The following is a 46,896-nucleotide window of genomic DNA, read 5'->3' as shown; positions in this document are numbered from 1 at the left end:
AGGCACGTAAAACGTGGGCACAGCAACTACAACAAAATCATTCAGTTACTATTGCTATGAGTTGTGCCATTGTTGGCTTAAGCCGTTGTGCTTACTATTATCAACCTAAGTTACAGGATGATTCGGTGATTGTTTCGGTATTGAATGCTATCACAGACCGGCATTTACGCTGGGGCTTTCCTAAATGTTTTAATCGTATCAAAAAGCTCGGCTATAAATGGAATCATAAACGGGTGTATCGGGTGTATTGCCAATTAAAGCTTAATCTCAGGATAAAGCGTAAACAGCGCATTCCTCCACGAAGCCCAGAAAGACTATCAGCACCCAATAAACAAGGTGAATGTTGGTCAATGGATTTTATGAGTGACAGTAGTCGTAATCAGCGTCGCTTTAGGACATTCAATGTTATCGATGACTTTAATCGTGAGGCGTTAGGGATTGATATTGCAGTAAGCTTACCAGCAGGAAGGATTACCCGTTACTTAGATAAACTGGCCGAATATCATGGGTATCCATTAAAAATACGGGTCGATAATGGGCCAGAATTTACAGGAAAAACCTTTATAAACTGGGCTAAATCACATAATATAACCATTGATTATATCCAGCCCGGTAGTCCTTATCAAAATGGCTATATTGAACGATTTAATCGTACCTATCGTACTGAAGTACTCGATTTATATCTTTTTAACAATTTAGCACAAGCAAGGAGAATAACTGAAGAATGGTTAATGATTTATAATACCGAAAGACCACATGAGGCATTAAATAACATGACACCGATTGAGTATAAAACACTAAAACAAGCAGCATGATTTTCTACGTGAGTTGTGTACTAAGTTTGGGGTATTTACAATTATGTCATATCTCAATTCAAAGTTTTTATCACTCTTTCCGCTTTGCCATTCGTTTGTAGTCACAGGTAAATAAATAAAATTAGTTTATGATTAAAGATTATTTCAATTTCAGTAATTATTGATCCGTAATAATTTGCATACCATGTTGTCGCCCTGTCTGCATAAGGGAAATAATTTGTTTAATTTTGCCTTCATTAATTAAATTACTGACAGCAGGAGTATTGATAAGCACTTCAAACAACGCTTTACGCCCATTTTTTGTTAATATTAGCTTTTGACTGATAATTGCTCTTAAATTATTTGATAATTGTGTGCGAATAAAGTTACGCGAATTTTCATCAAATACATCAATAATACGATTAATGCTTTGAATAGCAGAACATGTATGTAACGTAGCAAAAACTAAATGCCCTGTTTCAGCTACTGTTAATGCAGTTTGGATAGATTTTTTATTACGTAATTCCCCAAGTAATATTATGTCAGGATCTTGCCTTAAAAGGCTATCAAGTGCGTAGTCAAAATTTGTAAGCTCTCTTTGTTGAATTAATGAATGTTGATTATGATAAATAAACTCAATGGGGTCTTCTAAAGTAATAATGTGTTTGGATTGAGTTGAGTTAATATATTCAATTAATGATGCAAGCGTCGTTGATTTACCACTTCCTGTAGCACCTGTCACTAAAATAATACCACTTTCGTGCGTTATTAGCTTTTTGAAAACCTCGGGGGCACCGATTTCAGCTAGATCAGGAATATGGTTTTTAATGATTCGAAACACCGCCGAAATACCACGCTGTTGATAAAAAATATTGACTCTAAAACGACCTATTTCAGGAGATTGATAGGCTAAATCAATTTGTTTATCTTGCTGTAATTGTAATTTTTGTGATTCATTAAGTAGCGCTAATAGTTCAGATTCTAAATCTAACGGCGATAACTTTTTGTTTGATACACATTGTAATTGTCCATTAATGCGAATGCGTGCAACTTCACCACTTGAAAGGTGCAAATCGGATGCTTTTTGCGTTACACTAAGCGACAACATCGATTTTAACATTATATTTGACCTATTAGTTTATTGATTGGGAATTAACATGAATACAGTACGTGACAATTTACTTACTATAAAAAACACAATTCAAGAAATAGCAAAAAAATGCGAACGAGATCCCATTACAATCGAACTTATTGCGGTCAGTAAAACAAAACCAGTAACCTTAATCAAACAAGCGATAGATGCAGGTCAACTATCTTTTGGTGAAAACTATGTTCAAGAAGGCGTTGAAAAAATCCAGTATTTTAAACAAATACTTCCCAATACTTTATTAACTTGGCATTTTATTGGTCCATTACAATCGAACAAAAGCAAATTAGTCGCCGAACACTTTGATTGGATGCATACCATTGATCGATTTAAAATTGCTCAACGTTTAAATGATCAGCGCCCAGCTAATATGGAAAACTTAAATGTACTTATTCAAGTTAATATTAGTAAAGAAGCCAGCAAGTCGGGGGTTTATCCTGAACAAGTTGCTGATTTAGCAGAACAAATTATAACACTACCCAATTTAAATTTACGTGGATTAATGGCGATCCCTGAAATTGAAAATGATTTTGACAAACAACTAAACGTCTTTAACAAAATGCACGAACTTTTGCGTTCTTTACAAACTGATTATCCATTTATGGATACATTATCCATGGGCATGAGTGGCGACATGCAAGCTGCTATTGTTGCTGGTAGCACTATGGTTCGAATAGGTACAGCGATCTTTGGAGCAAGACAGTATTTGTGATATATTGCCCGAATAGTTTATTTTAAGGAGTCTTAAATGACATCGCTTTATTTTCTAGGTAATACCATCTTAACGGTATGTCTCTATGTTTTAATTTTGCGTTTATGGATGCAGCGTGTGCGTGTAAATTTCTATAACCCATTTACCCAATTTATCGTACGAATAACTCAACCTGTTATCGGTCCACTACGCAAAGTCATTCCTTCTATTAAACAAATAGATACCGCTACATGGGTTCTTTTATATTTTGTTGCCGTCATTAAAATTATTTTTATTTCCTACTATGGAATGATTAATGAATCAATTTGGACTAGTAAATACCTACTTTATGCTATTGCTGTCATAGCTCATGCATTTGGGCATTTATTATTCTGGTTATTACTATTTCGAGCAATTCTAAGTTGGGTTAGCCGTGGACAATCAAACGCGGATGAATTACTTGCTCAGTTAACTGAACCACTTATAGCACCAATTCGCCGTATTGTGCCACCGCTTGGAATGATTGATATCTCATTTATGATTTTTGTATTTATTTTAATGTTTTTAAATATGCTCGCTGTTGACGTATTTGGTTATTTATGGATTGTGCTTTAGATTAAAATCAAAAGGGAGCTGTAGCTCCCTATTTTAAATAATATGGTCTTCCCAACAAATCACATCTTTTTCATAAACAATCCGATTTTTAACCGATATCTTCAGCTTATGCATAAGCTTTTTATTACCCGTAATAAGTGGATGCCAATGAGGCAATTGTCCTGTTTCAGAAAAATAACGATAGGTACAGGTTAAAGGTAACCATTCAATGGTAAGGAGGTTATCACGAGTCAACTTGATACAATCGGGTTCATAATCAAAACGTCTATTATAATGTTTACATTGACAAGTATTGGAGTCAAGCAAATTACAAGCAACATTAGTATATAAGATCTCGTCTGTATCTTCGTCCATCAATTTATTTAAGCAACATTGACCACAACCATCACAGAGCTGTTCCCATTCTTCATCACTCATCTGAGCTAATGTCTTATATTCCCAAAATGGCTCAATCATACTTTGAAATCATCTTCTTTTAGCATTTGTAAGAAAAATCCATCAGTTTTAATCTTTTCTTCTATTTCAGTGGCGGTACCAACTACAAATTTTCGTTTACCGTCAAGTAATACTTTCATGACAAAAACAGGTGAACCAAAAATAGACATTACTTTTTCAGGAATCGTTGAAAAATCATTTTCATGTTCCATATATAGATAGCAGTTCTCTTTTTTGGTACTTCGGTAAATATAACACCACATCATAAAATAAAACCTTTACTCATTAATACTATTTATTAAGACAATTTTGTAAATAAACACCTGCACCAAACAAGCCTGGATCTTCATGTGTTATTACATAAACAGGAATTTTTTTGACTAAATAGGACATACGACCTTTATGTTCAAAAGCATCTCTAAATGGAGATGTTTTAAAAAATTCGATAAAGCGTGGCACAATACCCCCAGCAATATAAACGCCACCTTGTGTATTAAGTGTTAATGCCAAATTACCACCAAAACGCCCCATAAAAGTACAAAAATAGGTTAAAGTTTGCAAGCAAAGTGGACAACTTTTAGATAGCGCTTTCTCAACAATAATGTCGGGTGTAATCTCTATTACTGGTTGATTATTAATTTGTAACAACGCTTGATAAATATTAACAATACCATTGCCTGATAAAAACCGCTCGGTAGAAACACGCCCAAATTTTTTGCGAAGTTGCACTAAAATACGGTCTTCATCATCACTTATCATTGGAAGCTCTGTATGCCCCCCTTCTCCTGACAAACTAATCCAACGTCCATTTACTTTAATTAAATGTGACACTCCAAGTCCTGTACCTGCACCATAAATTGCAATTGGATAATCTAAATCAGGTTCATCACCACCAATCTGAACAAGATCTTGTTTAGATAATTTAGGAATTGAAGTTGATACTGCTGTAAAATCATTAATTACTTCTAGTTTTTCAAGATTAAGTTCCTTAACTAATTCAGATCGTGAAAACGACAAATCATTGTTTGTCATACTAATTATATCTTCGTCATTAATCGGACAGGCAATTGCAATACACGCCATTTTAACGGTAACCGATTGGGCTTGTAAGTAATTCTTAATTAATTTTAGCAATACATCATCCTTTGCAATAAGAACTTTAGTTATTGCTGATAGCTCATTTGTAGCCAAATTATAAAGCGCAAATCGAGCATTAGTTCCACCGATATCGGTGACCAGTGCATATTGATTCATGTTACTTCCTTTATGATAAATTAATTCTTTCAGTTAAAATATTAAGTTTTACCCATCACTCGATGAAAGTATATTGCTGATATTAATAATTATTTATATTAAATTATCCTAAGCAGTTAGTACGATAAGAATTTCATCTAATATATTAAAAAACTATCGAATAAAAACTCAATTTAAATCAATAAATCTACAACCACTTTTTAAGTTTAAAATAAATATAAGGAGCAACACCTGCTAGCAACATTAATAGTAATGAAAAAGGATAACCATATTCCCATTTTAATTCTGGCATAAATTCAAAATTCATACCATAAGCTGAAGCAACTACCGTTGGGGGTAAAAACACAACAGATACAACCGAGAAAATTTTGATAATTCGGCTCTGTTCAATATTGATAAAACTAGTTGCAGCTTGCATTAAAAAGTTTACTTTTTGAAATAATGACTCATTATGTGGAACAAGCGATTCAATATCGCGAATAACTTCACGAGCTTGTTCTAGTTGATCTACTGGCATCTTTGCTCGGCGAACTAAATAATTAACTGCACGTTGGCTATCCATCAAACAAAGACGAACTTTCCACGCGGTATCTTCAAGTTCAGCCAACGAGGTAATAGCTTCATCGTAATGCTCTTGAGCTGAACGATCCATAATAATTAAACTTAATTCTTCGAGTTCACTGTAGATATTTTCAATTTGATCTGCTAACTGTTCAACTTTAACTTCAAATAAATCAAGTAATACTTCATAAGGATTTCCATCGTTCATTCCTTGATAGCGCGATCGCATGCGATACAAACGAAATGCTGGTAAATCTCGCTCACGTAGTGTAAACAAACGACCATTATGCACTGTAAAAGCTACTGTTGAGTTGCCAGCACGATCTTCTGCATCTTCATAAAAAAAGAAAGAGTGGACGTGTAAACCTTCGTTATCTTCAAAAAAACGAGCTGACGCTTCAATATCGTCAAGTTCAATACTTGTTGCTAAGTTTTGTCCTAAATGTGTTAAAACAAAATCTCGATCGGCTTCTTCTGGCTCAATTAAATCAATCCAAGTTGCATTATTTATATCGCCTTCATTAATTTTTACTAATTGTTTGTTTTTCAATCCAAACGCATTAATCATAAGGCCTCCTATAGGAAAAATCTTTTAGAACATCACATTAACAAATGTCTAGCATTATACTCGCTATGACAGCAAATTCCTATGTTTAAACCAATCTTTCTAATCTTTATAAAATGGGAGAAAAATTCCATTATTAAATTAAATTCGCTGATATTACTACAGTCTCATGTTACAATATGTAGCTTAAAATACTTATGTCATGTTTAGGAGTTAATAATGGCTAATAGAGGAATAAATAAAGTCATTTTAGTTGGTAATTTAGGTCAAGATCCCGAAGTTCGTTATATGTCTAATGGTAATGCAGTTGCTAATATTAGCATTGCAACATCAGAATCATGGAAAGATAAACAAACAAATGAATACCGTGAACGTACTGAATGGCATCGCGTTGTTATATTCGGTAAATTAGCTGAAATTGCTGGCGAATACTTAAAAAAAGGTTCCCAAATTTATATTGAAGGGCAATTACAAACTCGAAAATGGCAAGATCAGTCAGGACAAGATCGTTACACAACTGAAGTTGTAGTCAACCCAATTGGTGGTACTTTACAAATTTTAGCAACACGCAATGGTGGTGAAAACATGGGCGATGGTTCACAAAATTGGGGACAAAGTGCAAATAATTCTTCATCTGCACCAGTGGCTCCTTCTCGTCCTCTAACGCAAAATACACCAGCGCAACCAGCAGCAACACCAGAGCCACCAATGGATTTTGATGACGATATTCCATTTTAAGTATTAAAAGTTCAATTTGATTTAATGAAAGGAGTCGAATATTACTCCTTTCAAACCTTAATCTGATATTACATTTTATCTACTAATGCATAAAAATCATTCACGCTTGACATTATTTCTACTAATATTAGACCTATAATTATCAGTGTAGTGCCTACAATTTTTTCAAACATGGTAATAAAATCCGATACCGAATTACAACTACCTCCATATATCATTTTCTGTTTATTTCAATTATACTTAGCTGCAAATTTTGTTGGATTTATAATAAATCTATGTTGGAACTTATACAAACTGTCGGCTTTGGTTTAATTTTATTTATTCCTTTAACGAATCCTTTAACCACTGTGGTACTGTTATTAGGTCTATCGGGCGATATGACCAATGAAGAGCGGAATTACCAATCAAAATTGACCTGTATTTATGTGTTTATAATTATGGTTGTATCGTTTTATTGTGGGCAACTAGTGATGAGCACATTTGGCATATCGATTCCCGGATTACGTATTGCTGGTGGCATGATTGTTGGCGTTATTGGTTTTAGAATGTTATTTCCACAACAACCATCACACAAAACTCTTGAAGCAGATGCAAAAAAGAAAGAGATCTCAAATAATATCGCTTTTGTTCCTCTCGCCATGCCAAGTACAGCAGGACCCGGAACTATAGCAATGATAATAAGCATGTCATCAACAGTAAAAAGTGGAGGTTATGACGTTTCAACTTGGGTTGTTTATACTGCTTCGATTTTAGTGCCTTTATTGTTATGTATTATCCTTTGGTTTTGCATGCGCAGTGCAGGTAGCATAATGCGTTTTATGGGGAAAAGTGGCATTGAAGCCACTTCAAGAATTATGGGCTTTTTATTAGTTTGTGTTGGAACTCAATTCATAATTAATGGTATTAAAGAAATTATATTGAATTTTCCTAATATTTAATATTAAACACCGACTCAACAAAGCTAAAGAGTCGGTATATTTTTAATCATTTCTACCCGCATTAAATAATCATAAAGTGGAACTAACTGTTTAAAACCTTTAATTAGTTTATCGGGTAAATCGCTATTTAACACATCCTCAATATGATTACTTGTCACCATAACCGCAATATTTTTTCGGTTATACCAGGTTGCAATTTTTTCGTCCTGCTCTTTAATTAATGGGCGTTTATAACTTTCGCCAACAAGCTCAAATGGTTTTTTGACGCAACGTATCATTGCTAGAAATTTCTTAGTATCGTTAAGAATTTCGTCTCGAAAGATATCCATTGTTTGTTTTGATGAACAATAATAGCCTAGCCCATATTGATAACTGCTTGGGCTAACTTCAAAAAAGTAAGCGGGCGCTTCTTTCCAATCTTTATTTGGTCGTTTAAATGTCAACCATAATCGGCTACGATAAAGTGATTTATCATTTGAAAAACGAGTATCTCGATGTATACGTGAAATCGTTTTACCAATAGCAGGGCGAGTTTCAAACCATTCATCAATTTTGAGCATTTCTGGTGCTAATTGTTCAACCAAAAGCCTAAATGGTTTAATTAAATCGTTATCATAAATAGCACGATGTTCTTCAAACCACGGTTTGCTGTTATTAATCCAAGCGTCTTGTAAAAAATTAAGTCCAGCTTGGCTAAAGCCTGTAAAGTTTGCCATTGCTTACTCCTTAAATAACGCTCTTACTTTTTCTAAATCTTCGAAAGTGTCGACACCAATTGCAGGAGGTTGTTTTGCCACAGCGACATGAATTTTTTCACCGTACCAAAGTACTCTTAATTGCTCTAACATTTCAATTTGTTCAAGCGTTGATGGTGCCCATTTAATATATTGACGAATAAAGCCAGCACGGTAAGCATAAATACCAATATGACGGAGATAAAAATCACCGATACTCGATGGTTTTAACTGTTCAGCTGATTTCGCAAAACGATCGCGTTCCCAAGGAATGGTTGCACGAGAAAAATAAAGCGCATAACCATCTTTATCTGTCACAACTTTAACTGCACCCGTATTAAATGCTTCTTCAACAGAATCAATTGGCACTGCTAACGTTGCCATTCCTGTTTTATATTGCACTAAATTTTCAGCCACTTGATTAATAATGACTGGCGGTATTAAAGGTTCATCCCCTTGTACATTAACAATAACTTCATCATCAGTAAACTGATAAGTATTTATCACCTCTGCCAGTCTTTCTGTACCAGAATTATGCTTATCACTTGTCAGAATGACTTCACCACCATACTCCTTGACTACCTCATAAACTTGTTGATGATCTGTGGCAATAATCACTCGATTGGCTGATGATTTTTTTGCTTGCTCCATCACACGAACAATCATTGGTTTACCATGAATATCCGCTAGTGGCTTACCAGGTAAACGGCTCGAAGCATACCTAGCGGGAATAATAACCGAAAAGTTCATAATTAAGACCTTATTATTTATTCTTGAATACATTCAGATTGGTTAAGTGGTTTAGCTTCACATTCTAACAACACCGGAATATTATCTTTAACTGTATAAACTAAATTATCTGTATGACAAATTAACTGCTGATTAGTAGCATTATATTGCAATTGACCATGGCATTTAGGACAAGCAAGTGCGTTTAATAGGATATCTTTCATTTTTTCTTCTCTTGGGATTTTGTCTTAGCTAGTAATAAACAGATTTGATCAATAACTTGCACAGGTATTACCGCATCGATGGGCAGATACCACCAATTTTGTTGAGCAAATTGTCTACATTTAACTGCATCTTTTTCAGTCATTAAAAGTGTTTGTTTATTACGTGCAACATTGTTTAACAACGGTAAAGTAAATTTTTGATGATCGGCAAAAGAAACGGTTTCAACCACATCCGCTTGCAATTTACTTAACATATCAAAAAAACGTTTTGGATTACTAATACCAGCAATAGCACATATATTTGACAACGAAGATAACGCTCTTTTTTCTTGAGTAAGTAAATTCACTGCATACAGGGGCATTAATTGCATAGTAAAGGTTTTATTAGGATACTGCTGCGCTAAATTATTTACACTATCACCATTGATGACAATAAGATCAACCGATTTTAACCGACTTTCACGCTCTCGCATTGGCCCTGCCGGCATCCACCATCCATTACCAAATAGGCGCTTTCCATCAATCACCACCACTTCAATATCACGCGCTAAAGCATAATGTTGTAAACCATCATCAGTCAAAATAACATCTAACTGGTACTGCTTTAATAACGCTTGAACAGCCTCAGAGCGATAAGGTGAGACAGCAATAGGTACACTAGTACGTTGATAAATAAGCACAGGTTCATCACCTGCTTGTTCGGTTGTGGTTGTATTATCTAAAATAAGCGGATAGTTATCAGCCTTGCCTCCATATCCTCGTGAAACGACTCCAACCTGTAATCCTTTTTGTTTTAACGATTCAATTAAACTAATAACTAGTGGCGTTTTACCGTTACCACCAACAGATAAGTTGCCAATAACAATAACAGGTACAGGAGATCGCCAAGATTTTAAAATACCAACTTGATATAAAAAGCGACGGAAAATAGCAATTAAACCATATAATAAGGAAAATGGTATGAATAACCAAAATAAACGATTTTTACCATACCACAGTTTTTCAATCATAACTTTAACATCACTCTATTACATTTAGTAAAATTGTTTTATATCTCAATATAACAATTATTATAGTTGCCTATAGCAAACGATAGCCTATTTTACTCATAATTTGGTAAACTACCAAACCAATCATGATACCATCTAGGTTTAATTTCACCTCGCATAGTTTTTAGCTTCCATGTTTGTTTATCAAAAAAAAGACTTATTTGACCTGTTCTAGCAGTAACATAATAGTCTAATTGTAAATCTTTATACTTTGCCATTACCTTATTGGAGGGGAGTTTCCAAGGATTATAACGAGATGTAGACGCCAAAGACTTTACTGGTTTAACATGATTTAAAAATGTATAACTTGACGATGTACTACTACCATGATGGGGGATTTGTAAAATAGTAGACGTTAGCTGATTTCGATATTTAGTAACTAATTGATATTCCTGATTACGTTCTAGATCTCCGGTTAACAATACAGAAAAATGTCCATCGGTAACTTGCACCACACAGGAATCCTTATTTTGAGCATCGCTAACCAGCTGATTAGGCCACAGCACATTAAACGTCAGATCATTCCAAATAACACTATTACCCGCTAAGCATTGATAATCATTATTAAAGTCAGAAGACGAACTCATTAACCATGCCTCAGGATAAATAAGTTGAATTAATTTCAAACCGCCAACATGATCATTATGTTGATGACTAATAATAATACCTTGTACATTCAAATTATGCCATTGTAGAAAAGGAATAATAACCCTTTCCATAGCGGAACTTTTTTCCCACTTAGCTCCTGTATCATACAAAATTGCAGACTTACCATCATGGATAACGATAGCTAATCCATGACCTACATCTAACATGTCTAACCGCCAACGATAGTGTTGCTGTTTAAAAAAAGGGGTAACCAGTATCATCAAAATTACGAGCAAAGTAATGCTAAAGCGTTGCCAAACACCTGTACGGATTATCACTAAAGTTAACCAACCTAAAAGACCTAATAAATAAAAATCTGAAGGGATGTTAATCCATAATTGATTAAGCCAATTTAAACTCAAAAATAGCCATTCTAGAGATTTATCAGCAATTAGCCAAAACCATAAGGCAATACAAAAACAATCAAAAATACTAAATATTAACGCCAATAAAATGGTAGGAAATGTAACTAATGAAATAACAGGAATTGCAATTAGATTTGTTAAAATCGAAACTCCACTAACACCTTGAAAAACAAAAAACTGAATTGGAAGCAGCAATAAGGTTAACCCACACTGCAAATACAATATCCTAATTATATACCAACGTTTTTTATGCCTTACTGCTTTGGAAAGCGGCGCCCAATCATGCAAAAAAATTAAAGTTATTACTGCATAGCAAGATAACCAAAAACTTTCAGATAAAATCATCAATGGATCAAATAATAATAACAACGCAATGATCCGATTGATTTTTTGCCATGAACTTATTTTATATTTTTTATAACGAAAATAGATCCAAATTGACAAAGCAACCATAGCTCGCAAAGTAGGCGGATTAAAACCTGTTAACCATGCATAAAGAAATGCACATAACCACCCTATTATAATTGGTACAAAAAAATAGATAAAACGCTTTGGAATAAAAAACAGTATAGCTTTAGCCAAAAAGCAACTAAGTCCATAAACAACTAAAATATGCATACCAGATATAGCCATTAAATGAGCAATACCTGTTTGCATCATTACCATACGATGCTCGTCATCTAATTGAGAACGATCACCAAAAGCAAGGGCTAGCAAAATACCTTTATAACTAAATAAATCGATATAAGGTATAGCCAAATCAGTAATATATTGTCTTAAGTCAGATTTATCATTTAATAACTTGGCATCAACCAATTTAGCCGATAATAAGCTACGATTTGCTATCGAAAAGCGTTGGCTATCAAATCCTCCATCATTTAAGTATCCATGTACAACTTTTGTTTTTAGTGTCAATTGCCAAATTTCCCCAGATTTAGGAGGATCTAACCTATCCCAGTAAACAGAAATCGGAATATCATTTGCAAGCGTAACATCTGAAATGGAAAAAATAGAAAATGGCATGTAATAAGGTCCGTTGACCGTTGCTGCCTGATGAGTATTGATATTAACTACTTTGGCGTTAACAACTAGCGTTTTATAAATATAGGGAGAAATGTTGGATAAATATTGCTTAGAATAAGCAGTTGACCACAAAAAACCTAAACTAAATGCAACAAAAACAGATAAATACCAACGAAAATTAACAAAAACGGTTAAGACAATTAAAAACAAGATAAAAGCAAGTAAACACCAATATAGATCAGACAATAAATGGGGCAAAAAGAGTAATGGCAAACAACCTAATGAAAACATGATAGCCATTAAATCCAAAGAACAAATTTTTTGCACTAGCACCTTACCATCTTTAAATTGAACAATATAAGTTTATCACTTGATATTATAAAAAAATAATTGATGTTGAATTTTTCGATCTTTGTTCCATTTTAATCATTAATCTTAATGAAATTTACTGAAATTATTCGCAATATTGCATATTTTAAAAGAGGGATTTAACGACTTAAATCAACATAACGTTGACTGGTTTTTCCTTAATGATAAATGGTAAAGGTTATTTAAATAAGTAAGTACGACTAGATGATAGAAATTAAACTAGCTAAAACAAAAAAGCCTTTGATTTAACTCAAAGGCTTCCATCTAGGTGTGAAATTTAAAGATTATGTGTTTGCAGCATTATTTACTCTTTCACGTAATTCTTTACCTGGTTTGAAGTGAGGTATATATTTATGTTTCACTTCAACATTACCACCAGTTCTTGGATTCCTTGCTTTACGTGGAGCTCGATAGTTCAAACTAAAACTACCGAAACCTCGAATTTCCACACGATCGTTACTTTCCATAGCTAAAGCGATCTGTTCAATGATATCTCTAACTGAATCATCAACTAGTTGAACAGGGAGGTGTGTTCGCCAGTTAACAATTCGTTCTACTAAATCTGATCTGTTCATGATCACTCCTAATTTATTTATGTGGCATGTAACTATTTCATTTTATCCCATAAAAGAAAAAGAGGGCAAGCCCTCTTTACTCTTTACATAAATATTTTTTACTCAGTTTTTGATGCAGCTTTGAATGCTTCTGCCATTGCATTAGTAAATGATGCATCTTCTTGAGTTGTTGTGTTGTTTACTGCTGCGAGAGCTTCTTTTTCATCAGCTTCATCTTTCGCTCGTACTGATAACGAAATTGCACGAGTTTTACGATCGATGTTAACAATTTTAGCTTCAACTTCATCACCAACTTTTAATGCAGTTGTTGCATCTTCAATACGCTCACGAGCGATATCTTGTGCTTTTAAGTAGCCTTCAATACCTTCAGCGATTTCGATGGTTGCACCTTTAGCGTCAACTGCACTTACTGTACCTTTAACTATTGTGCCTTTTTTATAGTTAGAAGCAAAGCTACTGAATGGATCATCTTCTAATTGTTTAATACCTAGAGAGATACGTTCACGTTCTGCATCAACTTGTAAAACAACAGCTTCGATATCATCACCTTTCTTATAAGCTTTAACAGCTTCTTCGCCAGGCATATTCCAAGAAATGTCTGAAAGATGAACTAAACCGTCGATACCGCCCTCTAAACCGATAAAGATACCAAAATCAGTGATTGATTTGATCTTACCGCTAACTTTATCACCTTTATTATGTGTTTCAGCAAATTGTAACCATGGGTTTGGTTTACATTGTTTAAGGCCAAGAGAAATACGACGACGTTCTTCGTCAATTTCAAGCACAACAACTTCAACAACATCACCTAAGCTAACAACTTTAGATGGATGAATATTTTTGTTTGTCCAGTCCATTTCAGAAACATGAACTAAACCTTCAACACCTGTTTCAATTTCAACAAAACAACCGTAGTCAGTTAAGTTAGTTACTTTACCTGTTACTTTAGTACCTTCTGGATAACGTTTAGCGATTGAAACCCATGGATCTTCACCTAATTGTTTTAAGCCAAGTGATACACGTGAACGATCTTTGTCAAATTTAAGTACTTTAACAAGTAATTCTTGACCAACTTCAACCACTTCACTTGGGTGTTTAACACGTTTCCAAGCCATGTCTGTAATGTGAAGTAACCCATCAACCCCACCAAGATCAACAAATGCACCGTAATCGGTAAGATTTTTGATGATACCTTTAACTTCAGAACCTTCTTGTAGATTTTCAAGAAGTTGTTCTCTTTCTGCACTATTTTCAGATTCAATAACTGCACGACGTGAAACAACAACGTTGTTGCGTTTTTGATCTAATTTAATAACTTTTAATTCGATTTCTCTATTTTCAATATGAGAAGTATCGCGTAATGGACGAACGTCAACTAGTGAACCTGGAAGGAACGCACGAACGCCATTAAGATCAACCGTAAAGCCACCTTTAACTTTACCATTGATAACACCTAAAACTGTTGCAGCATCTTCAACTGCTTTTTCTAGTGTAAGCCATGCTTCATGGCGCTTAGCTTTTTCACGAGATAAGATAGTTTCACCAAAACCATCTTCGATTGAGTCAAGCACAACGTCAACAACGTCGCCGACTTGAACTTCTAATTCGCCTTGGGCATTTTTAAACTGCTCTACTGGAATCGCTGATTCAGATTTTAAACCAGCGTCAACTAAAACAACATCTTTGTCGATTGCAACGACAGTACCACGGATCATATTACCAGAACGAGTGTCTAGTTGATTGATAGACTCTTCAAAGAGTTGAGCAAAAGATTCAGTCATATTTATATACTTAAGTTAATTTTAACGTCCACATTACATCCTGTCTTGTGGGGTTGTTTATAATACTCCATACATCCTTATAATGGAGCTAGTTTCACGCTATAATTTAAGTTACAACGCAAGTTTTTCGTTTATATACTTAATAGATTGATTAAAAACATCTTCAATAGACAGTGATGTAGTATCAATTATTAGAGCATCAATTGCAGGTTTAAGTGGCGCAACGGCGCGATGACGATCTCTTTCATCACGCGCAGTTATTTCCTGCAAAATTTCGGCGAATTTAACATTATTTTGCTTATCTTGCAACTGTTTCATTCGCCTTTCTGCACGAGATTGGGCACTAGCATCAAGAAATATCTTAACAGGGGCATCACTAAATACTACACTGCCCATATCACGACCATCTGCAACCAATCCAGGTGCTTGCTTAAAGTCACGTTGACGTTGTAATAAAGCTACTCTAACCGAATTAATTGCCGCCACTTTTGATGCGGCTCCCCCCGTCTGTTCTGTACGGATTTCTTTAGTCACATCAATCTGATCTAATAACACTTTAACATTATAACCTTGCGTATCAAACGTTAGTGGCAAATTCAGAGCTAGTTGTTCAAGTTTATTGGCATCATCTAGCGCAATATCTTGCTTAAGCGCGCTAAGAGCTAGCACACGATAGATAGCACCAGAATCTAAAAGATGCCATTTAAAATGATTGGCTAATGCTTGACATAACGTGCCTTTACCGACACCGCTTGGCCCATCAACAGCAATAACGGGAACAGATTTATTCATTTTATTCTTCGCTTAATCGTTTAAATTGTTCGAAATAATCAGGAAAAGTCTTCATTGTGCATTTAGGATCTAATATTGTCACAGGTGTATCTGAAAGCGCCACTAATGAAAAACACATAGCAATACGATGATCATTATAGGTTTCGATTTCGGCATGGTTTAATTTAACTGGAGGAATAATAGTAATATAATCGTGACCTTCATCAACAGTTGCGCCAACCTTTCTTAATTCAGTTGCCATCGCATATAAGCGATCAGTTTCTTTAACTCGCCAATTGTAAATATTACGAATTGTTGTTGGACCTTTAGCAAACAGCGCTGTTGTGGCGATAGTCATTGCTGCATCTGGGATATGATTCATATCCATATCAACACCGTGTAATTCACCACGAGAGCATTGAATATAATCATCAGCCCAAATAACTTTAGCCCCCATTTTTTCAAGTACATGAGCAAATTGGGTATCGCCTTGTAAGCTATTTTTTCCAATGCCAGTTACTTTAACAGTACCGCCTTTAATTGCAGCCGCTGCTAAAAAATAAGAAGCAGAAGAAGCATCGCCTTCAACTAAATAATCGCCTGGCGATTGATAACATTGATTAGCTTTAACAGTAAATTTTTGATAATTGTGATTGGTAACCAAAACACCAAACATAGCCATCATCTTAATAGTGATATCAATATAAGGCTTAGACACCAAATCACCAATTATAGTAATTTGAGTATCATTTTGTGCTAATGGCGAAGCCATTAACAACGCAGTTAAAAATTGGCTAGAAACCGAACCATCAACTTGGATTTCACCACCAATAAAACCACCATGAAGGTGTAATGGTGGGTATCCTTCATTTTCGAGATAATCAATTTTAGCACCACCTTGACGCAGCGCATCGACTAAATGGCCAATTGGGCGCTCTTTCATGCGTGGTTCGCCGGTTAGCACAATATTATTATGACCAAGGCATAAAGCTGCAGTCAGTGGACGCATTGCTGTGCCAGCATTACCTAAAAAAAGCTCTAATGCATGGTTGGATTGCAAAATACCGCCTACACCTTGCACATCACAAATCGTGCGATCGTGTGATAGCTGATACTTCACACCTAACGCTGCAAGCGCATCAAGCATATAACGAACATCATCACTATCAAGTAAATTCGTTAACCGTGTATTACCTTTACTCAATGCTGATAATAATAAAGCACGATTAGAAACACTCTTTGAACCAGGCAAATTGATAGTACCATTAAATCTTTTTATCGGTTGTAATGTTAAGGATAACATAAGGACTCTCTTTAATATTCTTTAAAATTTCTCTAACGTCGCTTTCAATAAATCAATTGCTTGCTTATCTTTAGCACTATTTTCCCATAACTTATCAAATAAATGGCGATACCGTTTAATTGCATGATAAGATGACGTAATCGACGCAATACCAGTAGTAACATTAGGTAACTCACCTAATCGAAATGGGCTCATTGCTAATGAAATAGGATCCCCATCTTGATAAAAAATCTGAAAAGCAATTGACGGAATAGCTTCTTGTGTAATAGCAATTGTTGGCGCAAGAGATTGTTGTTCAATTAACTGAATTAAGTGATAAACTTCTTTGCGTGCTAGTAGCATTCTTTCCGATTTTTTACCCGGCGAAATAGTTAAATTACCAACCAAACCAATATGTAAAAAACGTTCTACATTACGTAAACTGATTAAATTAATAACTTTTGGAATTGATTGACAGAACTGAGTTTTACGATCTTTTAAAATGGATAAGGTAGTGGCATATTTTTGAGGATCAGCGGGTTTACTCGATTCATTTAACATCATCGCTAAATGAGACAAATAATCAGAAGAAGTTAATAAAAAGGAAAAAGGATCGAAATGAGAATAGATATGAGTTGATTGTTCTTCTAATTGGCGCATACGTTCAAAAAAACCTTCACCACTCGAATAGTATTCAGTATCAATGCCGAGTAAACTAGCAAAAGACGTATCAAGCAAGGAAGCCAATCGCTCTAGAGTTTCAATTTTAACGATCTCACCCTTCTCTAACCGATATACTGCTGCTCTTGAAATTTTAAGGCTTTCTGCAACATCTTCAGCCTTCAAAGAGGCAGCAATCCGATACGCACGCAGACGCTGACCTATAGCACAATAATCAATCGATCCAGTAATCATAATACACTCAAACTATTAGGATTTTGGCAGTGTATCACAAGGTGATAGCAATGCCAATTTTTGGCAAAATGTTTTAGGTGTAGCCTATATTTTTAACAACTATTTTAATAACACATCTTGCAATGCCGATACATTTTCAAATTCAGTAAACTCAGAAATTGCCTCTGGTTGTTTAGCATTATCTTCACGCTTACCAAGAACTTGCGATGCAAATACAAAACCTTTTTTATCCATCACTGAACGGTTATAAAAATCAACTAAATCTTGTTGAGTGATTTTTTTCAATTGTTCAATTTTTTTGTGCCGTGAATCAAACGTAAAACGCGAATTTCGATAGTCAGCCATATAACGACTAAACTCTTCATCCAATGTTTGCGGAGGCATTTTCAATTCATCAAGTACCGCTTTTTTATATTGCTCAATATCTTCTTTAGATAATGCTTTAAGCTTACTTAATATAACAGGATAAAATTCTTGGTAACGCTTAAATAAATAAACTGGATCGTATTGGTTGCTTTGAATGATAAAACTCATTCCAACTGAATCTCCAACTGTAACAGGGCCAGCAAATACAGCGTAGCCGAGTTGTTCATTGGTGCGTAACTGATCATAAAACCAAGGTGAAATAATTTTCGACAACGTATAACTTAGCATACTACTAGCAATTCGATCATAACCTGTTGGAATATAGCTCATCATCAAAGCATTATCAGTGCTTTTCGCATATTGAGTCATTTTGGCCTCCAATGATTTTTTAATCTGAATATTATCAACAGGAGTAAATTCAACATCACGCACTAGTGTTTTTTGGATGGAATGATAAAGATCCAAAGAATCCTCGTTAGACAAATTACCCAAGCTAAGCATATAAGGTACTGAGTGGGTTAATAAATTATCGCGATAAGTTAACACGTCATTAATAGTCATGGTTGCTGTAATTTGACGTCTTTCATCCCGTTCAAAATACGGTAAATCTGACAATTCATTAACAGGATTAACCGCCAACCAATAACTTTTAGCATGCTCAGATTTATCCAATTCCTGCAAATACCAAGATTTAGCTAACACTAAGCTTTGCTCATCAATCGTCACATTGCGATAACTATTAAGAATTGCTGTCACCATTTTTGGTAAATGCTGACTAAAACCACTGGCTGAAATCATTAAGCCATTATCATCATCCGTTGACAACGAAATACCCGCAACGCCTGCCTGAAATAGTAATTGTTCTAAATTACGACTTGCAATGTAATCAAGTAAATTAAAAGCGACCTCTGCTTTAGCATCACTAAAAGCCTCGTTATTCCGTAACGAAACCACAATCGCCGCTTTAGGTTCAGTTTTGAAATATTGACTAACAAAATGAAGATGATTACCACGTTTACTAAACCCAGCTGGTTGAGCTTGAGCACGGTTTTGCTTCACAATTGAAAAATCGTCGGGAATATAAGGATTTAATTCAGGTAAACTAAATGTGAAATTTTTGCCTAAAGCCAACCAATTCGCTTTTTGCTCACTAGTAATATTATCGATTTTATAAGGTGCGTCTACAAAATAAGCCGTCTTATTAGTTGTTTCATTTGGTGAAATAATCCAAACTCTAACGTTATCGGGCGTTAGGCTTTTTAAACGAGCGGTGATCGCTGTTTTATCAAAATTATTAGCAATAAAATCAGAATTTAATATATTTTTAACGGGGTACAACAACATCTGATCAGATAGCCATTCCACATAAGACATATCACGCTCAACATCCTGATACTTAAATTCTAGAGCTAAAACTTTCTTAAGTTCTTCATAATAAGCATCAGAAATTCCTTGCTTTTGAATTAACTGTAAATAATTAAAAATAGCCCCAATAACTTTATCTTTTTGAGCGAGACCATCGTCGGTTAAGCTCACATTAATACTCAACATACCGCTATTACCATAACGGATAGGGTTGATAGACGAACTAATACCTTCAATAAGCCCCTGCTTTTGTAACTGATCAGACAACGTATTGGTGCTACTGTTATCAATTAAATAAGTGATATATTCATCACTTTTATCAGCAAATTTATCTAAATTGTTTTCCATTGGAAATTGTAAAAATAGCAATTTTTTAGGTTGCGCTGGCACCATTGCAATCTGTTTGCTTAGCACATTTGGTGTGATCGCTGGCTTATCAACTATTGGAGCATTAATATTTTTATTAGGGATTTTACCAAAGGTGTTTTCAGCTAATTTTGCCAATTTATTGATCGACTGATTACTATAAATTACCCCCACCATGATATTAGACGAATAATAATCTTTATGGAAAGTCACTAAAGCATCTTGTAATTTACTACTTGGTTTATCACTTAATGTTTCTAAATTACCACCCGAAAACTGTGCCGATGGATGATTAGGGTTAATAGTTTCGGAATTAACTTGCCCGATCCTAAAACCATCATTTGATCTGGCCATTGTCAATTCAGCGTTAACTGCATTACGTTCTTTATCGGCAAATTTAGGATCTAAATTGGGCTCAGCAATAGCATCAGCTAAATAATCCAGTGCTTTATCAAATGCGCTATTTTCAACTTCAAAATAAAAAGCTGTTCTATGTGCCGCAGTGCTAGCATTATAACTTCCCGAATGACGACTTAAAAATTGAGAAAAGCTTGCTGGTTCTGGATAATTTTTCGATCCCATTAATACCATATGTTCAGCATAATGAGCCAACCCTTGTTGCTCTTTGGGATCTTGCAACGAGCCGACAGGCAGTGCTAATGATGCCAGTGATTTTACAGCATTAGGATCAGACACAAGTAACACGCGCATTTTATTTGCTAGCTCAACCACCTCATATTGGCGCTTATCGCGCTCGCTTTGCTGAACTTTTTCTAACAAAACTGGGCTCACTAGCTTATTTTCAATAGCAAACAATACCGGTGAAGTAGTCATAGTTAATAATCCAATAAAACTACCAATTATTAAATTGACTATTTTTTTATTTTTCAAATCCATAATATTCCCTCGCTTGACTTTATCATCAAAAAAATGCGGTTAAAAAGAAAGAAGCAGATGTATCAAAATGATTAAACATAATGATAGATTCCGCTATTTTGTGATGAATACAATCAATGTTCTCGAGTTTTTCTAAACTCAATATCAGGATATCTTTCTTGAGTTAAATTTAAATTAACCATACTTGGTGCCACATAAGATAGATTATCCCCGCCATCTAAGGCCAAATTTTGTTCACATTTTCGTTTAAACTCTTCCAGTTTTTTCACATCTGAGCACTCAACCCAACGCGCTGTTGTCACATTAACTGGCTCATAAATGGCTTCAACGTTATACTCTGATTTTAAACGAGCAACCACCACATCAAATTGTAGCACCCCTACAGCTCCCACAATTAAGTCATTATTGGTTAATGGACGAAACACTTGTACAGCACCCTCTTCGGACAATTGAACTAACCCCTTTAATAACTGCTTTTGTTTAAGTGGATCTTTAAGACGAATTCGACGAAACAGTTCTGGTGCAAAGTTAGGAATGCCTGTAAATTTCAGATCTTCACCTTGTGTAAAAGTATCACCTATTTGAATCGTGCCATGATTATGTAAACCAATGATATCACCAGCATAGGCTTCTTCAACATGTTCACGATCACCTGCCATAAATGTTAAGGCGTCAGAAATATTGATATCTTTAGCAATACGTACATGTCGTAACTTCATGCCCTTTTCATATTTACCCGATACAATGCGCATAAATGCAACGCGGTCACGGTGTTTAGGATCCATATTGGCTTGAATTTTAAAAACAAAACCACTGAACTTTTCTTCTGATGATTCGACTTCACGCTTATCGGTTTGACGAGGTTGAGGAGTTGGTGCCCAAGCTGTTAAACCATCAAGCATATGATCCACGCCAAAATTACCCAATGCCGTACCAAAAAAGACTGGCGTTAAATCGCCTGACAAGAAAGCATCTAAATCAAATTCGTTTGATGCGCCTTGCACTAATTCAAGCTCTTCACGCAGTTGCTGCGCTAAATCATCACCCACCGCTAAATCCAAATCAGGGTTAGTTAACCCTTTAATAATTCGGACCTCTTGTATTGTATGACCTTTCCCTGATTGGTAAAGGTAAGTTTCGTCTTTAGCTAAATGGTAAACACCTTTAAATAACTTGCCACAACCAATCGGCCAAGTAATAGGGGCGCACATAATATTTAACTCGTTTTCAACCTCATCAAGCAGTTCCATTGGATCGCGAATATCACGGTCTAACTTATTCATAAAGGTTAAAATTGGTGTATTGCGTAATCGTGTCACTTCCATTAATTTGCGAGTACGATCTTCAACCCCTTTTGCTGCATCAATTACCATCAAACAACTATCAACCGCTGTTAGCGTACGATAAGTATCTTCAGAAAAATCCTCGTGCCCTGGAGTGTCTAATAAATTAACTAAGCAGTCATTATAAGGAAACTGCATCACAGATGTAGTAATTGAAATACCACGTTGCTTTTCCATTTCCATCCAGTCTGACTTAGCATGCTGGGCATTAGCGCCACGGCCTTTAACTGTACCAGCTGTTTGAATTGCATGACCAAATAACAATACTTTTTCGGTAATGGTTGTTTTACCAGCATCGGGGTGAGAAATAATTGCAAAAGTGCGACGTGCATTAACTTCGTCTAAATAAGCTTGTTCTGTCATAAAACTGTTTTAACTCACACAAAAATAATCACATATTTTAGCAGGTATCTGTCTGTTTTGCTATTGATGTTATATGCAACGTTATTTGCCTTATTTATTTATCTATGCATAATATTTGACTTAATAAGTAATGCACTATTTACTGCTTTTTGTTAAAAAGTTTCAGGTAACTATATGTTTAAGTATAAAAACTGGGATTTGCTATGAACATTCGTGATTTAAAATTGTATTTACATTTATGCGAAACCTGTCACTTTGGTATAACGGCAAATGCTATGCATGTTAGTCCATCAACCTTATCAAGGCAGATCCAACGACTTGAAGAACATTTTGGTCACGCGCTATTTATTCGAGACAATAGGCAAGTACAAATCACTTCGGAGGGCGAAAAAGTTAAACGTTTTGCTCAACAAGTAATAAACATGCACCAACAACTAAAATATGATTTAGATCAATCTAACCAACAAATTGTCGGCGAACTCACTCTATTTTGTTCAGTCACCGCTGCATATAGCCATCTACCTGAAATACTTGATCGCTTTAGGATCCACTATCCTCTAGTTGAAATCAAACTATCAACGGGTGATGCTGCTGACGCTGTAAAGAAAATTCAAGCAAATGAAGCCGATTTAGCTATAGCAGGTAAACCAAAACAGCTCCCTACTGGTATTGAGTTTTTAAAATTTGGCGAAATTGAAATGGTATTGCTAATACCTAAACTTAATAGCACGTTTAGTGACAAACTACATCAAAAACAGCCTGACTGGCATAATATTCCCTTTATATTGCCTGAACATGGCCCTAGTCGCCACCGTATTGATTTATGGTTTAAGCAAAGAAAAATTTCCAATCCCAAAATTTATGCTACGGTTGCAGGACACGAAGCCATTGTATCGATGGTTGCTTTAGGTTGTGGGGTAGCCTTATTACCTAAAGTCGTAATGGACAATAGCCCTGAACGAATAAGAGAGCGCATAACCGAATGGTCAACAAACTTAATGGAACCGTTTGATGTTGGTATTTGTGTACAAAAAAGAAGATTATCAGAGAAAATCATTGCTGCCTTTTGGGCAATTTGCAATCTCAATTTATCTAATAACGCATAACAAAAATATAGTGTATAATCACACCTCAAAAAATTAAAACTATATAACGTGTTAACTAGCATATACCTAATTTTTTATTAAGATTTTATGTAGCAGAATAACATTGCATGGTATTGAAAATGAAAAAGATAAAATTAAGAACGTTAGCCTCATTAATATTTTTTGCCGCTGTTACTATGCCATTAATGGCACAGTCCAATACCACAAAATCAACCACCTCTAACATAAACGCTGGTACTGGCAAAAACAATACAAAAGCCGATAGCAAAACGGCAACGTCAACCACAACTATAACAACCAATACTGAAACTAACAGCAGCACGCCATCCCCAATTGATAACACAATTAAAAAGCCAAAGTGGCTAGTTCGCAATACATTGGCTTATTATGATGGTGATAGTGATGACCTTGTTACAGCTGGACTTGGGTTTACCCCATTATCAACCACTATTATCGTGCCAGAAGTTGAAATTCCAGCTAAACCAAACTTTCAAGAACGCCGACAAGCCAAACTAAATCGCTATATTGACACCAAAATTGGTGAAGGAACACTATTTGGTTTTAGAAAGCAAGAACTAACCCCTTTGTTTGACGGTAAAATTGCAGGTACCGAAATATCAGCTGTACAAAGACAAGACGGTGTTGGCATGTTGCTACAAATTCCACTTGATTTTAACAAAAATAAACCTTGCATTGTTGCGGTTCCTGCTAGTGATTCGGATGGAATATTTAATACCAAAGATATACAGATTCGTGGATTATGGGGACTCCGTCACAACTGTGCAGTAGTATATAACGACAAAGGGCTAGGTAACGGCATTTATGATATTGAACGCAAACTTGGATTCACCGTTTGGGGAGAAGTACAAAGCGGTAACATCTTATTCTCTCCTTCGATTAATAATAAAGAAAAATATATTAAAAAATATCCCCACCGCTATGCTATAAAACAACTACACTCGCAACTCAATGCCGAAGCCCGCTGGGGGGAACACGTATTAAAATCCCTAGAATTTGCTTTTTATGAACTTAATATTAAGTTTTCACCGAATGATCAAGCTATATTCAACAAAGACAACACTCTGGTTTTAGTCTATGGCGCAAGTGATGGTGGTGGAGCAGCATTAAAAGCTGGAGAATTAGACGACCAAAATATAATTAACGGCATTGTTGCAGTTAATCCACAAATTCAACCAAATCTTGACAAAGCCTCAATTAAACTCAAAATCGGCAACAACAACTCGCAAAAGTTAGAAGCCAAATCTATTGCTAATTACAGTGCTTATGGTGCGTTATATATACCATGTGCCATACCAGCCATAACAGCTTATAAAGAAGATGCTTATGTACCTTATGCGGATTATTTTCTTTATTCACAAGAGCGCTGTAACGCCCTTAAAAAAGCAAAGTTACTTACTACAGGAACACCAAAAGAAGCGCTAGAAAAACTACATAAAAATGGTTGGACACCAGAAATGGACATCCAACTACCCTATTTTTACTACACTGAATCCATTGGTCTACCTTATCAATATATTAGTGCTTATGGCAAATATAGTGTCACCGAAAATATGTGCAATTTTTCGGTAGCAAGCACCCAGCAAAACCCAATTAACAACACAGGAAAAGTTGCACCATTAAAAGAAATTTCGTTTGAACAAATATGGGGAATGGCTAAAGGCCATTTACCGCTTTGGAATGGCCGTAATGCAACGGTTTTGGATCTAGTTGAAAACGAAGATCTCAACACTCCAAGACGTGAATTTTATTCTAGCTCGCAAACAAAAAATACTATTGATTATGGCACCAAAGGGTCGATCTGTGTTTATGAAAAATCACAAGAACCACGAGTTAACGAAGGCATAAAACAAGTTATGGCATCGGGTAACTTACATGGTATAAAAACCTTTATTGTCCATGGTCGGAATAATGTTAAACAATTACCAAACTATACATCGCGCGCTTATGTTGCATTAAACAGTTTGGTAGAAGGTAAACAATCACAACTGCGATATATTGAAGTAGAAAACGCCAGCTACTTAGATGGCAGAGCCCCATTTGACAACACATTACTACCAATTGATTATTATGGCGAAGATGCCATCGAATGGTTATGGGCTAACTTAACCAACAACGCTACGCTACCAATAAGCCAAGTTGTACATACTAAAACTCGTGGAGGTAAAAGTGGTTATGCGCCACAAATAACCAACAACAACCTAAAACCGATAGCCCAAACGCCAAATAGCAACAGCATTATCCAAAAAGAGGATGGCAAACTGATATTGCCTAATTAACAGCAAATATTCAAAATGCTACTGGTTTAAGCACAGCGGCTTGAACTGGTAGCACCAAAACTCAGCTTAGCTAGAGCTAAGCTTTTACTATTAAACAGATTTTGGGATATAACAAAAAAAATAACGACTCTAATTGAGCATAATGCTGCTTAACATCAATAATTGTTTCTTTTAACAAATATAATTTTGGTCGTCTATTTGCCATACCACTAAGGACATTACCAACAAAGTCAATAGAAGCATAATTTTCGAGCCACTCCCCTTGCCACATTGAATTCATAAAATGCTGATAATCTACCGGATAAACGTCAATATAAGGTTGGATATGAGCTTTTGTTACTTGATTAAATTGAGACACACTCGACAACAAACCATAATTAGCCCAATGCTTTGACAAAAAATGATCCCACACAATATCTAATGTAATGGGTGCAACTCGCTGATGCGATTTTCTAAACAGCAGCTTGGCTTTCTTAACTTCAAGCAGGCTATCGGTCAATCTATCAATTTTACGGTGTAGCATAATGCCATCGGCAATATTAGAGTTATAAATTAAATAAGGATCACCTTTAACAAAATCAGCAACTGTATTACCAATCAACGAACTACGTGCTAACGTAGCCAAATGCAAATGAGCAAGAATATTCATAAAAGTAACCGTTAATTATTCACGATGTTTAAATTCGCCTTCGGCGAAACCTTCTCGCCAGTAACTAGTAATATGAAAAGCATCAGGCGACAAATGTATATATTTATCTTTAATAGCATGACGAACAGATTGTGCCAACGAACTCTCCATCCCTCCCCAAAACAACAGCTTATTTTGCTCTGATAAATCAGCATTAATTACCGCATCAACTAATTGAAAGGGATTATCCCTATTTTGTATAAACCAATTCACCTTAATATTTTTATTATCTGGCAACGGCACTATATCACTTTTATGATTAACCTGTATAAAGGCAAAAGCCTTCTGATTTTGAGGAAGATGTTCAAGCGTATAACATATGGCGGGCACAGCCGAAATATCCCCCATTAACACCAAACAATTATCAGTAAATCGCAACTTGCTGGCTGCCGCAATCAAACCAATTTGGTCACCAATCTTAGTTTTTTGCGACCACACTGAAGCCAATCCTGTATCATGAATAGCAAAATCAACAAAAAATTGATTAGAGGCACGCTCAAATTCGCGCACACTATAACTACGGACTAGCTGACGTTGCTTATCATCAACAGCGATTTTATTATTATCATCAAGTTTAGGGAAAGTAATTACATTGGTTGAAGGATCAGGAAAAAGCAATTTTAAATACGGACAAATCCATAATGGATCGATATTTACTGGTTTATCGCTACTAAACTGTATGCGAATAAAACTGGGAGATATTCTTTCAATATTCAATACTGTTAATAACGCATTGACGATGACTTTCTTATTGAATTTGATTTTTCCTATTTTTTCATCCATCAGCTGATCCTTATATTTATTGCTAAATGGCTCATCATACAACAAAATATATTAGAATAATGCTATTTTTATAATTGAAAAAATAGATAAACTTGTTTAACCCAAAAGCGATGAAACAAGTTTAGAAAAAATCAAATTAAAAAATAAATTTAAAACGATAACGCACCAAAAGCATTACACCAGTCTTGATCAAACTTAGTAATCGCCGCATCAACAGCTGGATCAGAAATAAATAGCTCAGCCACATCTACTGGCAACGTAATAGACTTACAACCAGCAAGCATACAATCTAACGCTTGCCTTGGCGTTCTAAAGCTTGCGGCTAACACCATCGATTGTGGACAGTGCAAATCTAACAATTTTTGTAATTCCAGTACTGTATCTTTACTATTTCCGCCTTGAGCATCAATGCGATTAACATAAGGTGCAATATATTTAGCCCCTGCTAATGCAGCTAAAAATCCCTGCCCTGCACCATAAACAGCCGTTCCCAAAGTTGGAATTCCTTGCTGGGTTAATTCTTTAATTGCAATCAATCCTTGAGCATTAACAGGAATTTTAGTCACAATCGATGGTACTGCTTTTCTAAGCTGATGAGCTTCTTTTATCATTTCATCAGCATTACTTGAAAGTACCTGAGCAAATAGTAATTTATCTGAACCCAATACTCCCTGTAGTTCATCTAATAACGAAAAAATTGGCTTGCCCGATTTTGCTACAATGCTTGGATTAGTGGTAACCCCACTAATAGGTAACACCTCAGCTAAACGTTTAATGGCGACAAGATCGGCGGTATCTAAATATAATTCCATGGTTAACTCCTAGCTAAAACCAACAAATATCTATTAACGTATACATATAACGCTCTTTGTATTACAAATTTTGCGTTACAGCTATAGTAAAAAAAACTGATCCAACCGCCTAGAAGACAATTTTGTCATTTACTGGATTTTTGTACGCTAAATAAGAAATTGAGATTTAGATCACACAACGAAAAATTAACATTAACTTATTAAATAAAAGAAAAATTTATACTTATTTTCATCTTTTCCATATGCGTATATAATCTAAACGATAGTACACACTTGATTTATCATTAACTTAATTTATGACAAAAATCATTAACGAAAAACTAACCAAACTAGTCAATAACCAAGAGTCAATCAATCATATCTATTTTGCCAATAGTAATGCTTGTCCGCCTTCACTTGCCTACCAAGTCAACTTTCCTAGAATTGAAATTATATTAGAAGGAAAGCAACAGATGCTATGGGCGGATAGTAATGGCAAAGTTATTGAAAAAATATTATCAATTAATGATCTTTTATATATTTCCGCTCAAAGTTGGAACAAACCCATTTGGACAAACCCTGTTACTTCATTAAACATATTGTTTGGTAAACAACAAATTGGTATAAGCCTATTGCAATGGGATGGCACACAACTAATTCCGCTTGGGCAAATTAACACACCAAGACGAGGCCCGCGGGTTGGTACATTTATTATTCAAGCGCTGACCGAACTTATCTGGCAAAACCAATCATGTAAACAAAATCAAACTGCTTACTATCTTATTCACAGTTTACTTAGCAACACACTCGATTTGTTAAATATCAATATCAAAACATCATCCAAAACTACTTGCCTATATGAAGCCATTCGCCAATATATTGATACTCACTTTCGTGAAGATATTACACGCGACTTTTTAGCTAATATGTTTTACATTTCACCCAATTACTTATCACATCTATTTCAAAGCGAGGGAAAAATAGGGCTAAATGAATATCTAAATCATATTCGCTTAGAATATGCAAAATCGCTATTAAAGGATTATGATCTAAATATAAAAGAAATTGCTCTAGCATCGGGGTTTAAAGATAGTAATTATTTTTGTCGGATTTTTAAAAAAAAGACAGAGCGAACACCCACTGAATATCGTCGACAATATCATAGTAAGTTAATGTGCAAATAGTTTTTTCACAGTTAACTTTCAAACTTTTTTGTTTTTTAATTTAATAATTTTAATTAAAATTAAGCTGTTATACAGTAGTAAACGTTATGCTGTTAAAAATAATAATGCCAGAATTTCTAACCGCCTATGCGGCGGTAAACGAAAAGCAGGATCGACGGCGATTGTCTGATTTTTTCTAAACCGCCTATGCGGCGGTAAACACACGCTAAAATATATCAAGCTTCCGACTAATTTTCTAAACCGCCTATGCGGCGGTAAACTGACTTTAGGCTCACCATAACGAGGAATGTAGTTTCTAAACCGCCTATGCGGCGGTAAACACCGACCCCACGGGAAAACTGATGCGAGTTTATTTCTAAACCGCCTATGCGGCGGTAAACAGCGTACTGGGGTTTATTAAAAACATGAACAATTTCTAAACCGCCTATGCGGCGGTAAACACCACGACGAGAATCTATAATGTATAAATATATTTCTAAACCGCCTATGCGGCGGTAAACCATTATCGCTTAAAGATGCTAGGATTTTGGTCTTTCTAAACCGCCTATGCGGCGGTAAACATCAGAGCGCCATTAATAACTGGCGGTAAAATTTTCTAAACCGCCTATGCGGCGGTAAACTAGAAACCGATATACTATAAACCCTGTTTAGCAAAAGGCAAATAGGATTTCTGTTTTCAAAAACCCTTTTTTGAAGATCTTACATAATACTTTGTTTTTATTTACTTTTATTTATTAATAAAAAAAAGGGTTGGCAGTGTTTTAGCTATTTCTATGATGGATCAATTTTACCGTTAGAAATTACTTATATATCGTTTTGATTTTATTAAATTTTGGTTTTGTATGTTAAACAAAACATACAAAACCAAAAATAAAAAAATCAATCTAACTTAGGATGCTGATCGACTAAATTCTGACGCTGTTGTTGTAATGTTTCGATCTGCTGTTCTATATCTTCGACTTTTTGTTCTATTGAGTCAAAGTGATCCGATAATATTTCTTTTGCCTCTGACCTGTCTGATGCTGCGGGCGTTGCGCCGCGGAGTGGACGGTTTGCGGTTTCTTTCATTTTTATGCCTGTAAGTAAACCCACTAATGCCACAACCATTAAATAATAAGCTGGCATGTATAAATTATTACTTTCTTCAACCAACCAAGCCGCCACTGTTGGAGTAGCACCAGCAACTAATACCGAGATATTAAATGATATAGCTAGAGCACTGTAACGAATACTAGTCGGAAAGATAGCCGGTAAAATTGAGGCCATAACACCAGTAAAACAGTTAAGTAATACAGCTAAAATCAATAATCCTAAAAAGATAAGACCTATAATATCACTATTGATCATAACAAATGACGGATAAGCAAGAATTAATAAACCTAAGCTTCCCCCAATAATGAACGGCCTGCGACCTATTTTATCGCTAATAAAACCAATTAATGGTTGAACAAATAACATACCTATCATGATAGCAATAATAATTAGTACGCCATGATCTGTATCGTAATTTAAGTTATGAGATAAATAACTAGGCATATAGGTAAGCAACATATAATAAGTCACATTAGTAACAATCACTAACCCTACACAGACTAATAGGCTTTTCCAATATTTGATAATAATCTGTTTGAAAGTCATTTTAGGTTGATTAGTAATATGATCGCGAACATTTTGATCCATCAAATCGGTATGCTGTTGAAATGCAGGTGTTTCATCTAGTGCATGACGTAAGTAAAGCCCAATTAGTCCTAGCGGTAAAGCGAATAAAAATGGAATTCGCCAACCCCAATCATGAAATGCAACTTTGCCAAGAATACTAGATAAAAGCACGACTAAACCTGCTCCAACTAAAAAACCAGCAATCGAACCAAAATCTAACCAACTCCCCATAAAACCACGTTTGCGATCTGGCGAATATTCGGCAACAAATATAGCCGCACCAGAATATTCCCCCCCTATTGAAAATCCTTGCGCAAATTTAGCTAGCAATAATAATATTGGCGCAGCAATACCAATTGAGGCATAAGAAGGAATTAAACCAATACAAAAAGTGCTTAACGACATAATAATGATGGTTATTGATAATACTTTTTGGCGTCCAAATTTATCACCAAGGATCCCAAACACTAAACCGCCTAACGGCCGAACTAAAAATGGTACGGAAAACGTGGCGAGTGCGGCAACCATTTGAACACTAGGGGATGCATCAGGGAAAAAGACTTGCCCTAAAACATAGGCTAAAAAGCCATATACACCAAAATCAAACCACTCCATCGCATTACCAAGTGCTGCTGCGGTAATGGCTTTTTTTAACTTGCTATCATCAATTATCGTAATATCGTTGATGTTTAATGGTTTATTTTGGGACTGTCTTATTTTTTTCATAAAATACCGCCTGTTTACATACAAATAATAAAAGGAATGATGCAACAAGGTAAACGGTTACCTTTTAATACACAAAGAACAATACTTTTTAGATTACACTTTGAAAAAGTGTTTATCAGTTAATTAAAATTGAAGCAAAATACAGCAAATATAAAAAAAGAGGATAATAAAAAAGCAAAAACTAATGTTTTATTGTTTGTTTTAATTTCTACTAAATAACAACAAAACAATTCCTTTTTGTGAAAATTGAGAGCTAATTATAGCAAAATAACCTCATTTTGTAAAATTTTCTTGATTTTTAAGTTAATACTAAAGCCATTTAAAAATGGTTGTTTGCTTATTAACTATTTCCGTGAACAAAAGTAGATCCCAATAACTATTAGTACTATCGACACAATATGAAAATACGCAACTGGTGTATGTAAAAATAAAATACTGAAAATTCCTGCTGACAAAGGGATAATATGAGTATAGATTTGCCCACGTGTTGCACCAATATCCATAATACCTTTATTCCAAAATAAATAAGATAACCAAGACGCAAAAATAGCAATATATAATAAGCCAAGCAAAAAACTTGTTGAGGTATAATGCGCTAGGTTGGAAACTGGGTAAAAATAAAAATACACTAACGCAACAGGAAGTAACATGACCGAACCTAACACGGCACTAACAGTCACAAAAGCATTGCCAGATATAGATTTATCTTTTAACCGTATAAATGCACTATAACAAGCCCAGCTCATTGCTGATGCCATTGCCCATAAATCCCCTTTATTAATATTACTCAACTCACTTAAATTAGTTAGATTTCCTTGTAAAATCAAATAAATCACGCCAATTGTACTAAATAGCACGCCTAAAATATTATTTTTTGAAATCGTATCATTAAATAACAATTTATTCATAACCAACACCATACATGGTGTTGCTGAAAGGTAAATTGATGCATTAAGCGATGAGGTATATTGCAATCCAACATAAAGTGTTAATGGAAATAAAATCTGCCCAAAAATGGCTAACAAACAAATGGGACCAATTGATTTTCTAATTTTGGATAAGTCATTACGAACTTGACGTTGATATAAACACAATAATAACAGCGCAGTAATAACCCAACGACCTTCGGATATTACCATAGGATCGGCTTGAGTAACTAAAACACGTCCAACAACGTAATTACCACCCCAAAAACAAGCCGCCAAAGTAAGAAATAAATATGGCATAACAATACCCAAATATTAGTATAAAGATATAATGGTATGAATTCTATTATATACCTAAAAAAAGCAAGAAATAACCAAATTTACAAACAAATACTTTACCTATTTTTATACAGTTAATTGGTTCAATTTATAACAACGCTAATAACTTAATCTAGAATACTTATTTGTTATCCATTAAAATAATTAAACTAAAACTGACAAGGTAATTCCTATGCGCTGGAGAGACCAACGAGAGAGCGATAACATTGAAGATCGTCGCTCACAATCAGGAAGTGAAATAGGAACAAGACTTCCAATTGGTGGTAAAGGTAAGATTGTTTTATTTATTGTAGTGTTAATTGCTGGCTATTATGGTGTTGATTTAACTGGCTTGCTAGATTCAACACTAATTGATACGAACAGTACCGAACAAAATACTAATCAATATTCAATTGATGATGAAGATGCCGTCAAATTTACGTCTATCATTTTAGCAAGTACTGAAGATTATTGGCATCAAGAATTTCAACGTTTAGGTAAAACCTATACTCCCCCTAAGTTAGTACTTTATAAAGGCTCTACAAGAACATCTTGTGGCACTGGTCAAACCTTTATGGGACCATTTTATTGTAGTATTGACAAAACTGTCTATCTAGATATGTCTTTCTATCAAGAGATGAAACAGCGACTTGGTGGTGGTGGCGACTTTGCTCAAGGTTATGTAATTGCGCATGAAGTTGGTCATCATGTACAAAATTTGCTGGGCACATTTAGCCACGTTGAGCAATTAAAACAAGGTCAGTCCACAATCACAAATAACCAATTGTCGGTTAAATTAGAACTCCAAGCCGATTGTTTTGCTGGCATGTGGGGCAATGCAATGCAACAGCAAAATCGGCTGGATGAAGGTGATATTGAACAAGCTTTAAACACCGCAAAAGCCATTGGTGATGATCGCTTGCAACAACAAAGTGAAGGTTATGTTGTACCTGATAGTTTTACCCATGGTACATCTAAGCAACGTTATACTTGGTTTAAACGTGGGTTTGATAGCGGTGCCATTAACGAATGTAATACATTTGCTCAATAAGGAAATAATATGTTAAAAAAGTTAATTAATCGCGTTTTACTAGTCAATGATGATGGCTTTGATGCACCAGGTATTAAACTATTGCAAGAAGTGGCAAAAAATATAGCTCACGAGGTTTGGGTAGTTGCACCAGCCATAGATCAAAGTGGAGTATCTTGTTCAGTGAGCTTAAAAACGCCATTTAGAGTTGTTCAACGTGGAAAACAAGAATTTGCCGTTTATGGCACTCCTGCCGATTGCTCACTATTTGCAATTAAATATTTGATGGCTAACAACCTACCCGATCTAGTACTATCTGGAATTAATAATGGCTCAAATGTAGGATTTGAAACAGTGTTATCTGGCACTGTTGGTGCGGCAATGATGGCTATGACTTTGGGCATTCCTGCAATTGCATTGAGTCAATTAACCAGTGAAGATAACCAGCCAACTGACTGGAGTTGTGCTAAACATCACGCTCAAACAGTTATTGCTAAATTACTTTCGTTACCATCTGCGCAAAATATTTGTTTTAACGTTAATTTTCCTGCATGTACAGCACAACAAATTAAAGGTTTGAAAATAACAAAACAAGGCGATAGCGATGTAAGTCGTTTTATGGTGATACCAACACAAGATCCCGAAGGCAACGATTACTTTTGGTTTAGAGCAAAACGCAATTTACAAATACTTGATGACAATAAAGAACTTGATGCCGCTAATGCCAACTTTATTGCCATTACGCCATTGGGTTATGAAAGGACCGATTATGCCTTTTATGAAAAACTGTTAAACACATCTAATCTTTAATTGTTTCAGTAATTTGTCTTCCTAACTATTAAGAAGACAAATTACACTTAATTATTTATTTACTATTGATTGTGTTATTAATTATCTAACTATTCATCTACTTTCAGCCCACGTTAGTTTTTACATCTTTCACCAACGTACAGAATAACAATGATATCGCAACCATTACTAACGCAATCCAATAGATAACCTCATGTCCATAGGCTTCTGATACAAATCCTTGCAACATTCCAGCTATAATTATGCTGAAAATAACACCATTATTAAATAAAGTAGAAGCCACTCCCATTCGGGTAGGCAATAAATCCTGAAAATAGATAATACCAATGTTAGCTACAATACCAATAAATAGAGCATTAAAGAGCTGTAATGCTAATAAGGCATATTTACCAGTACAAAAAATCATACCAAGATAAAAAATCAAACCGCAAACAATCGCAATAAAAAACAGATTTCGTTTACCTAAATGGGGTACTAAATATCCAGCGATAAGCATAACTGGAATTTCGATACCAGCAGCAAGCCCCATCAATACACCCGGCAATGAATCTGAAAGATGTAATACAACATCAACATAAATTGGCATATCAATAATATACATCATATTTGCTGTCCACATAAATACCGTAGATAGCAATAAACAAAGCACATTTGTATTCTTCCAAAGTGGTTGATTTGCTGCTTGTAACTCTGCTTCGTTATTTAGTTGTGAGGTAGGATTTTTTTCAACCGAAGGTAAAAAAATAGCAACAAACAGCATCGCGACCATAAACATGCACATGCCCGTTAAATACATTGCCGTAAAACCAAAATTAATAGCTAAGCCAAAAGAAATTGGTGGGCCAAATACCCAAGCAAGCGAAAGTTGAGCTCGAATAAGTGAATTAAATGCCACAACATTACGCCCAGTTTTAACGGCATATTCGCGTGCTAAAGCAAAAATTTGTGGCATAGCAGCAGACGATAACGCAGCAAACAAAACACCCAGCGTGATTAAAACCAAATAGTGACGTGTAAACGCAAAAGTAATGCTATTAGCAATGCCCATTAAACAGCAAAATATAACAATATAACGCCTATCGCCCTTTTTATCGGAATATTTAGCTAATAGAAAGCTACCCACAATACTGGCTAAAGCATTAACAGAAAAAAAAAGTCCAACTAGCCGTGAATTAACATTAACTTCAAAAGTTAAAAATCGACTTAAAGTAGGAGATTGTAAAGCACCAGCAATACCAACAATAAAAGTTGTGACTAGAAATGCGACAAAAATAGTGCTTTGCTTTTGGCGAAACGAAGATACTTTAGTCATAACAATACATAGTAGAGGAATTTATACCAATTATATACTTAAAATTGGCATAAACGTAACAAAATTAAGGCTAAAATAAAGTTGATTAATTTTTTGCTGATTTATTACGGATAATAATCAACATTTAACTACTTATTGGCGAACCATAAATTTGCAAGGCTCGCAAGCTTTGCCTGCTAAAAGCCCCAACTTGCGCGGGGGCTTTATTCTTATCTATATTGTCCTCTCAGGCACCATAAGACCTTCTGCTCCCTAAGGATTAAGAACTAAACGCTAAAAGCTAAGGTGCGGTGCAAAGGCCATAGCGGGAGTTGCTGGCACTGTCGCTGTGGACGCCGCCGAGGTACGAGTAGACATTGAACTGGCTGCTACCTGTAGCGTCGCCCGTCCAGTAGTAGCCGTAGACGAAGCCCGCATCAGGGGGGTAGACGTGCATGTCGCCCCACTCCGTGAAAAATCCAGCGCCTATGTGACGCATGTAATTATTATCTGATGAACTAGGTGCTGCACCTAAATTATTATAGTTTGAATTGGTTAAATCTCTTACCCTCGGTATGCGATAACCCAAACCTCTACACCATCCAGATTGTTCATTATAATATCTTCTTACGGCCCCACTACTGATGAACCACTTCTTCAACACAAATCCATATTTTACTACCTCATCACCGGTATTAATATCTCTACCCACTAACTCAAACGTCTGTGGTAACCCTGGCTTAGCTATTTGACTAGGACTAGGATTCTTCCACTGGCTTCTTGCCTCTGGACCTGTTAGCTTAACACGAGCTACGGCTTTTCCAGAAATCCAGCTATAATTAGGCACAACATTGGTCACTGTTGCAGTGATTCCCTCATGCGTGACAGGTGCCCATGTCAATTCTTCTATATCTCCAGTTATGAGTAAATCAAAATATAAATTATGTGCACCCGTGGTCGGAAAATTGAGGTTGTATGAGTTAGGATTGATTGATTGAACTAAAAAGCCTTCACCTGGATTCCATATGTCAGCTGGACCTGCATATTCGTCGTTACCAAAAGTTAGATTTGGCCTTACATAATTGATAACTGGCGACGGTATTATTATTGCATCACTACGATTACCCGCTCTAACCTTTTTACCATTTGCCTGTACATTCCATGACGATGACAATAATAACAGTGCTGATACTAACAAAGCTGTTTTAGGTGATTTGAGCGATAATTTCGATAATTCGTTGAGAAATAATTTGGAAGGTATAAATAAGTTTCGTGAAAAAACTCGTCGAATAAGATTATTTGATAAACTTAAGACATAGGTTTGTCAGTGCTGGTGACTAAAATGATAATGCATTATGGTTAACCTGTCAAGTAATGATTTATTTTATTTAGATTTTTATAATTATTCGCTTATTTAATAAGCTTGTTTTCCTACAGCCATAAAAGTATAACCATTTATAAAATAGTTGGCTAGTTTTTTGGCGGACTTTTTTGTAAAGAAATGTAAAGATGAAAACTGATCCTCGCCAAAAAAGTGGACAAAAGTTTCCTCTATGATATAAACAAAAATCATAGGAGACAAATATCATGGTCAAAAAATTTAGTATCGAATTCAAACAACAATCAGTGGATTATGCGTTATCTAATGCACACCTTTCTATCAGCGAACTTGCCAACCATCTAGGTGTGGGTAAATCAACCCTAGATAAATGGATTAGGCAACTTTCCCCGAATAAAACTAGCCGTCGAGAGTTAACCGCTGAGCAACAGCGGATTATGGCGTTAGAAAAAGAGATTAAAGAACTGAAAATGGCTAATGATATACTAAAAAAGGCGCATGTGCATATCATCAACAATCCAAGTCGGTGAAGTACGCTTATATGAAAAATCATTTAACCAGCTATCCCGTTACTAGGATATGCTCATTACTTGGTGTCAGTTCATCAGGTTATTATGCTTGGTTAAAAAGAGCAAACAAATCCGCCAAACTCAGCGAGTATATCCAAAAACAGTATTGGCAACATAAAGCCCGTTTGGGTGCACCAAGCCTGCTTCATGATGTTAGGGATACAGGCTATTTAGTGTGTAATACATTAAAGCAAACTTTGTTTCGGCGTCACTTTCCTAAAAATGTCTTCATTCATAGTGACCAAAGAATTCAATATTCCTGTGCTGATTTCAAGCAATTATTGTTACAATATGGACTAAGGCAAAGCATGAGTCGAAGAGGAAACTGCTTTGATAATGCTGTTGTTGAAAGTTTTTTCATACACTCAAACCCCATATTATTCATTGTTGTTATTATGAAACGAGGATGCAGGCTAATAAAGCACTATTTGAATATATTGAAATCTATTATAATCGTATTCGTCGTCTTTCAGCCAAAGGCTAGATATCGCCGCAGCAATATGAATAGCAATTTTACCAAAACAATAAAATGATAGCGGTGGGCACTGTCTAATATTTTTGCAAAGATCAATTATTACTTTGATAAAAGAGGTATCTAAGAAAAATGTTCAGCATAGAATGAATCGAAATACTAACTAGAGGCAAAGATTAACGCAATGTGAACTTGAGAACATTCAATGTGATAGAGGACTTTAATCGTGAGGCGCTAGGCATTGATATTGCAGTCAGTTTACCGGCAGAAAGAATTACCCGTTACTTAGATAAACTGGCCGAATATCATGGATATCCATTAAAAATACGGGTCGATAATGGACCAGAATTTACAGGAAAAACCTTTATAAACTGGGCTAAATCACATGATATAGTCATTGATTATATAAAGCCCGGTAGCTATTATCAAAATGGTTATATTGAACGATTTAATCGTACCTATCGTACTGAAGTACTCGATTTATATCTTTTTAACAACTTAGCACAAGCAAGGAGAATAACCGAAGAATGGTTAACGATTTATAACACCGAAAGACCACATGAGGCGTTAAATAACATGACACTGCTCGAATATAAAACATTAAAACAAGCAGCTTAATTTTCTACGTGAGTTGTGTACTAAGTTTGGGGGATTTACAGTTCTTTGGTTGATTATTCTCTATTTACATATAAACTTCCCACAGTTCAAGGATTAAGAACTAAACACTAAGGTACGGTGCAAACAGCATAGCCACCTCCAGAGGTGCCCCACTGATCCACATAACCATTACGGTGAATATATAAGTGAGTTGTATTTGATACCGCATCATTCGTCCAAATATCACCACGACCAAAACCTGCCACATCACCATAATAGGATAAATCGCTCCACTCACTTAAAAATCCTGCCCCTATTTGACGTTGGTAATATAGACTACCGGACGACGGTGTGGAGCCATCTATGTCGCTTATACATGGAAAATAAGCATTATCCACACCACATTTCGCATTGCTTAAATCTCTTATCTTCGAAAAACGATAACCCAAACTACTACACCAAGTTGCTTGCTCAGGAACAGTAGTATATTTCTCTCCCCGATGGACAAACCACTGCTTTAGCTCAAATCCATATTTAACAACCACACCACTGCTATTCTTCCCTTCCAACACAAATAGTTGCGGCAAAGATGGCACAGTAAGTCGACTAGGATTACTTGATTGTATTTGGATATTATTCGCCCTAGGACCATTTAACGTTACTCGCGTTACGTTTTTGGATTTATCTGTAATCCAATCATCATATGTAGTAGTGCCCGTGCACCATCGGCATGGAATGGTGAATGAGTCTGAACGAGGTTTTACCCAATTCACTGTTGCAGTTATCCCTCCGTAAGTTTTTGAAGACCAGGTCAACTGACTTGCATCCACCCCACCTATATCCAAATCAAAATATAATCCATCTGCCCCCGTAGTGGGAAAATTAAGGCTATAAGAAGATGGATTAATTGACTGTGTTAAAAAACCTTTAGTAGGATCCCATATACTAGATGGACCCGCAAAGCGAGGATTATCTCCAGCAAAATTAGTACCACCAAATATCAAACGAGGCCTTACATAGCAAACTTTAGGCTGCTGTGAATTTGGGTTGATATAATATGACACCGTATTTCCGTTTAAAGTACTTCTATTTGGCACACCATACTTTGTTTCTAAAGTAGCATCCGTACTACTTAATGTTATCCTATAAGGTGCATTACAAATATCTAATATATCACTGCGACTAACGGCATTACTATTTTTATCAGTAAACGATACTGATATATTCCCTGTCGCAGTGACACTATTAGCTCCCTGTCCATCTCCATCATCATCTCCCCAATTACCTTGTGTTACCAAGCTACTTATACTCACAGAGTCGGTTGATGGTGGAACTATCATTTCAATATTAGCAAGCGTATCACCTGCATTAGGTAAATGAATTGGCGTCATCGCTGAGTTATTATTTTGTGGAGTGAAAACTTGACCGTCCGATAACTTAATACTTATTAAATCATCAGTTGTAGTTAATTTAGTGACGCCACCATCAAGCGTCAAATACGGCGCAGAGCCGTTAATAACCTGTGAGGTCCGAGCTAACAACGCCTGCGAACTCACTGAATATGGCAATAACAACAATGGTGCAAAAACTATGGCTAATTTGGATAACAAGTTGGAAATCGACGGCAATCTTGGCGATTTCGCTAGATTTGATAATAAAAAGCAAAATGGAGTTTGTTTTTGATTACGGTAAAACTTAAATAGATTTAAGGTATAGCACTGCCAATGCCTGTTATTATTATAGCACACAATATCTAACCTCCTGTTAATTTGTGTTTTATTTTTATAGTTGTTTATTTTTTAATGAGCTGCGTTTTGCCATAAAATAATCAAAATTATAGCTAACTAAATACTAAAGCGCTAGTTTTTGGCAAAATTTTCTAAAAACCTAGCACAGGATGCAGAATGAAGCCTTCGGCTGCCCGACGCAGGATAAAAGGCTATATTGACCTTTGAGTGTTGTGAAATATTAGTGTATTTTTCAATATTAAACATAAAACTCATCAAAAAAATAAATGAGTTTATGTTTATTTAGGTGAGTAACTAAAATTTAGATTTTAATGATTAATTGTTTCTAGGCATTGCAACTAACTTTTTTAGGATAAAATTGAGAATGACACCATAAAGTGGCAAAAAGAATAATCCGCAAATTAGAATTTTAAAACTATAGTCCATTAACGAAATTTCGATCCAATGATTTGCCATAAATTCATCGTTACTTTGATAAAATGCGATAGCAAAAAAAACAATAGTATCAATACCATTACCAAATATTGCTGATGCTGTTGGGGCAACCCACCATGATTTGTTTTTTCTTAAATAGTTAAAAACAGTAATATCCATTAGTTGACCAACTAAATAAGCGGCAAAACTTGCCAATGCAATTCGAAATACGAAGCTATTAAATTCCGTCAATGCTGATAATCCAACCCAATGGGTTTCAAAAAATAGTACCGAAATCAGGTATGAAAATAACAATGCAGGAATCATTACAACAAAAATGATTTTTCTGGCTAAACTAGCACCATAAATTCGAATAGTCAGATCGGTAGTTAAAAAGATAAACGGAAAAGTGAATGCCCCCCAAGTTGTTTGAAAACCAAAAATTTCGAATGGAATTTGGACTAAATAATTGCTTGAAGCAATAACTAATATGTGAAAAAAAGCCAACCAGTAAAGCGCTTTTTGTTTTTGTTTACAGGTAAAACTTTTTTCTATCGATTCTGAATGAACATTTAAGTACATCTTTTTTCCTTTTTAATGGGGTGAGAGAACCCAATGATGAATGAATTTATTTAGCTTGAGCCATATATTCTTGTAGGCCCTTATTGCGCAATAAACAACTTGGACACTTACCACATCCCCCTTCAACACCGTAATAACAGGTATGGGTATGTTTTTGAACATAATCAAGATAACCTAGTTTATCAGCCATTTCCCACGTTTGCGCTTTAGTCAAATACATCAGTGGCGTGATGAGATTAAACGCATAGTCCATGGCTAAATTCATTGATACATTCATTGATTTAATAAAGACATCACGGCAATCTGGATAACCACTAAAATCGGTTTCACAAACTCCAATAATAATGTCAGAAATTCCTTGTTGCTTAGCATGACAGCCAGCCAAAAGTAAAAAAAGCATATTACGCCCATCAACGAAGGTATTAGGGTAATCGCCATCTTGAGCGGCTTTAATTTCTTGAGCGTCATCAATCAACGCATTATTTGTAGTTTGTTTGATAACTGATGTATCAATGACAGTTTGCTCTATACCAAGATCATCAGCGATCCATTTGGCTTTTTCAAGCTCTATTGCGTGGCGTTGACCATAGCGAAAACTGATTGCCTGAACGTTTTCACGTCCATAATCAGCAATGGCTTGCAGTAAGCAAGTGGTTGAGTCTTGCCCACCAGAAAATATAACTAGTGCTTTACGAGTTTGCATTAATGTTCCTGTTAAGATAGATTAAATTAGCGATTATCCACTTTTTCTGGATACATGTCGTGATTGGCTAATCGATTAGCCGCAACTTGTTCCCAATGAGTACCCGATTTGCCATAATTGGCATAAGGATCAATCGAAATGCCGCCACGAGGTGTAAATTTTCCCCAGACTTCGATATATTTAGGATCCATTAATTTAATAAGATCTTTCATAATGATATTAATACAATCTTCGTGGTAATCGCCATGATTCCGAAAGCTGAACAGATAGAGTTTTAACGATTTACTTTCGACCATTTTAATATTGGGTACGTACGAAATATAAATTGTCGCAAAATCAGGTTGCCCCGTGATAGGACAAAGACTAGTAAACTCTGGGCAATTAAATTTAACAAAATAATCGTTATTCGGGTGTTTATTATCGAACGTTTCGAGTATTTCAGGGCAATAGGTTGTTGGATAGCGAACAGACTGATCGCCTAGTAGTGTAATTTTACTCATTATTTTTCCTTAGTTTTTTAGCGTGGGAGGTTCACGAACCACGTAACAAGGCGCACACCATACTCTTTTTGCTTTAAAAAGTCTAGTATGACAATAGATTTATAAAAAATGTAAAACTAACACCGTCAACAATAACTATTGATGGTGTTAATAATAAAATATCGTTGAAGAGCAAATAAATCAAGAATCGGGAAATACTCTGCCTGATATCGTTTATTTAGCTCCCAATTCTTTATAAAAATCAGATAATTTAGTTTTAGCTTTATTAAGTTCTTTTTCAGCATCAGCTAATTTTGTTTGTTGTTTGACAATTTTCTGTTCATTATCTTTATCTTTCGCTTTTGATTTTGATTTTGCTTGTTCTAATTCTTTAGTTCTTTCAGCCACTTTATTTGATTTTTCGTTAATCTCTTTTTTATATTTGGCTTCTAAATCATCATTTGAACAATGCTTATTTAAGTTACGTAATGATTTTTCAAGCCCTTGGATTTGATGAGAATTATTATTTTTTTTAGCATAATCAATCTGTTTTTCAATAGCCTGTTTTTTGCTTTCACACGTAAGTCCCTTTAGTTGTTCATTTGAAGCATAAGCACCAAATGATAATGAGATAGCTAACGTAATGACACTCAATTTACTTACTAACCGAATTACTGATTTCATACGAATTTTTCCTTAATTTTATTTTCTTAATTGAACACAATTGACTTTATGATCTTTACCTTTAGTTAGAATAAGGTTCGCTCGTTCTTTTGTAGGTAAAATATTTTCAACTAAATTTAATTCATTAATTTCTCGCCAAATACGATTGGCAATATTTGTAGCTTCATGTTCTGGAAGTTTTGAGTAGTGATTAAAATAAGAGTTAGGATCGCTAAATGCACCCTCCCTAAATTTTAAAAACCGATTTACATACCAATCATGTAATAATGACATATCAGCATCAACATAAATTGAAAAATCGACATAATCCGAAACAAAAACTCGGTTATTCGCTTGTGGATAATTCAGTGTACTTTGCAGTACATTCAAACCTTCAAGAATCAAAATGTCAGGACTATCAATAACGATTTCTTCATCTTCGACAATATCATAAACTAAATGAGAATAAACGGGTGCTTTAACTTGTGCCTGTCCTGATTTTATATCAGCAACAAAATTAAGCAATTTTTTTATATCGTAAGACTGAGGAAACCCTTTTTTATTCATTATTCCATGTTCTTCAAGATATCTATTTGGATATAAAAAACCATCAGTTGTTACCAAAGATACTTTGCGATGTTCAGGCCAACGGGTTAATAATGCTTGTAGTACTCTAGCGGTAGTACTTTTACCTACAGCAACACTGCCTGCAATGCCAATAATGTAAGGTGTTTTTTGACTTTTACCTAAGAATTTAGATAAAACAGCTTGCCGATTAAAATTATTGCTGATGTAATAATTAAGTAATCTAGATAAAGGTAAATAAATTTCACTCACTTCATCCATGGATAAATCTTCATTAATACCTTGTAACGAAACTAATTCTTCTGCTGTTAAAGTCATTGGTACCGTATTACGTAAGCTAGCCCATTCTTGACGATTGAATTTCAGATAAGGGCTTAAGTGATTTTTCATTTTATTGTTCTCTAATTCGGTCTAACAAATTTATTCGTCTCAGATTATACATAAATTTATTTTTTTACAATCTTAAATTAGCATGACGTCTTCATCATAGCTATATTTTGGACTTACTGATAAAATACGTTTGTAAAATGATTAACCCTAATATTAGACAGAGATTTTATGTTAAAAAATAAATCAAAACAGAAAGCTAAAAAAAGCCGTCAAGAGATTAATGAAGAATCTCGGGAACTGAAGCGTAAACGCAAACACAAAGGTTTGCCAAGTGGCTCTCGCTTTAATAAACTAAATAATAATAAAAATAAAAATTCGACAAAAACAACCAAAGATCCAAGAGTGGGGAGCAAAAAACCTATTTCTTTAATTGTTGAAGATTCTAACAATATAGAAAAACCTGTTAAACAATCTAAAACAATTAAAACGATTTTATCACCTCAACAAGAATTAGAACAATTAGAGAACGATCCAAAATTAGATATGTTACTTGATCTAGTCGAGCAAAAAGCCAAACTCACTAAAGATCAACAAATTTATCTTGATAGCAAATTGAATCGTATCGATGAACTGATGCAAGAGCTTGGTTATACTGATGACGACTTTGATGATTTTGATGAATTAGACGAAAAGAAAGAAGATATTGTTAGTTTATTAAAACGAAACTAATAATAGGAAAATATAATTAGCAATCGTGATAGTATGTGTCTTGATATGAGTAGGAATATCATCCAAAAGTAATATTCCTACTGATAATTTAAACTTAGAATCCATTACTTTTATTCAGTCAATTAATAATTAAAAGTGAGCAATTCATAGTGCCAATATTAATTATGTTAAGTTTATATTTTGGGTTATTGATTTGCACATTGTTATATTTAAATAAAACTAATCGAATCAAAATTAAAACCAAAATCAAGAACCAACAAAAAGCAATAGTAAAAACTCATAAAAATAACAACACTAAAGATAGACATAAGCGGAAGTAAAAAGCATGACTGATACGCAATTATGGGATCAAGCGTTAATTGAAAAATATAATTATTCTGGCCCAAGATATACCTCTTACCCTACTGCACTTGAATTTAACGAAAAATTTAATGAGCAAGAATTTTTATCGGCGGCAACTCGTTATCCCACAAAACCGTTATCGCTTTATGTGCATATTCCGTTTTGTCATAAGCTTTGTTATTTCTGTGGTTGTAATAAGCTTATTACTCGCCAAACACAAAAAGTTACCAAATACCTTGACATTTTAGATATTGAAATTGCCGAACGCGCAAAATTATTTAAACATCGCACGGTAACACAAATGCACTGGGGAGGGGGTACACCAACTTTTTTAAACGATGCTGAAATTACTCGATTGATTACCTCGTTAAAAAAGCATTTTAATTTTGTTGCTAATGCCGAACTATCCATCGAAATTGATCCGCGTGAAATAACACAACAAACAATTGACCATTTAGCAAGTGTTGGTTTTAATAGGCTAAGTATGGGAATTCAAGATTTTAATCACGAAATCCAAAGCCTAATTAATCGTGAACAAGATGAAACATTAATACGGTCTCTTATTAATCAAGCACGTAAAAATAATTTTCACTCAATTAGTTTAGATTTAATTTATGGCCTACCAAAACAAACCATTGAAAGTTTTGCCGAAACGCTCAATAAAGTGATTGATATTTCTCCCGATCGTTTAAGTGTATTTAATTATGCCCACTTACCGAGCCGTTTTGCTGCCCAACGAAAAATTAAAGATGATGATTTGCCTAATGCCAATCAAAAATTGCAGATCCTACAAACTAGCATTAAAAAGTTAACCGAAGCTGGTTATCACTTT

General features: G+C 35.1%; 45 protein-coding genes, 1 CRISPR repeat array and 1 riboswitch (1 of these 47 running past the window's edge). Of the genes, 15 read left to right on the top strand and 30 right to left on the bottom strand.

The annotated features are described in order from the left end of the window. A partial coding sequence (locus A9G32_RS05500; RefSeq protein ID WP_081296762.1) for an IS3 family transposase occupies positions 1-815 on the top strand: 815 nt, incomplete at its 5' end. A gap of 157 nt (positions 816-972) precedes the next feature. On the opposite strand, the gene A9G32_RS05495 is transcribed toward A9G32_RS05500, so the two are convergent. Further along, complete coding sequence (locus A9G32_RS05495; RefSeq protein WP_065589240.1) at positions 973-1,914, bottom strand: type IV pilus twitching motility protein PilT; 942 nt, start codon at positions 1,912-1,914, stop codon at positions 973-975. 37 nt (positions 1,915-1,951) lie between these two features. On the opposite strand from A9G32_RS05495, the gene A9G32_RS05490 reads away from it, so the two are divergent. Beyond that, positions 1,952-2,653, top strand: a complete 702-nt coding sequence (locus tag A9G32_RS05490; protein ID WP_065589241.1) for a YggS family pyridoxal phosphate-dependent enzyme — start codon at positions 1,952-1,954, stop codon at positions 2,651-2,653. Positions 2,654-2,689: 36 nt separating this feature from the next. After that, a complete protein-coding gene (locus A9G32_RS05485) occupies positions 2,690-3,247 on the top strand; it encodes a YggT family protein (RefSeq protein WP_034912890.1) in 558 nt (185 codons plus the stop codon). A gap of 33 nt (positions 3,248-3,280) precedes the next feature. Here A9G32_RS05485 and A9G32_RS05480 read toward each other — a convergent pair whose 3' ends face one another. The 4 genes from A9G32_RS05480 to corA form a co-directional block, all read right to left on the bottom strand. After that, entirely contained in the window at positions 3,281-3,703 is a 423-nt protein-coding gene (locus A9G32_RS05480) for a YcgN family cysteine cluster protein (protein ID WP_034912894.1), read from the bottom strand. After that, a complete protein-coding gene (locus A9G32_RS05475; RefSeq protein ID WP_081296761.1) occupies positions 3,700-3,948 on the bottom strand; it encodes a YcgL domain-containing protein in 249 nt (82 codons plus the stop codon). The genes A9G32_RS05480 and A9G32_RS05475 overlap by 4 nt, the downstream gene beginning before the upstream one ends. A gap of 25 nt (positions 3,949-3,973) precedes the next feature. Then, on the bottom strand, positions 3,974-4,936 hold the full coding sequence (locus A9G32_RS05470; RefSeq protein ID WP_065589242.1) for a glucokinase: 963 nt from the start codon (positions 4,934-4,936) through the stop codon (positions 3,974-3,976). Positions 4,937-5,123: 187 nt separating this feature from the next. Continuing rightward, a complete protein-coding gene (gene corA / locus A9G32_RS05465; RefSeq protein ID WP_034912903.1) occupies positions 5,124-6,065 on the bottom strand; it encodes a magnesium/cobalt transporter CorA in 942 nt (313 codons plus the stop codon). Between the two features lie 216 nt (positions 6,066-6,281). Between corA and A9G32_RS05460 the strand changes: the two genes are divergently transcribed. Both A9G32_RS05460 and A9G32_RS05455 read left to right on the top strand, forming a co-directional pair. Continuing rightward, positions 6,282-6,800, top strand: a complete 519-nt coding sequence (locus A9G32_RS05460) for a single-stranded DNA-binding protein (RefSeq protein ID WP_065589243.1) — start codon at positions 6,282-6,284, stop codon at positions 6,798-6,800. A 275-nt stretch (positions 6,801-7,075) separates the two neighbouring features. Then, positions 7,076-7,738, top strand: a complete 663-nt coding sequence (locus A9G32_RS05455; protein WP_065589244.1) for a MarC family NAAT transporter — start codon at positions 7,076-7,078, stop codon at positions 7,736-7,738. Between the two features lie 23 nt (positions 7,739-7,761). Here A9G32_RS05455 and A9G32_RS05450 read toward each other — a convergent pair whose 3' ends face one another. From A9G32_RS05450 to prfC, 12 genes are all read right to left on the bottom strand, one after another. Further along, positions 7,762-8,454 (bottom strand): DUF2461 domain-containing protein, encoded by a 693-nt coding sequence (locus tag A9G32_RS05450; protein ID WP_065589245.1) that lies wholly within the window; start codon positions 8,452-8,454, stop codon positions 7,762-7,764. A gap of 3 nt (positions 8,455-8,457) precedes the next feature. Continuing rightward, positions 8,458-9,222: a 3-deoxy-manno-octulosonate cytidylyltransferase gene (kdsB, locus tag A9G32_RS05445; protein WP_065589246.1), complete on the bottom strand. Its 765-nt coding sequence runs from the start codon at positions 9,220-9,222 to the stop codon at positions 8,458-8,460. Between the two features lie 17 nt (positions 9,223-9,239). Further along, a complete protein-coding gene (locus tag A9G32_RS05440) occupies positions 9,240-9,425 on the bottom strand; it encodes a Trm112 family protein (RefSeq protein ID WP_065560220.1) in 186 nt (61 codons plus the stop codon). Further along, a complete protein-coding gene (gene lpxK / locus A9G32_RS05435; RefSeq protein ID WP_065589247.1) occupies positions 9,422-10,435 on the bottom strand; it encodes a tetraacyldisaccharide 4'-kinase in 1,014 nt (337 codons plus the stop codon). The genes A9G32_RS05440 and lpxK overlap by 4 nt, the downstream gene beginning before the upstream one ends. Before the next feature lie 92 nt (positions 10,436-10,527). Next, positions 10,528-12,837 (bottom strand): DNA internalization-related competence protein ComEC/Rec2, encoded by a 2,310-nt coding sequence (locus A9G32_RS05430; protein WP_141672652.1) that lies wholly within the window; start codon positions 12,835-12,837, stop codon positions 10,528-10,530. A 326-nt stretch (positions 12,838-13,163) separates the two neighbouring features. After that, positions 13,164-13,454 carry an integration host factor subunit beta gene (gene ihfB, locus A9G32_RS05425; RefSeq protein WP_065589249.1) on the bottom strand — a complete coding sequence of 97 codons (291 nt, stop codon included), beginning with the start codon at positions 13,452-13,454 and terminating at the stop codon, positions 13,164-13,166. Positions 13,455-13,552: 98 nt separating this feature from the next. Continuing rightward, positions 13,553-15,235: a 30S ribosomal protein S1 gene (rpsA, locus tag A9G32_RS05420; protein WP_065589250.1), complete on the bottom strand. Its 1,683-nt coding sequence runs from the start codon at positions 15,233-15,235 to the stop codon at positions 13,553-13,555. Positions 15,236-15,346: 111 nt separating this feature from the next. Next, complete coding sequence (cmk, locus tag A9G32_RS05415) at positions 15,347-16,027, bottom strand: (d)CMP kinase (RefSeq protein ID WP_065589251.1); 681 nt, start codon at positions 16,025-16,027, stop codon at positions 15,347-15,349. 1 nt (position 16,028) lies between these two features. Beyond that, complete coding sequence (aroA, locus tag A9G32_RS05410; protein ID WP_065559890.1) at positions 16,029-17,309, bottom strand: 3-phosphoshikimate 1-carboxyvinyltransferase; 1,281 nt, start codon at positions 17,307-17,309, stop codon at positions 16,029-16,031. Positions 17,310-17,330: 21 nt separating this feature from the next. After that, entirely contained in the window at positions 17,331-18,203 is an 873-nt protein-coding gene (locus A9G32_RS05405) for a helix-turn-helix domain-containing protein (RefSeq protein WP_065559891.1), read from the bottom strand. A 99-nt stretch (positions 18,204-18,302) separates the two neighbouring features. Next, entirely contained in the window at positions 18,303-21,134 is a 2,832-nt protein-coding gene (ptrA, locus tag A9G32_RS05400; protein ID WP_442902872.1) for a pitrilysin, read from the bottom strand. A gap of 176 nt (positions 21,135-21,310) precedes the next feature. Continuing rightward, positions 21,311-22,903, bottom strand: a complete 1,593-nt coding sequence (gene prfC, locus A9G32_RS05395; protein WP_065589253.1) for a peptide chain release factor 3 — start codon at positions 22,901-22,903, stop codon at positions 21,311-21,313. A 203-nt stretch (positions 22,904-23,106) separates the two neighbouring features. Between prfC and ilvY the strand changes: the two genes are divergently transcribed. After that, on the top strand, positions 23,107-24,009 hold the full coding sequence (ilvY, locus tag A9G32_RS05390) for an HTH-type transcriptional activator IlvY (protein WP_065589254.1): 903 nt from the start codon (positions 23,107-23,109) through the stop codon (positions 24,007-24,009). A 119-nt stretch (positions 24,010-24,128) separates the two neighbouring features. Next, the gene (locus A9G32_RS05385; RefSeq protein WP_065589255.1) at positions 24,129-26,306 is read left to right on the top strand and encodes a 3-hydroxybutyrate oligomer hydrolase family protein; all 2,178 of its coding nucleotides are present in this window, start codon (positions 24,129-24,131) and stop codon (positions 26,304-26,306) included. A gap of 76 nt (positions 26,307-26,382) precedes the next feature. Here A9G32_RS05385 and A9G32_RS05380 read toward each other — a convergent pair whose 3' ends face one another. From A9G32_RS05380 to fsa, 3 genes are all read right to left on the bottom strand, one after another. Continuing rightward, positions 26,383-26,955 (bottom strand): acyl carrier protein phosphodiesterase, encoded by a 573-nt coding sequence (locus A9G32_RS05380; RefSeq protein WP_065589256.1) that lies wholly within the window; start codon positions 26,953-26,955, stop codon positions 26,383-26,385. Between the two features lie 15 nt (positions 26,956-26,970). Continuing rightward, a complete protein-coding gene (locus A9G32_RS05375; RefSeq protein ID WP_065589257.1) occupies positions 26,971-27,777 on the bottom strand; it encodes a siderophore-interacting protein in 807 nt (268 codons plus the stop codon). Between the two features lie 149 nt (positions 27,778-27,926). After that, the gene (gene fsa / locus A9G32_RS05370) at positions 27,927-28,589 is read right to left on the bottom strand and encodes a fructose-6-phosphate aldolase (RefSeq protein WP_065589258.1); all 663 of its coding nucleotides are present in this window, start codon (positions 28,587-28,589) and stop codon (positions 27,927-27,929) included. Between the two features lie 296 nt (positions 28,590-28,885). On the opposite strand from fsa, the gene A9G32_RS05365 reads away from it, so the two are divergent. After that, positions 28,886-29,752: a helix-turn-helix domain-containing protein gene (locus A9G32_RS05365; RefSeq protein WP_065589259.1), complete on the top strand. Its 867-nt coding sequence runs from the start codon at positions 28,886-28,888 to the stop codon at positions 29,750-29,752. A 112-nt stretch (positions 29,753-29,864) separates the two neighbouring features. Next, a CRISPR array of direct repeats spans positions 29,865-30,372; the repeat unit is 28 nt; unit sequence TTTCTAAACCGCCTATGCGGCGGTAAAC. A 259-nt stretch (positions 30,373-30,631) separates the two neighbouring features. Here A9G32_RS05365 and proP read toward each other — a convergent pair. Then, positions 30,632-32,137 (bottom strand): glycine betaine/L-proline transporter ProP, encoded by a 1,506-nt coding sequence (gene proP / locus A9G32_RS05360; protein WP_065589260.1) that lies wholly within the window; start codon positions 32,135-32,137, stop codon positions 30,632-30,634. A gap of 344 nt (positions 32,138-32,481) precedes the next feature. Then, a complete protein-coding gene (locus A9G32_RS05355) occupies positions 32,482-33,363 on the bottom strand; it encodes a DMT family transporter (protein WP_065589261.1) in 882 nt (293 codons plus the stop codon). A gap of 211 nt (positions 33,364-33,574) precedes the next feature. Between A9G32_RS05355 and ypfJ the strand changes: the two genes are divergently transcribed. Beyond that, positions 33,575-34,432, top strand: coding sequence for a KPN_02809 family neutral zinc metallopeptidase (ypfJ, locus tag A9G32_RS05350; protein WP_065589262.1), 858 nt, complete (start codon positions 33,575-33,577; stop codon positions 34,430-34,432). Between the two features lie 9 nt (positions 34,433-34,441). Then, positions 34,442-35,221, top strand: a complete 780-nt coding sequence (gene surE, locus A9G32_RS05345; protein ID WP_065589263.1) for a 5'/3'-nucleotidase SurE — start codon at positions 34,442-34,444, stop codon at positions 35,219-35,221. Positions 35,222-35,324: 103 nt separating this feature from the next. Here the strand turns inward: surE and A9G32_RS05340 are convergent, their stop codons facing one another. Both A9G32_RS05340 and A9G32_RS05335 read right to left on the bottom strand, forming a co-directional pair. Then, positions 35,325-36,533: an MFS transporter gene (locus A9G32_RS05340; protein ID WP_065589264.1), complete on the bottom strand. Its 1,209-nt coding sequence runs from the start codon at positions 36,531-36,533 to the stop codon at positions 35,325-35,327. 280 nt (positions 36,534-36,813) lie between these two features. Then, on the bottom strand, positions 36,814-37,686 hold the full coding sequence (locus tag A9G32_RS05335) for a hypothetical protein (protein ID WP_065589265.1): 873 nt from the start codon (positions 37,684-37,686) through the stop codon (positions 36,814-36,816). 413 nt (positions 37,687-38,099) lie between these two features. On the opposite strand from A9G32_RS05335, the gene A9G32_RS13590 reads away from it, so the two are divergent. The 3 genes from A9G32_RS13590 (at position 38,100) to A9G32_RS05320 (ending at position 39,510) form a co-directional block, all read left to right on the top strand. Then, positions 38,100-38,381, top strand: coding sequence for an IS3 family transposase (locus tag A9G32_RS13590; protein WP_034915696.1), 282 nt, complete (start codon positions 38,100-38,102; stop codon positions 38,379-38,381). Between the two features lie 11 nt (positions 38,382-38,392). After that, on the top strand, positions 38,393-38,953 hold the full coding sequence (locus tag A9G32_RS13585) for a DDE-type integrase/transposase/recombinase (protein WP_141672653.1): 561 nt from the start codon (positions 38,393-38,395) through the stop codon (positions 38,951-38,953). A 125-nt stretch (positions 38,954-39,078) separates the two neighbouring features. Beyond that, positions 39,079-39,510 (top strand): IS3 family transposase, encoded by a 432-nt coding sequence (locus A9G32_RS05320; RefSeq protein ID WP_081296759.1) that lies wholly within the window; start codon positions 39,079-39,081, stop codon positions 39,508-39,510. Positions 39,511-39,617: 107 nt separating this feature from the next. Here A9G32_RS05320 and A9G32_RS05315 read toward each other — a convergent pair whose 3' ends face one another. From A9G32_RS05315 to coaA, 6 genes are all read right to left on the bottom strand, one after another. Continuing rightward, on the bottom strand, positions 39,618-41,237 hold the full coding sequence (locus tag A9G32_RS05315; RefSeq protein ID WP_065589269.1) for a hypothetical protein: 1,620 nt from the start codon (positions 41,235-41,237) through the stop codon (positions 39,618-39,620). A gap of 315 nt (positions 41,238-41,552) precedes the next feature. Continuing rightward, entirely contained in the window at positions 41,553-42,233 is a 681-nt protein-coding gene (locus tag A9G32_RS05310) for a 7-cyano-7-deazaguanine/7-aminomethyl-7-deazaguanine transporter (RefSeq protein WP_065589270.1), read from the bottom strand. A gap of 46 nt (positions 42,234-42,279) precedes the next feature. Then, on the bottom strand, positions 42,280-42,936 hold the full coding sequence (gene queC, locus A9G32_RS05305; RefSeq protein ID WP_065589271.1) for a 7-cyano-7-deazaguanine synthase QueC: 657 nt from the start codon (positions 42,934-42,936) through the stop codon (positions 42,280-42,282). Positions 42,937-42,962: 26 nt separating this feature from the next. Further along, positions 42,963-43,436: a preQ(1) synthase gene (gene queF / locus A9G32_RS05300; RefSeq protein ID WP_034912452.1), complete on the bottom strand. Its 474-nt coding sequence runs from the start codon at positions 43,434-43,436 to the stop codon at positions 42,963-42,965. A gap of 3 nt (positions 43,437-43,439) precedes the next feature. Then, positions 43,440-43,484: riboswitch (PreQ1 riboswitch) on the bottom strand. Positions 43,485-43,649: 165 nt separating this feature from the next. After that, complete coding sequence (locus A9G32_RS05295; RefSeq protein WP_065589272.1) at positions 43,650-44,099, bottom strand: DUF1090 domain-containing protein; 450 nt, start codon at positions 44,097-44,099, stop codon at positions 43,650-43,652. Between the two features lie 18 nt (positions 44,100-44,117). Continuing rightward, positions 44,118-45,053 (bottom strand): type I pantothenate kinase, encoded by a 936-nt coding sequence (gene coaA, locus A9G32_RS05290; protein ID WP_065589273.1) that lies wholly within the window; start codon positions 45,051-45,053, stop codon positions 44,118-44,120. A 168-nt stretch (positions 45,054-45,221) separates the two neighbouring features. Between coaA and yihI the strand changes: the two genes are divergently transcribed. Both yihI and hemN read left to right on the top strand, forming a co-directional pair. After that, positions 45,222-45,722, top strand: coding sequence for a Der GTPase-activating protein YihI (yihI, locus tag A9G32_RS05285; protein ID WP_065589274.1), 501 nt, complete (start codon positions 45,222-45,224; stop codon positions 45,720-45,722). A gap of 325 nt (positions 45,723-46,047) precedes the next feature. Next, positions 46,048-46,896 carry the 5' portion of an oxygen-independent coproporphyrinogen III oxidase gene (gene hemN / locus A9G32_RS05280; protein WP_065589275.1) on the top strand. Its footprint extends 522 nt past the window's final position, so 849 of the gene's 1,371 nt are visible here — the first part of the coding sequence; it begins with the start codon at positions 46,048-46,050; the stop codon falls past the right edge of the window.

This window comes from Gilliamella sp. Gris3-2, from assembly GCF_001690345.1.
GTDB lineage: Bacteria > Pseudomonadota > Gammaproteobacteria > Enterobacterales > Orbaceae > Gilliamella > Gilliamella bombi.
Note: the sequence above shows the minus strand (reverse complement) of the source record. Positions and strands in the feature narration are given on the sequence as shown.

Excerpts from the sequence above, each read along its gene's own strand:
- queF (WP_034912452.1), bottom strand. The coding sequence starts at position 43,436 with ATGAGTAAAATTACACTACTAGGCGATCAGTCTGTTCGCTATCCAACA.
- aroA (WP_065559890.1), bottom strand. The coding sequence starts at position 17,309 with ATGTTATCCTTAACATTACAACCGATAAAAAGATTTAATGGTACTATC.
- ihfB (WP_065589249.1), bottom strand. The coding sequence starts at position 13,454 with ATGAACAGATCAGATTTAGTAGAACGAATTGTTAACTGGCGAACACAC.
- A9G32_RS05405 (WP_065559891.1), bottom strand. The coding sequence starts at position 18,203 with ATGATTACTGGATCGATTGATTATTGTGCTATAGGTCAGCGTCTGCGT.
- A9G32_RS05460 (WP_065589243.1), top strand. The coding sequence starts at position 6,282 with ATGGCTAATAGAGGAATAAATAAAGTCATTTTAGTTGGTAATTTAGGT.
- surE (WP_065589263.1), top strand. The coding sequence starts at position 34,442 with ATGTTAAAAAAGTTAATTAATCGCGTTTTACTAGTCAATGATGATGGC.
- prfC (WP_065589253.1), bottom strand. The coding sequence starts at position 22,903 with ATGACAGAACAAGCTTATTTAGACGAAGTTAATGCACGTCGCACTTTT.
- A9G32_RS05340 (WP_065589264.1), bottom strand. The coding sequence starts at position 36,533 with ATGACTAAAGTATCTTCGTTTCGCCAAAAGCAAAGCACTATTTTTGTC.
- A9G32_RS05310 (WP_065589270.1), bottom strand. The coding sequence starts at position 42,233 with ATGTACTTAAATGTTCATTCAGAATCGATAGAAAAAAGTTTTACCTGT.
- A9G32_RS05440 (WP_065560220.1), bottom strand. The coding sequence starts at position 9,425 with ATGAAAGATATCCTATTAAACGCACTTGCTTGTCCTAAATGCCATGGT.
- A9G32_RS05375 (WP_065589257.1), bottom strand. The coding sequence starts at position 27,777 with ATGGATGAAAAAATAGGAAAAATCAAATTCAATAAGAAAGTCATCGTC.
- A9G32_RS05475 (WP_081296761.1), bottom strand. The coding sequence starts at position 3,948 with ATGATGTGGTGTTATATTTACCGAAGTACCAAAAAAGAGAACTGCTAT.
- kdsB (WP_065589246.1), bottom strand. The coding sequence starts at position 9,222 with ATGAACTTTTCGGTTATTATTCCCGCTAGGTATGCTTCGAGCCGTTTA.
- coaA (WP_065589273.1), bottom strand. The coding sequence starts at position 45,053 with ATGAAAAATCACTTAAGCCCTTATCTGAAATTCAATCGTCAAGAATGG.
- A9G32_RS05380 (WP_065589256.1), bottom strand. The coding sequence starts at position 26,955 with ATGAATATTCTTGCTCATTTGCATTTGGCTACGTTAGCACGTAGTTCG.
- rpsA (WP_065589250.1), bottom strand. The coding sequence starts at position 15,235 with ATGACTGAATCTTTTGCTCAACTCTTTGAAGAGTCTATCAATCAACTA.
- fsa (WP_065589258.1), bottom strand. The coding sequence starts at position 28,589 with ATGGAATTATATTTAGATACCGCCGATCTTGTCGCCATTAAACGTTTA.
- A9G32_RS05295 (WP_065589272.1), bottom strand. The coding sequence starts at position 44,099 with ATGAAATCAGTAATTCGGTTAGTAAGTAAATTGAGTGTCATTACGTTA.
- ilvY (WP_065589254.1), top strand. The coding sequence starts at position 23,107 with ATGAACATTCGTGATTTAAAATTGTATTTACATTTATGCGAAACCTGT.
- cmk (WP_065589251.1), bottom strand. The coding sequence starts at position 16,027 with ATGAATAAATCTGTTCCCGTTATTGCTGTTGATGGGCCAAGCGGTGTC.
- yihI (WP_065589274.1), top strand. The coding sequence starts at position 45,222 with ATGTTAAAAAATAAATCAAAACAGAAAGCTAAAAAAAGCCGTCAAGAG.
- A9G32_RS05470 (WP_065589242.1), bottom strand. The coding sequence starts at position 4,936 with ATGAATCAATATGCACTGGTCACCGATATCGGTGGAACTAATGCTCGA.
- A9G32_RS05385 (WP_065589255.1), top strand. The coding sequence starts at position 24,129 with ATGAAAAAGATAAAATTAAGAACGTTAGCCTCATTAATATTTTTTGCC.
- A9G32_RS05365 (WP_065589259.1), top strand. The coding sequence starts at position 28,886 with ATGACAAAAATCATTAACGAAAAACTAACCAAACTAGTCAATAACCAA.
- ptrA (WP_442902872.1), bottom strand. The coding sequence starts at position 21,134 with ATGACTACTTCACCGGTATTGTTTGCTATTGAAAATAAGCTAGTGAGC.
- A9G32_RS05455 (WP_065589244.1), top strand. The coding sequence starts at position 7,076 with ATGTTGGAACTTATACAAACTGTCGGCTTTGGTTTAATTTTATTTATT.
- A9G32_RS05485 (WP_034912890.1), top strand. The coding sequence starts at position 2,690 with ATGACATCGCTTTATTTTCTAGGTAATACCATCTTAACGGTATGTCTC.
- proP (WP_065589260.1), bottom strand. The coding sequence starts at position 32,137 with ATGAAAAAAATAAGACAGTCCCAAAATAAACCATTAAACATCAACGAT.
- A9G32_RS05450 (WP_065589245.1), bottom strand. The coding sequence starts at position 8,454 with ATGGCAAACTTTACAGGCTTTAGCCAAGCTGGACTTAATTTTTTACAA.
- A9G32_RS05355 (WP_065589261.1), bottom strand. The coding sequence starts at position 33,363 with ATGCCATATTTATTTCTTACTTTGGCGGCTTGTTTTTGGGGTGGTAAT.
- A9G32_RS05480 (WP_034912894.1), bottom strand. The coding sequence starts at position 3,703 with ATGATTGAGCCATTTTGGGAATATAAGACATTAGCTCAGATGAGTGAT.
- A9G32_RS13585 (WP_141672653.1), top strand. The coding sequence starts at position 38,393 with ATGAAAAATCATTTAACCAGCTATCCCGTTACTAGGATATGCTCATTA.
- A9G32_RS05495 (WP_065589240.1), bottom strand. The coding sequence starts at position 1,914 with ATGTTAAAATCGATGTTGTCGCTTAGTGTAACGCAAAAAGCATCCGAT.
- corA (WP_034912903.1), bottom strand. The coding sequence starts at position 6,065 with ATGATTAATGCGTTTGGATTGAAAAACAAACAATTAGTAAAAATTAAT.
- lpxK (WP_065589247.1), bottom strand. The coding sequence starts at position 10,435 with ATGATTGAAAAACTGTGGTATGGTAAAAATCGTTTATTTTGGTTATTC.
- ypfJ (WP_065589262.1), top strand. The coding sequence starts at position 33,575 with ATGCGCTGGAGAGACCAACGAGAGAGCGATAACATTGAAGATCGTCGC.
- queC (WP_065589271.1), bottom strand. The coding sequence starts at position 42,936 with ATGCAAACTCGTAAAGCACTAGTTATATTTTCTGGTGGGCAAGACTCA.
- A9G32_RS13590 (WP_034915696.1), top strand. The coding sequence starts at position 38,100 with ATGGTCAAAAAATTTAGTATCGAATTCAAACAACAATCAGTGGATTAT.
- A9G32_RS05490 (WP_065589241.1), top strand. The coding sequence starts at position 1,952 with ATGAATACAGTACGTGACAATTTACTTACTATAAAAAACACAATTCAA.